We start from the raw sequence: 57,671 nt of genomic DNA, 5'->3' as shown, positions 1-57,671 counted from the left end.
ATCTTTTAAAAAGGTTAAAGATATCTTAAATGATGATCTATATTTTGATTTAAAAGATGGTTTTCAAAAATGGTTAGAGCAACCAGTATATCAAGAGATGGGCTATTTACAAATTCAGACGGTATTACCTGATTTATTACTTCCTCAAGTGAGTAATTTTCTTTTACATCCAGCATGGTTAATGGGTAGTGTGATTAAAGAGCGAATTGAATTCAATCAATCTTGGACACAGCAAGAGGTAGAAGATTTATTACATCAACAAGGTCATATTTTACACGATTTGCGAAAAGAAGCTAAACGAACTCGTTACAATATGGAGTTATTTACTCAATTTTATGATGAACTTTATCAACACTATTTAGACGATGTTAAAGCCATTCAAGCTGTTTTAGGAGAAATTCAAGACTGTTTTGTTTTAGCTACTTTTTTGTCTGAAGTGTTTGGCAAAAATATCGATAAGGAAATTCCAACTTTATTAAAACAATTACAGGAAACAAGATATCAAAAATGGCTGGAATGGCAAGCATTACAACATAAATTCTTAAATGCTGAAACTCGAAAAGATTTTCATTTAACCATTCTAAAATCTAAATCTACTGAATTAGTTTCGGAAAATGGTTCAAATCATGCTTAATGATTTTAATTCGTTTCAGGAACATAGGTTTGAAATCCTTGCTTAGTATTCCATTGAGTCGTGCTATCTTTACCAGTTGAAAAAAATTGAATTTGTTGATTTGTTAATAAATTTTTAATCGTTTGACTCGGATAATAATTAAAGAATATTGCTACTTTTGGTTGAATAATATTTAACCAATTTTTATTTAAAGTTTTACTAGACCATAATAAAACCTCTGGATACAATTTTAAATTCTGCTTCAGCATTTTTTGAGAGATTGCATTGGATTTAATCCATAACCAAGTTTGGTCTTTAAACTGTAGTTGAAATAAATTAGGAGTTGGAAAACTTAACTTTAAATTGTCTAGATTGAATGAATTATTTTGTGAAACATTTATTTTGTTTTTCAAAAGTATACTTTTAGACATAATTGACCAATTAGCGTCAGAGTTTACAGAAATAACATAATCAATTTGATTGATTCCCTGTTGTGTTAAAAAAGGAATTAAAGTATATTTAACTGCTTCTGCTTCCTCTCCATTAATTACAATGACTTGTCCTCGATTTTGGATAATGATTATTGGTTCAGAACTCGAACTTAAAACTGTTATTTGTTCTAAAGATAAACGAGAGTAACTAACTGTAATGATAGTTATTGTTAAAAGAAATAGACAAATCAAAATCCAGTACCGTCTAAACCAAGAATTTAACCAAACTAAAATCATAATTAGATAAATAAAAAGCATTAAACTTAGGGGAAGTTTACCAATTGCATAAGCACTTGCAGGGAGATGATTAAAAAATAAGACAGTTTGTAATAAAAAATGAATTAGATAGTAAAATAAAAATGCGATCGCACTTCCCAAAGCTGGATAAATTAAGCTCATTGCTGCACTGAACATTCCTCCAAAACTAATAATAGTAATCAATGGAGCGGTAATAATATTAACCAAAACACCATAAGTTACAACACTACTAAACGTATATATTAAGAGTGGAAAAGTCCAGATAGAAGCAGCTAAAGGCAGAGTAATAATAGTAGCAATTGTCGGAGGTAACCAATCAAACCAACGTAATAAAATAGGTAAAGTAACAATTAAACCAAATGTTGCTAAAAAACTTAACTGAAATCCTAAATCCCAAATCCATAAAGGGTTAAATAATAATAAAATAGTTCCCGCTAAGAGTAAAGAACCTAAAGGATAGGTTTTTCGATTTAAAATCATACCAATTAAGGCACCAGCACCCATTAAACTAGCTCTTAGTATCGAAGGTTGTAAACCAGTTAAACCAACATAAAAAACTAAGACAAAAATACCAATCATTAATTGCTTACGGGGTGTCAAAGCACGAGTTAATCTGATGACAATACCAAGTAGTAAAGCAACTTGAAAACCCGAAGCTGCAAACACATGAGCTAAACCTGCCTTAATAAAGGCTTCACGCACTTCTATCGGTAAATCAACAGCTTGTCTACCAATTACAATAGAGCCTAATATAGAACCATATGATTCACCTAACCCTTTTTGTAAAGCATTAACAATTCTTTGTCTAATTAACCATAAACCCCAAGGTGGTTCTTGTAATTCAATTAATTTTAGTCCTTTTAATCCTGCAAAAGCTCCCTGACGATGTAAATAAGCTTTAAAATCAAAGGAATTTGGATTAGAGCTAGACTTGGGTAAATATAAAAGACCTTGGATTGTGATAACTTGATTAGTGTGAATGACTAATTTCTCTGATAAGCCAAGGGTAACGTATAATTTGCCGCTAACTGACTGATTAATCAAATGTGAACTTGTTACCTCTTGGGGTGCTAACCAAAATTGTATTTTTTGATTGGTAGTTTGTCTACTTTCACTCAACGCTTTTCCCGTAATAGTAATTATTTGAGTTTTAGCATTAGTCGAAATGAGATGACTAATATCAGTTAAACTCGGCTGTGGAATGCGAATTTGTAAATAAATAACTCCAAGTAATGCCACTATTACTGATGAAAACCAGAAATATTGATTAAATTTCCCGTAATTTAGTCGTTTGATAATGTTGCAAACTACGAAATAAAGGAAAAATAACCCAAAAGTAACAATTAACCATTGTTGCCAAGAAGGATGAGGATTATAAAGTCCAAAAAATCCCGTAGAAAGTAAACCAATACAATAAGACAAACAGATTGCTAATCCTAAGTTTCGTGTCATTCAAGTCTTTAGTAATTTTTAAAATTTTGAAATATTTATTTTAACTAAAATACGCTGATGTTCTTAAAAAAATAACCGTATTTTTACGAATCTTCTTATTAATCTAATCTCTGTATTTAAAACTAAGTATTTAGGGAATATAAAAAAGTGGGTCTGACCCACTTGTATTTCTAACTAAAAGAAATTACTCAAGTAAATTTATCTAAATGGAAAAACCTAAATTTAAACCAAAAATTGCATGAATGACGAATAAAATAATCACTGTGCTACCTAAATAAGCATGGATGGTTCGCATCGTCTGTTTATTGTCTCCACCAAATCCAGTTAATGCAATAAAAGCATTGATTCCCAATAAAATAATAATTAAAGAGCCTGTCCAAAAATGAGCACTTTCAAAAATGGGTTGATTTTGCATGACAAGAGATAAAATTCCACCTGTATAACCCAAAGTGATGAATAAATACATCCAAGGCGCTAGTTTACGATGTTCAATACGGCTTTTATTCGCAATTTCTCCATCAAGAGTGATTCTGCTACGCCATCCACTATAAGCCACATAACTACCCATGACAAAAACAACAATACCCATCATGGCAGGATGTCCCCAATGTACAATAGGTTCAGGTGTTCCTAAACTACTGAACCAGTTTGCAATCGGTTCTAAATATCCTCGTAAGTCCGACATTTCAGGTTTTCCTCTGGTAATAAATTAAATCATGTTGATTTTTCTTTACAAATCTACATGATTAAGGTGATAAAAACAATTAATGAGTGCAATAATTAATACAATAGAGGACGAAATTTGTCTAATATTAAGGTTTTAGCATTGAATTTAATTATTTATTTGAAAAAAATAGTTTTGTCTTTTCTAAAAAGCTAGAACTAAAGTAAGAAACATAAGCTGGACAAACATTCATACAGAGTCCTAGATGTAAAAAAAAATGAAATTCCTCTTAAAAAATCGTAAAGAAGCAGGACAATTATTAGGAAGTAAGTTAATTAAATATGCTAACTCCTCTAATAGCTTAATTTTAGCCCTGCCTCGTGGAGGTGTTCCAGTTGCGTTTCAAATCGCACAAAAACTGAATCTTCCTTTAGATATCTGCTTGGTGCGTAAATTAGGTGTCCCTCAACGTCAAGAGTTAGCAATGGGGGCGATTAGTACAAATAATGTCATGGTGATTAATCAATCAGTGGTAGCATCTATGGAAATCTCTGAGGAGGCGATTTCTAAGGTAGTACAGAGCGAAAAACAAGAACTACAAAGACGAGAACTTTTGTATAAAGGTCATCGCCCAGCCCTTGTTATTAAAGATCAGACGATCATTTTAGTCGATGATGGTGCGGCTACTGGTGCTACCCTACAAGCTGCGATCGGTGCCATTAAACAGCAGTGTCCTAAAGTGATCATTGTCGCGATTCCGATCATTTCAGAAGAAGCAATAAAAACACTTCAGTCAGCAGTTGATCAATTAGTTTATCTGTTTTCACCTTCTCCACTTCAGTCGATCAGTCTTTGGTACGAAAACTTTGAGCAAACCACCGATCAAGAAGTTTGCGAGTTACTTAACTTATCTTTTCTCGCTTAAATAATGTTTTTGTATTATTCAATTCACTTAAAGTATTAAAAATTGTTAAGAAGGTTAATGAGGCGATGCTGCTTTTCCCGTACCGCTCATAACTTTGCTAACCAGTAATTATACTCAATACTTTTTACTTAATTTCGTAGTTTCCCTGACTTTAATCTTAAAGAGTTAATTAAAGCTAAAAATTATTGACTATGTTCTAGGGTAAACTTTCACGAATTTTTACTGATCCTTGTTTCCAGACTGCCTCAGTAGAATCCTCATTCAAAATTTAGTTAATTATTAAAAATTACTTAGATAAATACCGAATTAATAATTATTTATCAGTAATTTAACCACTCTAGTAATTTTAATGATCTAGAGTTAAGTCACTTACTATCTTCCGTATTTTTTCAGTTCCTTTTCTCTGAATATACCTCATATCTTATAAAAGTAATCTAGATTTTTGTGCAGTTTAAATCTTAACAATTCATTGTTTAAATTGAAGCACAAGGATCACAATAACAGCGAGAGAAATATGGCTTTAACATCTAGCGGTCTTGTATTATTTGATAATAAAAATTTATTAACATCATATGGAATTAATGAAGATTTGCAATCTACAGCTACTATTGTTAATAATCAAACACTTAAAATTACAGGTAATGGCTGGAAAAAATTTGAGATCCCTACATACGAAGTAACAGCAAATACAATCTTAGAATTTTCTTATAAAAGTTCTGCTCAAGGCGAAATTCAGGGAATTGGTGTAGACAGTGATAATGATATTAGTTCTCAGCAATATTTTAATCTCTTTGGAACAGAAAATTCTGGAATATTAAATAATAATAATTACTCAACAGCTAACCCTGGTAGTTGGCGCAAATATACAATTTCATTAGGAAATTATTTAAGAGGTAATATTAGTTATTTAACATTTATTAATGACCAAGATATTACTAATCCAACAGCAGAAAGCTGGTTTAATAATATTTATCTGACTGAAAGACTTACATTAAATCGGGATAATTTTAGTATACTTGAAGATACCCCAATTACAATTGCAGCGAGTCAACTCTTGAGTAATGACGTGGGAACATCTTTAAGAGTAACGAGTGTTGAAAGACCCATGAATGGAACGGTTACCCTAGTTAACGATAATATCTTTTTTAATCCGTTTGCTAATTTTTTTGGAAACGCATCTTTTAAATATAGGGCTACTGATCGTAATGGTAAAACATCAACTGCAACAGTTAATATTAGAGTTAATGCCGTTAACGATGCGCCCACTCTAGTAAATGACAGCTTTTCAACTCAGCAAAATACGCCTGTTTCCCTTTCTTATGCACAACTACTTAGTAATGATAGCGATGTTGAGAATAATCTACTAACCGTAACGGCAATTAATCAAGCAGTAAACGGCAGCATTCAAATTAATGGAACTAATATAACTTTTACACCCAATTCTAATTTTAATGGTCAGGCCAGTTTTAAATATACAGTTAGTGACTCTAGAGGAGGAATATCAACTGCTACAGCTAATATCACTGTAGATGCAAGTAATACCTCAAATACATCAGTCAAACTAGGAACAAACTTATCGGGATTAGCCGACTACTCAACACAACTCCCTTTTATCGATGGCTTCCGCACCTCAAGATCGTGGATTACCCAAAAAACAGGAGTCTGGAACACCAATGAAGGCAATTTATTAAATCTTGATGTCAATGGTTACGTCAAATCCCTATCCACTGGCGGCACCACACAATATACATCAGTCGGCACCTTATTGTATCGAGAACTACAAGGTAGATATCCCAGTGGTCGATATCTTGTTCTCTACGACGGCGAAGGCACCATCAACTATAGCTTTGATGCACTCAAAGATACAACCGCCTCCACAAAAGGACGCGACGTGATTAATGTCACCCCATCAAACGCAGGCATTTATCTTTCAATCACTGCCACCGACCCCAATCAAACAGGGAACTATCTTCGCAACATACGAGTTATACCAGAAGCCAGCGAAAGCAGCTACACTCAACAAATCTTTAATCGAGCATTTCTCGACAAAACAAGCCCTTATGGTGCAGTTCGTTTGATGGACTGGATGCAAATTAACAACTCGACACAAAGCCAATGGAGTAATCGTCCGACCCTAAATAAGGCCAGTTGGGCAACCTCTGGCGCACCCGTCGAAGTGATGGTGCAATTAGCCAATCAACTCGATATCGACCCGTGGTTCTGTATGCCCCATCAAGCGACCAATGAATATGTGACGAATTTTGCTCAATACGTCAAAAACAATTTAGAACCCGAACGCCAGGTTTATGTCGAATATTCTAACGAAGTTTGGAACTGGCAGTTTCAACAGACCTCATGGGTTAATCAACAAGCGCTTGCGGCTGGATTATCACATTATGCTGACTGGTACAGTAAACGTACCACAGAAATTACTCGTATTTGGGACTCGGTGTGGGGAACCGACAAAGACCGCGTGATTGGTGTGATGGCCACTCAAGCGGCTAATGTCTGGTTAGGACAACGTGAATTGTCTTATGCTTGGGATACGACTGGAGCCAAATCTAACGACTATTATGGCATTGATGCGATCGCCATTGCCCCTTATTTTGGCAATTATTTAGGAGACCCCAATACCGCTAATCAAGTCGCTAGTTGGGCTACACAACCAGATGGCGGTTTAAACAGTCTCTTTGACGAAATAACCAGAGGCGGTATTTTGAGTACAAGCCCTGCGGGTGGTGCCTTACAACAAAGTTTCTCATGGATGAGTAACTATGCCAATTTAGCTCAACAAAAAGGGCTTCAACTGCTTGCCTATGAGGGTGGACAGCATCTTGTCGGTTATGGGGGTGCTGAAAATAATCAAACCCTGACTAATCTATTCACTGCCGCTAACCGCGACCCGCGCATGGGTGAGATTTATAGACAATATCTTAATAAATGGTACGAGTTGGGGGGAGGTAGCTTCATGAATTACTCTGATATTGGAAACTTCACTAAATGGGGTAGTTGGGGCAGTCTCGAATATGTTGGGCAAAATGGTTCACCGAAATATGATGCTTTGATGGACGTTATTCAATCTCTTCAGGGTGCAACTAACTAATTACTGATTTTGGTGAATTATCTGTCAATGCTCTTTGAGTTCAATCTCTCACTGAGCATTATTTTTTGTTTTTTCTGCTTCTTGTTATTATTGATTTAAGAGCAAATTATAGTTTTTAAATCAATGGAAAGAATTAAACAACTCAAACAATTTTTGGCGTGGTTTTGGCGAGTTGCTAAACCCTATTGGATATCTACTGAAAAATGGAAAGCACTTGCATTTCTTGTCTCAGTTGTGATTTTAATTGTTGCTGTTAATAAAATAAATGTCACTCTCAATCAAGTTCAGGGTGATTTTGTCACGGCTTTAACTGAAAAAAAAGTAGATGAATTTGAGCAAAATCTGATAAATTTTCTTGGCATTTTGATGAGCTTACTTGTACTGACATTAACTCAATCTTTTCTTCAGCAAAAACTCGTTTTGTATTGGCGAGAATGGCTCACTAATAATTTTATTGCTCAATATTTTACAAATCAATCTTTTTATAAAGTCAACAATTACTCATTAATTGATAATCCAGATCAACGAATTGCTGATGATATTGATGGATTCACCAATAAAACCATCGAATATACTTTAGATTTTGGTAGTAATCTACTTAGAGGCTTTTTATTTGTCGGCGTTCTCTGGTCGCTCAATAGTACCCTAGTTTGGGTTGCTCTAGTCACAGCTATTATTCAAACTCTCATCAGTTTTTGGATTGGTAGAATTCTAACCCCTTTAAATTTTAAAAATCTCCAATATCAGGCCGATTTTCGTTATGGGTTAGTCCATGTTCGCAATAATAGTGAATCGATCGCTTTTTATCAAGGTGAAGCCCAAGAAGATCAAATGCTACAAGAACGATTTAGTCGTCTATTGTTCATCCTTCATAGAATGATTTTGCCTCAGAGTGCTTTATCCGCTTTTAGCTTTGGTTTAACGTTTATTACTTTTGTCCTTTCTTACTGGATTTTAGCCCCTCAATATTTTTCTGGTCAAATTCCCTTTGGCGATATTAGTCGTTCGACTCATGCGTTTATGACGGTTCTTTTTGTCTTTAGTTGGTTTGCAACTTCTTTTCAAGACCTAACTTTATTCGCTGCGGTGACTAAACGACTGGGAACCTTTGCCGAATTTTTAGATCAAGTCAATACACCCATTGAACCAGAACACACCATCCACAACATTATCGAACCTCGTTTAGCCCTCTCTCACGTTACGCTAGAAACCCCCAATCACGAAAAAATATTAATCGAAAATTTATCTTTAGAAGTTGTTCCCAGTACAGGTCTTTTAATCATGGGTGCGTCGGGAGTCGGCAAAAGTTCGGTATTACGTGCTGTTGCTGGTCTTTGGAATAGTGGTAAAGGTTATATTTATCGCCCTAAAGAGACAGAAATGCTTTTTATTCCCCAACGTCCCTACATGACTTTAGGTTCACTGCGGAGTCAAATCATCTATCCTCATATTGATCTTGATGTTAGTGATGAACAATTACAAGCAGTTCTCGAAAAAGTTAATCTTTCAAGTTTAGCCCCCAGAGTCGGCGGATTTGATGTAATACTCAATTGGGCTGATGTTTTATCCCTAGGAGAACAACAACGATTAGCCTTTGCACGTCTTTTTTTACTCAATCCAAAATATGCCGTTCTCGATGAATCGACTAGCGCACTAGATGTTAAAAATGAACGCCATCTCTATCAAATGCTCAAAGATTCCCATACTACTTATATTAGCGTTGGACATCGACCGACGATCGTTCCTTATCATGAGACGATTATCGAGTTTCTCGGTGATGGAAAATGGCATTCATATCCCGCGAGTGATTATAAAATTGATGGCACTTCTAACAATGGTAATGGTTCGACTCCGAGTGAAGCTATTATTCTTGACTGATCGTTCCAGAATTGTTAGACTAAATTTTTAGATAGAACATCTGGAGTAATGGCAAGACAAAAAGAGTTTAATCAACAAGAAGCTCTAGAGAAAGCAATGGAAACCTTCTGGCAACATGGCTATGAAGGAACTTCGATTCAAGATCTCGTCAAGAGCATGGGGATTAACCGAGGTAGTCTTTATGATACCTTTGGCGACAAGCACTCTTTATATCTAGCGGCGATCGCACATTATGATGAAACGATCGTACAAAAGATCGTCAATCGGCTAGAAGCTCCTCATGCGTCTAAACAGGCAATTATCGACTATTTTAATGAATTGGTCGAACGTGCCTTAAACGATCAAACCAGTTGTGGTTGTTTTATGACTAATGCAGCAGTCGAATTGTGTCCACACGATACCGAAGCTGCTCAACGCATTCAAACCAACCTACAACGGATTGAAAACGCCTTCTATCAAGCCTTACAACGCGCCGCCATTAAAGGAGAGATTAAATCAAAAAATCCTCAAGCCTTAGCGCACTATTTGACGTGTCTATTACAAGGTTTACGGGTGACGGCGAAAGTCAGCCCACAACGAGACGTTTTAAACAACATCGTTCAAGTCGGCTTATCCATCCTTAATTAAACATCTTCTTTTTTTTGTCTTATTTGGAACGATTGTTCAAAAATTAGGAGCAAACGAACAATGACAACTATAACCCTAGACAATAACAACTTTGTCAGTGAAGTATTAGAAAGTAAAACCCTTGTTGTTGTAGACTTTTGGGCGGCTTGGTGTGGCCCGTGTCGAGTCATGAACCCCATCATAGAAGAACTTGCCGAAACTTTTGCAGGTGTCGTTACGGTGGGAAAAGTGAACATTGACGATTATCCTGAACTCGCCAGCCAACATCAGATTACTGCGATTCCGACCCTGATGATCTTTGAACAAAGAAAAGAAATCGATCGTATTGCGGGATTAATTTCCAAAACAGCCTTATTTGAACGAGTCCAAGCATTTACCCAGTCAATTTACGCCTAATCCTCATCTAACTAGGAGATAAATCAAATGAACACACCTTTAAAACTTTTTACCCCCGTCAAAGTAGGTGCCTACGAATTACCTAATCGAATCGTCATGGCACCCCTAACCCGAAATCGAGCCGCCCAAGGCAACGTTCCCCACGAATTAAACGCCTTGTATTATACCCAAAGAGCATCGGCTGGCTTAATTATTACAGAAGCAACCCAAGTCTCACCGCAAGGACTTGGTTACCCCAATACACCGGGTATCCATTCACCCGAACAAATCGAAGGATGGAAACGGGTTACAGATGCCGTACATCAACAAGGGGGACGCATCTTCATGCAACTGTGGCACGTCGGACGAATTTCTCATCCCTCCCTGCAACCAAATGGAGAATTACCCGTTGCTCCGAGTGCGATCGCGCCCGATGGTATGGCTTCTACATTTACAGGGGAACAGCCCTACGTCGTCCCCAGAGCCTTAGAAACCGCAGAAATTCCGCAAATCGTCGAACAATACCGACAAGGGGCTAAAAATGCCTTAGAAGCAGGATTTGATGGTGTAGAAATTCACAGCGCAAACGGTTACTTACTGGATCAATTCTTACATGATGGCTCAAACCAACGGACGGATCAATATGGAGGTTCTATCGAAAACCGCGCCCGTCTTTTGATGGAAGTCACCGAAGCAGTTACGAGTGTTTGGGGTGCCGATAAAGTGGGTGTACGTCTATCACCGAGTGGTACTTTTGGTACTATGTATGACTCGAATTTACAAGCATTGTTTGATTACGTTGTTGCAGAATTAAATCGTTTTAATCTCGCTTATCTGCACTTAGTCGAACCGAGAGTACAGGGAAATGTAACTATCGAAGATGATGGTACTGGTTTAGGAAGTAAACATTTTCGCCCCATCTATCAAGGGATTATTATTGCTGCGGGGGGTTATACTCGTGAATTGGGTGAAGAAGTGTTAGAAACAGGAGAAGCTGATTTAATTGCATATGGTCGCTTATTTATTGCAAATCCAGACTTACCCGAACGTTTTGCCCGTAATGCGCCACTCAATCCATACGATCGTAACACCTTCTATGGGGGGGATGCAAAGGGTTATGTCGATTATCCTTTTCTAGAAAAAACAGCAGCTTAAGAGTCTTGTGTTGGGGTTTGGTCTCCAAACCCTTTTTCTAACGTAGGCTATCTAAAATAAGCTACAGTAATAAATTGTCCTTATATATTGACTCCTAAAAATATGGTTAAGACAGTAGACGATAAAGCCATTGTGAAAGATTATTTTAACGCTACAGGTTTTGATCGATGGCGTAGAATTTATGGTGATGGAGAAGTGAATAAAGTTCAACGTGATATACGAGTTGGACATCAGCAAACTATTGATACTGTGATTGGATGGCTAGAAGACGATCAAAATTTAATGAATCTGACAATTTGTGATGCAGGTTGTGGGGTGGGGAGTTTAGCCATTCCACTCGCCCAAGCAGGAGCAAAAGTCTATGCTAGTGATATTTCTGAGAAAATGGTCACAGAAGCTGCCCAACGTGCCAAAGAAGCTTTAGGCTATTCTAACTCGATTGCTTTTTCTGTACAGGATTTAGAAAGTTTATCGGGCAAATATCACACCGTTATTTGTTTAGATGTCTTAATTCATTATCCCGCATCAGAAGCCGCTAAAATGATTGCTCATCTTGCATCTTTGGCTGATTCTCGCTTAATTTTGAGTTTTGCTCCAAAAACCGTTTTATTGTCTATCCTAAAAAAAGTGGGTGAATTTTTTCCTGGCCCCAGTAAAGCGACTCGTGCTTATCAACATAAAGAAGCAGATATTATCAAAGCTTTACAAGACAATGGTTTTACCATCAAACGTACTAGCATGACCAGTACACGATTTTATTTTTCAAGAATCTTAGAAGCTGTTCGTTAAAAACAGTTAAACCCAATGGCAGTTACAACTGGACAACTCAGACAATGGAAGCAAGACAAACGCTCAATTATTGTCTTAACCGCTTGGGATTATGCGATCGCACAAATTTTAGATGAGGCCGAAGTAGACATGATTTTGGTGGGAGACTCCCTAGCCATGTCTATTTTAGGTCATCCTACCACTTTACCCGTAACTTTAGACGATATGATTCATCATGCGGCTGCGGTGTATCGTGGAGTTAAACGTGCTTTGGTGGTGTGTGATTTACCGTTTTTGAGTTACCAAGAAAGTACCACTCAAGCGATTCACTCAGCAGGACGTGTTTTAAAAGAAACAGGGGTACAAGCCGTTAAACTAGAAGGGGGACATCCTGCAATGGTAGAAACGATCGCCCGACTGACAGCAATTGGTATACCTGTGATGGGACATATTGGTTTAACGCCTCAATCTGTGCATCGTTTAGGATATAAACAACAGGGGAAAACCGATGAAGATGCGGATCGAATTTTAAATGAAGCGATCGCACTTGCTCAAGCGGGGGTTTTTTCGATCGTCTTAGAACATATCCCCTCAGATTTAGCCGCTACAATTACTGATAAATTACCCATTTCGACGATTGGAATTGGTGCGGGAAATCAATGTGATGGACAGGTTTTAGTCACGGCTGATTTACTGGGATTAACAAAAAAACAACCCCCTTTTGCAAAATCTTATGTTAATTTACGTGAACTCATTAACCAAGCTGTACACAATTATGCTATTGAAGTTAAAGAAAAAAAATTTCCAAGCAATTAATATTAATTGGAATAGTAACGTTTAAATCGTGGATCAAGATAATGTTTTTTCTTGGAATTACAAGTTACACAAAGTGTCTGTAAATTACTGATGTCATTACTTCCACTCAATGCTAGAGGAATAATGTGATCAATATTGAGTGTAATTTCTTGTTTTGTCTTGCCACAGCTTTGACACTGATATTTATCTCTTTTGTAGACATATTCTCGAACTGAATAAGGAATTGGAATACGAGGAGTTTTTGACATCTTGATTAGCTAATGGTTTGACGAATATCATCTAATATTGATTCGGGTTCATCTGGAATAAATTCTAAAGTGACTCGAATTTTTCCTTTTTTCCAACCCGCATTAGGACTTAGGATCTCGCATTCTACACCGTCTCGCCATTTAATTCGTTTTTCTGCATCATGATCCATTTTTTCTAATAATCCATAAATAAATTCTTCTGCTTTAAATGTTTTGTGAGAAAGAATTGCTCGATCTTTAAAATCATTAAGTGAAATGACTTCATCGGATTTTAATAGCATTATTTTTACTGACATAATTTGTTTTATTTTACTAATTGTTTTAAAGCCAGATAATAAATCCTCTGTCTCATAGCGGAAGTTCGTTAAAACGGACTAAATAATTTTTAGTCAACATAGTCGGTTTTAACCACTGGCTATTATGCTATATGAATTATTTATAACTCTTCTAATTGACAACGAAGTTGCTCAAATTCATCATCTACAATAGATTGAATAGTTAATGAATCGCTGAAATCAGTCAGATTAAGATCAATCACATCATTAATATTTATTGTTTTGTCAGACTTTTCATTAGGAAAAAATTCTACCTCTACTCTAATTTTTATTGTGCCTTGATTCCAAGATTTATTACCTAATTTTAAAAGTTTACAAGCAACTCCAGAACTAAACCAATTATTTTGATGTATTTTTGTAGTTCCATCAGGGTAATAAATTTGAGTAGCTGGATAAATTTTTATTGCTTCGTTTCTAAGAAAATTTTTTATAAAGTCCTCTATGTCCCTATTAAAAACTTGTTTTAATGCTTTTCGCAACTTTCCAATTTTCATTAAACTATTATTAGAAAATTCGATTAGATCATCATCGTTAAGATTGGCCAAATAAGAATGTGGTTTCATTGAATTAGCCTTTAATTAAGTGATATGCGAGAATTGCTCAATAGAAAATTTATGTAATACTCATCATTTCCTCATCCATAACAAAACCATTGCCCTGATGTGATTCTTCCTTTTCTACAGAAAGCGGAATCAAACTTAAATCAGAGGCCGCAATTGAAGGTAATTGATGTTCATACAACCTCATCACTTGTAAACAAGCATTAATTCCTGAAACAGCTTGATTAAATTGCTCAATTTTTTGTTTAATCTCTCCTTGATGACGAACATTTTTAGCAATCTTTTCGGCCGCTTCTTGTTCTAGATTTTGTTCTAAATAAGCTCTGGCTCTATCATATTGTTGTAAAATTTCATCAGATTGTTTTTCAGTCATTGGTAATAACTGAGTTTTCAGAGTTTGATTAATAGTTTGTCGAAAGTTCTTGCGGATGGTTGTTGATACTTTCGGTTCAAAATCTAGTTTAAGTAATTGACGAATTGCGGGTTCTGCTTGTACCATACTCTCACAGTCATAGCCTTGTGAGGTTTGTTGTAAAGTTTGTCGAAATTGATAAATCGAAAATGTTCCTTCATCATAAAAACGCGGACTTTCTCTTACATAGCGATCGCATTCTGTTTTAGCTTCTGAAACTAAAGCATAAGTTAACTTTTCTTCCATCTGTTTAAGTTGTACTTCTATTCCTCCATCATCACCCAATAAACGATATAATTTTCGATAATAATCTGACTGACGCACTCGATCTAATATTCTTTGACAGAAGCGGTTGACTAAAGCTTTAGATTGATCTACTAAAACATCTTCTAATTCATTAGCTAGATAATACAAAGCTTCGACTAAAACGGCTAAAAGAGGGGCAGTCGAATTACGAGGATGAGTGAAAGTTGCACGACTATAGGCATTTGTTACCGAGAAAGATTGTAGCAATTCATCTAAACGAGATACCATTCTTGCCTTAAGTTTTTGAAAATCTTCCTCAAAAAGTGGATCGGCATTCACGGCTATTTTATTAATTTCTTCGGCGATATGTTTCGTAAATTCTTGCCCCACGTCTTGTAAGTCATGATTGAGTTTAATTAACTCTTGGGTTTTCATGGCTTCTATTTCGCGAGGTTGACTGTCTACCTCTTGATATTTGTCGAGATAATATTTTTTCAAGGTAATACAAAGAGGTTGCAAGTCATCGGCTAAATTAGAAAACAGTTGAGGGCGTTTTTCTTCTATTAGATAACGAGTAATAGCGTTCCGAAAATCTTCTATTCCACTATCGATAATTAATTGCTCAATTAAAGGGGTTCCCCATTCACTTAAAATTCTCGTGTAGTTTTCGTTCGGGCTGTCGTAGCCATTTACTGTAACTCTAAAATTAGTGCGAGTTAATTTACCCGAATTAGCACAATAATTATTAAACTCACTAATAAATTGTGGGGTTTCTTCTTCTCCACCTAAACTCTTAACACTCTCGGCAAATAGTGAATCTAAACCATAACGATCCATTCCAGTTGTATGCTTTTTAATCTGACTGCCATAAAATCCGAGTAACCCACTGGTTTTATACACTCGGTTACTGTCTCTAAACTGAGTGTGGATAAGATTATCTAAACGTTGACGCAGTTGGCTATTGTACCAGGTTTCATCAATGCGATTAAAGACATAAAAAACTCTATCCCGTATACTCGGATTAGCCCGCATTTTTTCCAACAGTTCCGTTTCTTCGGTTGACATCTCCCCTGCTGAAGCGGGTTTAAGAACACACACCACAGCCGATGTATCTGAATCTTCGATTTTTTGGTAGGTTAATTCTGCATCTTTTTTTACGGGTGCATCAATACCTGGCATATCAACTAAGACGTTACCATCCTGCAATAAGGGATGATTGCAGTAGTATTCTAACCGTTTGAGAACTGCGCTATTACTGCCTCTTTTAGCATAATTAGCCGCTTCTGTCAAGTTAGAAAAGTTAAATTGTTCCATCGAGTAGGTAGCGTGATGGACAGGATGAATACGATCGCGGTTTTGAATAAATCCATCGACTAATAACTTTAAACCTTGTGCTTGTTTAGCTCGTTCTGACTTACTTTCGCCGCCTTCTTGTTCTAAAATCTTGTCACAATATTGTTGCAGGAGTGTAGTGACTTCAGTAGAGTCAAGATTACTGGGGGCTTTAATTTCCAAGCGTTGACACAAAGTCTCGACTAGAGACAAAATTTCTGCTTCACTCAAAAATGTCAAAACGACTTTTTCTTGTTCGCTTTGGGCATATTCAATATGACATTCTGTACCCGTCGCGTGACCTTCTGCACTGTATAATAATTCTCGCTCTAACAGGGCATTAATCAGCATGGATTTACCCGCACTGAAAGCACCCGCAAAAACAATTTCAAATTTAGGCGAGATGGCTTTTTTTAAAGAAGTTTCGATCGCTGTCGTGTCTTGTTGGGAACGTAACGAAGGTTCAGATTGTAGTAGTTCAAGCAAATGATTAACATTCTTGGAAAGATCCGCGCATTGTGTGAAATCAGTCATAAAAAGCGCACTAGCTTAATTGATCTTTCTTATTGTTCCCAAATAAATGAAAAAATTATCGCTTAAACATTAAATTAACCTGAAGTGAGACAAATTTTAGTCCCTTCCAATGTATAAAGAGTCTTCCTTACAGTTCCCCCTCAATATATAAACAAATTCCTCTAACGTTCCCTCTCCTTGTAGGAGAGGGCCAGGGTGAGGTGGAGGGGGTTAGGGTGAGATTATTAACTTTTTCTAACTCGCGCTACTCCAGTAACACCTAACATTAAGGCAATTAAACCGAGTACCGAAGAAGGTTCGGGGGTCGATGCTGCTGGATCTTGTCCACTAACATCCAAAACTTGAACACGACCTTGGAAAAAATCACCGACATAAAGCGTACTATTACTATAGTACGATCCAGCAGTCCAGTTAAATACGCCTGGTGAGAGGTCGAGGGGGTTACCATAGGGTGATGGTTCACCTAGCTGAGGAGGTCGTCCACCAGAAGGTCGGCCAAATTGAGTGAGGAAGTTTCCGTTTTTATCGAATACTTGGACGCGGCTATTGATCGAGTCCATCACATAAATATTCTCATACTCGTCCACTTCAATATCAATTGGCTGAATAAACTGTCCAGGCCCAGATCCAAGTTCGCCGAAGACTAGGAGAGGTTCACCTGTCGGACTGAGTACCTGAACGCGGTTATTAAACTGGTCAGTTACAAAGAAATTGCCACTAACTGGGGATATCTGTACGCCTGCGGGCCCTTGAAACTGTCCAGCCTCAGTACCAGAACTACCAATAGAACTGATGAACTCGCCCTCCTTAGTATATTTATTGATCTTGTCATTACTGAAATCACCCACATACACAAAGCCCTCTGCATCAAATGTAATACTCGATGGCCCAAAGAAAGCTCTACCAGGTACAAGAGAACCAAAGTCACCAAAAGAGTTGATAAAGTTACCATTCGCATCAAACACATTAACGCGATCATTAAAAACATCGCCTGCATACAGATTTCCCGTATCTGGATCGAATGCGATCGCTGCTGGCTCATCGAACTGTCCTGGCCCGCTACCAGTGCCACCAATTCCTTTGATATAGTTACCTTGGCTATCAAATACGTCGATGCGGTCAATAAAACGACCATTCGCTACATAAATCAGTCCTGTTGTCTCCTGTACTGCTATTCCTTGGGGGACGGCAAGCGTTCCAGGAACACCAGGAAACTCGCCTTCAGCTAGGTTAGCAGGTCTACCAATTGATCCCTCATAGCTTAAAGTCACCGACTTAGCTGCTGTTGCTGTTGTCATAACTATAAATCCAGCACTAGCCACCGCTAAAGAAAATTTCGCGATCATTTTCATGTAAGTCACTCCCTTTATTTCAATTTTTAGAATCATCTTTAGACCGTTTGCCTTGACGTTTTAGCAAGAAACTTCCACCTAACACACTAAAAGCCAGTAAACCAACTGTTGATGAGGGTTCGGGAACACTTGCTGCTGGTTCTATATCGAGCCGCACCACTTCACCCAAATTTGGGCCAACACCGCGTTTTGTGACATAAATTTTGTTATCAGGGCCGATCGTAATTCCCGCAGAAGACTCTAAACCTTCACCTGCAGCTACAAGGGTTGTGCGAGTCCCATCAGGAGCAAGTTGAATTAAAGAACCTGGTAGGAACCGTATGTTATCTAATGGCTGTGGTTCATCGCTGAATTGTAAGACGAGTAAATTACCGTTTTGATCAAAAGTTAGATCAGTAATGTGAGTAAACCCCTCTGCAAAAACTTCTGGTACACCATTTTCACCGATGCGGAAGATTCGAGCGGCACCTTCGAGATAAGGAAAGCCAGTATACTCACCAATATATAACGCTCCATCTGGCCCGATCGTATTACCTGTGGGTACTGATTGAATAGCAATTCGAGAAGGTTGTCCTGGTTCTTCTGGCGGTAAAAACTCGACTAGTCCTGGTGGAATCTCTACTCCAGGTGGGAGAGGTGGAAGTAGCGTGCTACTGACAATCTTATCAGGGATGGCAATTGCCTCGACGCCACTACCATCAAGTTTGATACTATAAGCGGTGTTTCCACCTGCATCAACGACATAGGCAGTATCACCACTAATGGTTAAGTCATAAGGATTAGTAACTACATCCCCACCGTCAGGATTATTAATAATTTCGTACCTGCCAAAGTCAAAAATTTCCGTTAATTCTCCTGTATTCAAATCAGCTTTAAACAGTTTTGCTAAATCAGAAGTATTTAAAACTTCTTCGGGTGGTGAAGGAGGAAAAGTAGTAATTTGCCCTGGCGGAATTGGATATTGTTGTCCTAGCGTGTTTAATTCGAGATCACGGTTTCCTGGATAACCCGCAAACCCTGTTAGAACATAAGCATTACCCAGGGCATCAAATTGTAAATCTTGAAGACCAGCACCTTGATTCCCCGATGGTTGCTCTGCTAGAGACTGAAAGTTATTAAAGATGCTTCCTTGTTGACCATTGGGTGAAACTGTTCTGTAAGAGCTTGTATTACCCGCACAGATTGGCTGAAAAAGAGTACTCGGAGAGGGCTGACAATTTCCATTCCCCCCAACTCCTGGTTCTGAGACATAGAGGGTACCATCAGGGCCAAAGGAAATTCCCCTTGGATTACTTATTCCCTGGATAATGGGAGTGAGAGTAACCGCTTGTGCGATATTTGTGCCAAAAACAACGGTAGCACTACAGGTCAAAAAGGAAAAAGTAAATTGTTTGAGTTTCATTGCTGTAATAGAATTAGTAGGTTAATTGAAGGGTTGTTTTAGAACCAAAAAACAGAAAGTTAAGTGTTTACTGTTAACAGTTCACTGTTTAAGGTTGGTAGTTGATAGCTCATGCCACGAGCAAAACTAGATGTATTACCCGCTTTAGCTTCCAAAACCCGCTTAATATTCATGCTTTCGGCTCCAAAGTCTTGAATCTGTAATTTTCCGTGTTTTAACGCTCGATCTACAGGCCAAAATGTAATACGGTGTTGGATAAAGCCACGCGCTGAGGGATCGCCAAAAGCATAGGAACAAGGGATCATCATTACGGGACAACGTTGAATAAATTGACGATCGCGATAAACATAATCCTGTTCAATCAAGTAATAATTCTTGAGATCATGAGGAGTAAATGTAACCGTCACGTTTTGATTGTATTCATCGAGAAATTCGCCACTATGAGCCGTAATATTGCCTTTATCCCGTAATAAATGCGCCCATTCTTCCATATTTCGCATATCTTGGAGATACTCGAAACCCAATTCAAGAGGTGCATCAATATAAATGGTGTCCGTCAGGATGCGATAACGTCCTGTAGCCGCTTCTTGATGACCCGCTTGACGTTCTAAAATGGCTTTGAGTGAACGACATTCGGATGTATGCACCGTTTCAATTCCCTGCATGATCATCGGGGTTCGTCGTTTTGGGTCAACAAAACTTAGCCAATGCAGGTATGTTCCTGTTTCAGCCGTTTGAGGATCGATATAATCGGGCGGAAATAATAAAACGGGATAAACTTGGAAATATTTTTGATATTCAAAACCACAATGCCATTCAATGCCCTGTATAGAACAATTTTCTATTTTTCGGACGTGGTAGTATAAATTATTTTGATATCCTGATGCAGTCCCTAACCATGTATTCTCGTCGATTTGTTCGAGCATACGGCTATAGAGTGTCCAATCATTCAAATTTTCCAAACTATAGAGATAATTAAGCGTCGTTTCCAAAGGGGACGCAATATAAGCGGATGTAGCAAAGGTATTTTCTTCCATGAAGTTTTCCTAAATTTATGGAATAAGTTGGCGAACAACTGGGCTATTATTAAACAACTCCCTTTTCACTTGTGGAAAAAGTTTATTGTGAGAACTTTTTAATGAGCCTGTTTTAGCTCTAGCTGATTTCAGCCGATCTTCTGCTAGGTTTTGTGCTGCTTGATGGGTGGAAATATTGTTTAAATTAGAGCGCTCAAAAATTTGCAGAAGTCCATCAGAAATATTGTTTAATTGCTGAAACACTTTAGCTTCTTTATAACCGATCATTTCGTTATAAACATTGATTAATCCCCCTGCGTTAATGACATAATCTGGACAATAGAGAATGTTTTTTTCGTGCAAGAGATAGCTATGAATCAATTCATTTTCGAGTTGATTATTTGCTGCACCCGCAACGATTTGCGCTTTGAGTTGGGGAATCGTCGCATCATTAAGAACACTACCTAACGCACAGGGAGAAAACAGATCTACATCTTGGCTATAAATCTCTTGAGGTTCGACGACTGTCGCCTGATAACGGCGTTTCACCTCCTCGGTTTTAGCTGGATCGAGATCGCAGACATACAGTTTAGCCCCGCGTTCGTGTAAGTATTGACAGAGATGGTGACCCACATTTCCTAAACCTTGAACCGCGACTCTCATTCCCTCTAAATTTTCCTGTTGCCAACGATAAGCGATCGCAGCTTGAATCCCTAGTAAAACTCCCATCGCCGTCACAGGGGCAGGCCCACCTGCTTTTTCTTCTTGGCCGACAACATATTGAGTCTCACAACAGATTTCGCGTACATCATCTGGGGTAAGATTGACATCTTGACCCGTGACAAATTGCCCCTGCAAGCGATGGACAAACCGCCCATAAGCCCGTAAAAGTTCTGGGTTTTTCTCCGAAGGATGGGCAATAATCACTGCCTTAGCCCCTCCTACAGGAATATTGGCACAAGCAGCCTTATAAGTCATACCACGACTTAGACGCAGTGCATCAGAAAGCGCATCGATCTCACTCACATAAGGCCAGAGACGAGTTGCACCCATCGCCGTTCCTAAACTTGTATCGTGAATCGCAATAATCGCTCTTAGATGACTTGCGCTGTCATGGCAGAATAACACCTGCTCATGTCCCATCCCTGTAACTGTTTCAAAAAGTTTCACCTATATTCACTCCTACACTAAGGGAAAAGAAATCTGTGATTCAGATTTCGTTGCTTGAACGCCTTGAACGCTCAAACTTTTATTGCGCCCTTTAGATGGAGCCAGACGCATTGCATCGATGCAAACATCGACGACGACTGGCCCAGATAAAGACATCGCTCGATTTAAAGCCGCTTCTAACTCGGATTCTTGTTCGACTCGAATACCCTCGGCACCCATGCCGCGAGCGATCGCCACAAAATCAGCTTGCGGTATCGTCGCATCGGCACCCGTTAAACCGAGTAAAAACATTCCTTGATAGCACATATTGTATCGACCATCATTGAGGACGATCCAAACGGCGGGAGCTTGGTATTTAACAGCCGTACTGACTTCACTATTCATGAGCATTGCCCCATCACCCACAATAGCCACCGCTTTTCCACCGCGTCCCAAAGCGGCTCCAACTACGCCCGTTACGTTATGTCCCATCGCTCCTACACCTGTACTAACGCGATAGCGATGAGCCTGATCGAAACGCAAAAGATGAGTTGACCAAGTAAATGAGTTTCCCGATTCTGCCAAAACCACAGCATCACTACCGTCAACGACAATACTTTGAATGGCTTTGATCAACACTTCGGGGCGTACTAGGTTTTCTACCTCTCCATCGATCTCAATGGTTTCAGGTTGGGGAAAGAGCAATTGCTGAGATGATCTGACAGGCATCGCATCCAACAAGGCTTTCACAAAAATATCGGCATCCGCAATCACAGGATAGGTTTTAGCAAATGGATAAGCCACCCCTGGTACTTTTGGATCGATATCGACATGAATTAAGCCCTCAGCAGGTATCATCGCCTCACTCCAAAACGAAGTCGGTTCCCCTAAGCGTGTTCCTAAGACTAAGATGCGTAATGGCGATCGCTCTTGTAGATACTGGATCACTGACTCATGTCCCCCGACACCTGTCACCCCGACAAACTGGGGATGAGTTTCGGGAAAAATCCCTTTACCACGTGGCGAACACATCACCGCCGCCCCTGTTTTTTCGGCAAGTTGACGAATCGAATGAGTAGCATGACGCGCCCCAAAACCAACCCAGATCGCAAATGGCCCTTCTTGCAGTAATTTAGCGACTTCGAGAATCGTCTTTTGACTGGGTAAAGGAGGATACGCCGTTAATTGAGCAGGTGGTAATGGGGTTTCGATGGGGGTTGATTGTACTCCCGTCGGGATGCTGATATGTGCGACAAAGCCCCCTGTTCCTGCCACGCCCAAAGCCAATCTACGGGCAATTTGCGGTAATTGTTTAGGTGATTCTAAAACCGTTGCTTCGTGAAACAACTGACCCGCAGTAAAGAAACTTTCTTGAGGTAGAGTATAGCTACTGGTTTCTTGAATCGCCCATCGTCCGCGTTGTGCTGCCGAAGTACAAGCCGATAGATGAATGACCTTAGCCCCTTCATCTCGCGCTGCAAATAGACCTGTTAAAGCATTGGTAATCCCTGGCCCTGCCGTTGTAAAAACGACTACGGGACGGTTACTTGTAAAGTAAGCCTCTGCCGCCGCAAACGCCGCACCCCCCTCGTGACGACAATGGATAACTTGAATGAGAGGACTATTTGATAAGGCCGCCCATAGAGTAGCCATTGCCCCACCTGATACCCCAAAGGCTTGACGCACTCCTATTTCTTCTAACACTTTGACGAGCGCTTGAGCAACCGTTAAAGAAACATCCCCATTACCGTTAAAGCTTAAATTGCTGCCATTGGGATAATGACCGTTGCCATCTATTTTTGCTGGTATCGTTTTTTGAGATACTGAGCGTTTAGCCATTATTGTTCTCTTGGTATAGTTTTGAGTTAAATACTGTTAGTGTCTGTTCCAATTGGGAAAGGTAAACCACCCCCTCCAGTGAAGGGATTTTCTCCATTAAAGAAATCACCTATTGCTGAAAAATCGTAAGTATAATCGGCTGATGTGGGATAGTTAGAGAAATCAAAATCGTAGGTATAATTGGCTGCTGTGGGATATCCATTGAGCAAATCGCCATCAGCAACATTAGATGTACTACCACCATTGGTCAAATCATCGAAATCATATTGATAGTCATCCTCTGTCGGATAATCGCCTTCAAATTCAAAATCAAAGACATAATCATCAACGGTTGTTGTAGTGTCACTCACCGTCAAAGCTTGATCGTTACTGACAACAGAATCACTACTGTCATCGGAAAACATTTCACCAATCCTACTGAAAAAATTGCCGCTATCCCAGAGTAATTCATCGTCGTCGCTAAATTCGCCGTCTTCGCTTGAGTACCATTTGCCGTCTTCATCTTTAAGTAAATAGCCTTCTCCTAAAAAGATGACGATTTCTTGTCCAGCAAAAGGATTACCACCCGCGAAAGGATTACCACCACCAAACGGAGGTGTTCCGCCACTACCACCACCACCAAATGGAGGGGTTCCACCACCACTACCACCGCCACCAAATGGAGGGGTTCCACCACTACCACCACCACCAAATGGAGGTGTTCCGCCGCTACCTATGGGATCATCATCACTAACAGAAGTGCTGCTAGGGCTGATTTCTGGTTCGTCTCCATCAATAAAAGGATTACCATCAGTAACAGGGTTCCAATCGCGCCAAGGATTGCCACCAATCCCGCCGCCACCACTACCACCACCAAACGGAGGAGTGCCGCCACCACTACCACCACGACCAAAGATATCTTCTGGGCTGTCAATTTCAAAACCAGGGATATCGAACAAACGTCCAAAGGGACTTTGACGAAGCAGTTCTAATAACTCGGAGTTATCTGAGCCACCTGTATTATTTCCAGTATCGTTATTAGTAACCATTGTTGTTGAGAAGGAATTGTTGTTTATAAGACCACTATCATCAGGAAAATTAAGCTCGTAGGTACGATCGCTATCGCTGGCTGTTGGATCATTGACTATGGTGACATTACCATTATTATCAGTCGATAAATAGCGATCGCCATTGCCTAAAATGGTTTGATTTTCGTCACTGATGCCAAGACGATTACCCAGCAGACTATTATCATTTCCATCAGGACGATTACCATTCCCCGTAATTTTATTATCATTTCCACTAGGACGGTTACCATTACCTGTTATGGCGTTATCATCACCTAAATACCAATTTCCGTTACCTGTGGTTTGGTTACCACTGCCAAAGTACCAGTTACCATTTCCCGTCGTTTGATTATAACTATTAAAATACCAGTTCCCGTTACCTGTGGTTTGGTTGTTGTCTGCTCCAGAACCGATACATCTGTCGGTATATCACCTACAAAAGATGGAATACCACCACCCGCAAACGGCGGTAGGTTGCCAGGAAAATTACTATCGCCTGGGCCAAAAACGGGATTATTATTTAATGAATTTCCGACCTGCTCACCAGACATAAAACCTCTAATCGATTGCTCAAATTTTAGACATCATACTTACTGCCCAAACAAGGACATTTATTAACTACAATAAAGTAGAATTAATAAATAAACTTATACTTCCAGAGTAAGGGCTTATTAAGATAATGATGAATTAACTAAATGAATTGACTCAAGTTTTGAGAAAATAGGATTGAGTTAAAATCTAATTTGTAGTTATGTAATGCAGCTTATTAAATTTATTTTAGAGAAGCAATCAACTTTTTGTCGGTAGCAGTGTTAATTTTTTTGATGTCTCAAACTAAATTGATCAATCCTCATCAGACAGTCAAGTCATTCAACCTAATCATTTAAAAATGTTAGCTAAGATACAACAGATTATCGGTTTACCTCTTTCTAAAGACATAGATCATAATTCAATTATTCTCTATCTTCAGAAATAAAGATAATTTTTTCATGGTATAATCTATATTGTAGAGACGAGCCATGACGCATCACTGTTATCTATTGATCACTATTGCATGAGTATTGATATAGCGATTAAATTACTGTCTGATGTAATTAATTTGGAAAAAAATTAAGAATTTAATTTTAAAGGATTAACTCTATCTTTGGACATAAAAGATTTTAATAATTTTAAAAAAATGTATCGTATAAAACAAATTTACAAGAACAAAAATATTAAACACAAATCTAAACTTTGTCTATTGTAACCTTAAAAATATCTGACTAAACTTGCAAATAAGTATCTACAAAAAATATTAATAGTTCTGCACTTTTTAATCAGCAGGCTAGGAAAGAAATTAATGACTATACAATCTCATTCTTATATAACCAGTGGTGGTGTAAGAATTTGCCGTTCGACCCAAGAAGTGAATATTACTACCGCTTTAGAAACGATTTTATCTTCTCTTGATACACAACGAGGCGGCTTATTATCGAGTAGTTATGAATACCCTGGACGCTATAAAAGATGGGCTATTGGTTTCCTTAATCCACCCTTAGAACTGGCAACTCGCGATCGCAGATTTACCCTGACAGCACATAATGAACGAGGTGAACAACTTTTATCATATCTTGCCCAAAGCCTTAGTCATCATTCCCAACTAGAACAAGTAATTGTACAAAACGATCGCATTACGGGTTTAATCAAACCAACAACGCAACTTTTTTCCGAAGAAGAAAGAAGCAAACAACCCTCCGTCTTTACCCTCATCCGCGTTTTAAGTCAAATATTTGCTAGTCCAGAAGATGAGCATTTAGGACTCTATGGAGCATTTGGCTATGACCTTGTACTACAATTTGAGTCTATTACTCAATATCGTACTCGTCCCGATGACCAAAGAGATTTAGTCTTGTATCTTCCCGATGAATTAATGGTAGTTGACTACTATCTCAAACGGGCTTATCGGGTACAATATGATTTTGAAACCCTCTTTGGCAACACTCAAGGAATGCCTCGTACTGGAGAAACCATCAATTATCGAGGTCAACCTATTCCCCTAAATCAACACTCTGACTGTCCACCCAATGAATACACACATTTAGTCGAGACAGCTTTTCAATACTTCCGTCGTGGGGACTTATTTGAAGTTGTTCCGAGTCAAAGTTTCTTCCAAACCTGTGAAGAAGCACCTACCCAACTTTTTCAAAACCTACAGCAAATTAATCCGAGTCCCTATGGATTTATTTTAAATTTAGGGGGTGAATATTTAATCGGTGCCTCTCCCGAAATGTTCGTACGAGTAGAAGACAGATATGTTGAAACCTGTCCTATTAGCGGTACGATCAGACGGGGAGAAGATGCGATCTCTGATGCGGCACAGATCCGACTATTGCTGAATTCCCATAAGGATGAAGCTGAGTTGACCATGTGTACCGATGTCGATCGTAATGACAAATCTCGCATCTGTGAACCAGGCTCAGTCAAAGTTATTGGTCGTCGTCAGATCGAACTTTATAGCCATTTGATCCATACTGTCGATCATGTTGAAGGAATTATACGCCCCGAATTTGATGCCCTAGATGCCTTTTTGACCCATACTTGGGCTGTGACTGTGACTGGCGCACCGAAACGCTCTGCCATCCAGTTTATCGAACAACACGAAAAAAGTGTACGCCGTTGGTATGGTGGGGCGGTAGGTTATTTTGCTTTTAATGGCAACCTTAATACAGGCTTGATCTTACGCACCATTCGGCTTCAAAATTCGATTGCAGAAGTGCGCGTAGGTGCTACTATTTTGGTTGACTCCGTACCAGAAGCCGAAGAACAAGAAACCTTAACTAAAGCTGCCGCCTTATTTCAAACTTTACATCAAACCAAAGAGCCAAGACAAAAAGTTATTTCTACCCAAACTACGTTAAAGTCTGAGCATCCCCCGCAACACGTGTTACTCATTGACTATGAAGATTCTTTCGTTCACACCCTAGCTAACTATCTACGTCAAACGGGTGCGATGGTGACTACCTTGCGTCATGGTTTTGATGAGTCTTTTTTAGACCCAGAAGCATTGGATCTTATTGTCCTTTCACCAGGTCCAGGTAGACCAAATGATTTTGAAGTACCTGCTACTGTCCAAACCTGCGTTAAAAGAAAAATACCTTTATTTGGTGTTTGTTTGGGTTTACAAGGCATTGTCGAGGCTTTTGGGGGACAACTCGGAGTCCTGAATTATCCACAACACGGCAAAACCTCTCGTATTTTTGTCAATGATCCAAACTCCTCTCTATTCCGTCATTTACCCATTTCTTTTGAAGTTGGTCGCTATCATTCTTTATATGCCATACCTGAACGTCTTCCAGATGACTTGAAGGTGACGGCAGTTTCAGAAGATGATGTGATTATGGCGATCGAGCATCGTACTTTACCCATTGCGGCTGTGCAGTTTCACCCAGAATCTATTATGACCCTAGCTGGCAATATCGGTTTATCGATTATCAAAAACGTTATGACTAGCTACACCAAAACCTTATCAACCCAACTTAAAGCGAATAAACTTTGAAGCTATGCTGATCCGCCGCCGTTTTACTCAAACTACTGATTATACACTTGCATCTTTGACCGAGCAGCCACGCCATATCTTAGAAAAAATTGTTTGGCACAAAGAACAAGAAATCGCAAAAAGAAAAACTCAACTATCTTTAATTGAATTGCAAACTCAACTTAAACAGGAAACTTATCCAGTCCGAGATTTTTTGCTTGCTCTTAAACAAAGTGATCTTAAACCGAGTTTAATTGCTGAGGTTAAACACGCTTCACCTAGCAAGGGTATCATCCGAGCGAATTTCGATCCGATCGATATTGCTCTAGCTTACTGTACTGGTGGTGCGACTTGTCTATCGGTTCTATGTGATTCTGTTTTCTTTGGCGGTAGTTTCGAGTATTTACAAGCGATTCGAGAACACGTTAACCTACCCCTATTGTGTAAAGAGTTTATCATCGATCCCTATCAGATCTATCTTGCTCGTAGGATGGGTGCAGATGCCGTTTTATTGATCGCGGCTATTCTTTGCGATCATGATTTACAGAACTTAATCGATCTCACTCATCGTTTAAGGATGGAAACACTGATCGAGGTACATAATGCGAAAGAATGTGAACGGGTTTTAGCTCTAAAAGACGTGAAGATGTTAGGCATTAACAATCGCAATTTAGAAGATTTTACCGTTGATTTAAGCACTACTGAACAATTGATGCGCGAATATGGTCAGTCTTTGGGTCAAAAGGAAATTACAGTCGTTAGTGAATCGGGGATACACACTTCATCTGATTTAAGACGTGTCCAGAGAGCGGGTGTGACGGCGATTTTAGTCGGAGAAAGTTTGATGAAACAATCTTATTTGGAACGAGCGGTCAAAAATTTGTATGACTTAGTTAACCCTATATAAAACATGACAATTATTACTGATACTTTTCAAAAATTACGACAACAGGGACGATGTGCGTTAATTCCGTTTATTACCGCAGGCGATCCCGACTTAGAGACAACCGCCCAAGTTTTACGGGTTTTAGACGAAAATGGAGCCGATTTAATTGAATTAGGTTTTCCTTATTCCGATCCGCTTGCTGATGGGCCTGTGATTCATGCAGCAGCAACACGCGCCCTCAAAGGAGGAACACGTTTAGAGGAAGTTCTAGAAGTTATTCAAACGGTTAGTTCTGGTATAAAAGCTCCAATTGTTCTTTTTACTTACTACAACCCGATTTTAAACCGAGGAATTCGTCCTTTTGTTGAACAGATTGCCCGTATTGGAGTAGAAGGCTTGATCGTACCAGATTTACCACTCGAAGAATCCACACTCTTATTACAAACGACGGCTGAAGTAGGAATTGACCTAACTTTATTGGTTGCTCCCACCAGTTCACCTGAACGAATTAGGGCGATCGCTGATCAGTCTAGCGGTTTTATCTATCTCGTAAGTGTTACAGGAGTAACGGGGGTGCGTTCTAATTTGCAAGGACGGGTAAAAGAGTTGTTAGGACAAATGCGAGAGGTAACCGATAAACCGATCGGCGTTGGCTTTGGGATTTCTAGCCCAGAACAAGCCCAACAAGTCCAAGAATGGGGGGCTGATGCCGTTATTGTGGGGAGTGCCTTTGTGCAACGATTAGCCGCAGGTACCCCCACAGAGGGGTTACAAGCCGTCGGTCATCTTTGCCGAGAATTAAAAACGGCTCTCGATCAACCAAAAATTGCTAGTTTGGTCTAAATTCATTTATTGACTTTTTGTAAAAAATATGGTAATCATACAGACAACTCAAAGACCCGATGCTTTAGGGCGGTTTGGTCAATTTGGCGGGAAATACGTTCCAGAAACGCTAATGCCTGCTTTAGCAGAACTTGAGACAACATTCAGACAATATCAAGACGATTCTAGCTTTCAGTCCGAATTAAATGAACTTTTGCGAGATTATGTCGGTCGTCCGAGTCCGCTATATTTTGCCGAACGTTTGACTCAACATTATCGCCGTAGTAATGGAACAGGGGCGCAAATTTATCTCAAACGAGAAGATTTAAACCATACTGGGGCGCACAAAATCAATAATGCTTTAGCTCAAGTCTTGCTCGCTAAACGCATGGGGAAACAGCGTATTATTGCCGAAACAGGTGCAGGACAACATGGTGTCGCTACTGCTACAGCTTGCGCTCGTTTTGGTCTAGACTGTGTGATTTATATGGGTGTCCATGATATGGAACGACAAGCCCTCAATGTGTTTCGGATGAAATTAATGGGGGCGCAAGTTCATCCCGTAGCATCAGGAACAGGTACCCTCAAAGATGCTACCTCTGAAGCAATACGTGACTGGGTGACCAATGTCGAAACCACTCACTATATTTTAGGCTCAGTTGCTGGCCCTCATCCCTATCCCCTCATTGTCCGAAATTTCCATACTATTATCGGTCAAGAGACTCGCGCTCAAGCTTTGGAAAAATGGGGCGGTTTACCTGATATTTTACTGGCTTGTGTGGGTGGGGGATCGAATGCGATCGGATTATTCCACGACTTTATCGATGAGCCAACAGTACGCATGATCGGCATCGAAGCAGGTGGAGAAGGGATAGACTCAGACAAACACGCTGCTACTTTAACACGGGGACGAATTGGAATCCTACACGGTGCGATGAGTTACCTACTCCAAGATGAAGACGGACAGGTGATCGAAGCCCATTCTATTAGTGCAGGTCTAGACTATCCCGGTGTGGGGCCTGAACATAGCTACTTAAAAGAATGCCAACGCGCCGAATACTATAGCGTAACCGATCAACAAGCCCTAGAAGCATTTGAACGTCTGTCTCGTTTAGAGGGTATTATACCCGCCCTCGAAACAGCACACGCTTTCGCTTATCTTGAAACCCTATGCCCTCAGTTAGAAGGAAGTCCCCATTTAGTGATTAGTTGTTCTGGACGTGGGGACAAGGATGTACAAACCGTCGCTAAATTATTTACCAAACTCCATGATTGAAACATTGATCTTAGAACAACAACCAACAACGACGATACTCTGGTCAGATCTCCTAGAACAACTCCTCTCGGGTCAATCGCTTTCGGTTCCCCAGTCTGCTGACTTAATGCAAGCTTGGCTCACTGATACTATACCGCCTGCCCTTTCTGGAGCTATTCTAACTGCAATCAATATCAAAGGTGTGACCAGTCAAGAGTTACTCGGGATGGTACAGGTTTTATATGCTCAGTCAGTTTATCCGACTTGTCCCCCTTCCCGAACAACTCCCTTAATCGATACTTGTGGCACTGGAGGAGATCTTGCATCGACTTTTAATATCTCAACAGCCGTCGCTTTTGTCGCAGCCTCCGCAGGAATAAGAGTCGCTAAACACGGCAATCGTTCCGCATCGAGTAAGACAGGTTCAGCCGATGTTCTCGAAGCCTTGGGAATTAATCTTAATGCTAACAGGGACAAAATTGAAGCAGCCGTAGAGGAAATCGGAATAACTTTTCTTTTTGCTCAAAATTGGCATCCTGCTCTCAAAAAAGTGTCTGTTTTGCGTAAAACTCTCAAAATTCGGACGATTTTCAATCTGCTTGGCCCTTTGATCAATCCATTTCAACCTACTGGACAAGTAATCGGTGTTAGCGATCGCAATTTAATCACCCCTTTTGCCGATGTTCTCTCCCAACTGGGTATTAAACGCGGCATCATTCTACATGGACGCGAAAGGCTTGACGAAGCAGGGTTAGGAGATCTAACGGATTTAGCAATTATAGACGATCGTCAGATCCAATCTTTAGTTCTCGATCCTCAAGAATTAGGAATCACACCTGTTACGACTACTGCCCTAAAAGGTGGAAATGTTGCCGAAAATGCCGAAATCTTAGCCCAAGTCCTACAAGGCAAAGGAACGCAAGCGCAACAAGATGTAGTCGCCCTCAATACCGCCCTCGCTTTGTTTGTTGGAGAAGCCATTCAGGAGGAGGGGAATTACCTAGATATGTTTGCGAAAGCTTTAGCCAATGCCAGAGAAGTTCTTTCTAGTGGAGAACCCTGGCGAAAATTAGAACAATTATCCCAATTTCTACAGTAAATAAGGAATAAAACTATGATTATCATCATCAAAAAAGGAACACCCGCCGAAGAAATTACCCGTATTTCTCAGGAATTACAGGAAAACTGGCAGATTAAACCCGAAGTCGTTGTGGGACGACATCATACAATTATTGGTGCAATTGGTGATACAGCGACTATTGACCCTTCGATCTTCCAAGAAATTAGCCCTTGGATCGAACGTGTATTAAGAGTAGAGAAACCTTTTAAACGCGCTAGTCGAGAATACTATCACGGACAAGCGAGTGAGGTTATTGTCTCGACACCCAATGGCGAGGTTAGCTTTGGTGAACATCATCCCGTCGTGGTCATTGCGGGGCCATGTGCAGTGGAAAATGAAGAAATGATCGTCCGAACCGCTAAACGAGTTAAAGCCGCAGGAGCGAAATTTTTACGAGGTGGGGCTTATAAACCGCGTACCTCACCCTATGCGTTTCAAGGACATGGGGAAAGTGCCTTAGAAATGTTATGGCAAGCCCGACAAGCAACTGGTTTAGGCATTGTCACAGAGGTAATGGATACCGTTGATATTGAACCCGTTGCCGAAGTCGCCGATATTTTGCAAATTGGGGCGCGTAATATGCAGAATTTTAACTTACTTAAAAAAGTAGGATTGCAATCTAAACCCGTTTTGCTGAAACGTGGTATGGCCGCGACAATGAATGATTGGTTGATGGCGGCAGAATATATCCTAGCATCGGGTAATCCGAATGTTATTCTCTGCGAACGAGGCATACGGACGTTCGATTGTCAATATACTCGTAATACTTTGGATCTAGCAGCGATTCCAGTATTACGATCGCTAACACATCTCCCCATTGCGATCGATCCCAGTCACGGTACTGGAGTAGCGGCATTTGTACCAACGATGGCGAAAGCGTCACTCGTTGCAGGGGCAGATGCGCTAGTGATCGAAGTTCATCCCAACCCCGCCCAAGCCTTATCGGACGGGCCGCAATCCCTTACTCCAGAACAATTCGACGATCTTAGTCGAGAAATGGCACTGCTTAACCAAGTCATTAATGACAGGGTGCAACCTGTACCTGCTTTAATTTAGGACAAAATTATGTTACCAGCCATCAACAAAGAACTGATTTCGCTACTCGGCCAGAAAATTACATCAAAAGCTAACCCTGAGCCAGACGCTGATCTGATCCATTTATTAGCGGAAAATGGTGTACCTGAATTTGTCTGGAAAAGTCTGATCCTAAATTGTACGGCGGCTCGTACTAACCCAAAATCCCCACTTTCTAATCCCCCCCAACAGGTTACGATTATTGGCGGTTGCGGGAAAATGGGCTGTTTATTCGGAGATTTCATCGCACAATTTGGTCATTGTGTCAATAATCTAAGCCGAAAGAATTGGTCAGAGGCTCCACAACTTTTGGGACAAGCGGACTTAGTTTTGATTGCAGTTCCTATAGAAGAAACTTTAACGGTGATTGAAAAAGCGAGTCAATATCTCGAACCTAAAACCGTTTTAGCGGATCTGACTAGCATCAAAACTCAAATTGTTTCAGCCATGCTAGAACATCATTCAGGCCCCGTTCTGGGTTTACATCCGATGTTTGGGCCGGGGGTTCAGTCGTTGATGGCACAAAATGTGATTGTTTGCCCAGGGCGGAATATTGAGGCCTGTCAGTGGTTTTTAGACTTAATGGAAAATAGTGGGGCAAAACTGAGTATTTGTACCAGTGAAGAACACGATCGCATGATGGCTAATATTCAAGCGATCCGTCATTTCATTACCTTCAGTCTTGGCGTATTTCTTGCACAAGAAGGTCTTGATCTGGCTCAAACGCTCAATTTTGCTAGTCCTCTCTATCGCTTGCAACTCGATCTCGTGAGCCGTTTATTTGCTCAAGATAGTTCTTTATCCTTTAAGCTGATGTTAGCGTCTCCAGAACATCAAGCCGCGATCGCTCGTTTAGAAAAGACAATTGCTCATCTAGCACAAGCGATCACAACCAAAGATCAAACCATCTTAGAACAAGCGTTTGAACAATCAAATAGCTTTTTTAGAGCAGATGCTAACCGCGCTATTCATGAAAGTAATTATCTAATTGATCGTCTCAGTATTTTTCTAGCCGCACAGGATAATTCAGAATTAACGTGAGTTTTAGGATGTAATATTTAAGGAGTTTTTGGCGAATGAACATTACTCGACTGCAATTTACTTTAGTGTTAATGCTAACGGGGGTTTTATCAAGCTTTTCTGCACCAGCACAAGCGATCGCCGTCTGGAATGAATCTGTGAATGGTGATTTGTCGGATAATGGTTTAATTCCGACTGATTTGGGACAATTACAGCGAGGAAACAATAGCCTGACAGCTACATTTTCCCTTGGACAAACCATTCCTGATACCGATTATTTTACATTTGAAGTACCGTCGCAATTATCCCTAGAACAAATTATCCTTAAATCTTTTACTCCTGAAGATGAAGGGGCCTTTTTTGCGGTTCAGACAGGCAATGTTTTCGATTTTGTCTTTACAGGGCCTAATGCTACGGGTTTACTCGGCTGGATCGATGTGGGTCAAGAGAGGCTTAATACAGATATTCTAGATGATATGGGTCGAGCCAATTTAAGTCCGAGCGCTCCTGGTGCCACTGGGTTCACACCACCCCTTCCTACTGGTCAATATTCATTCTGGTTGCGTCAAGGAGGTGAAAGACCTGTGACAGTCACTCTAGACTTTGTGACCAGCGTTCCAGAGCCTTCTACTATAGTTGGACTAGAAGCGATTTTAGGTTTGGGTAGTGCAGCTTTCCTAAAACGAAATATTTTCCGAAAAAAAGTATAGAAAAACGATTGCATTTTCTTTTTTAATGGAATTAGAAGCAATATATTATTTATTGATTTGATGCCTAAACAGGATGATTTCTACTTTGAGGATGATTTTAGGAGTGAGAAGCTTTTGTTAGCTTAAGTACAACTTAAGAATGGTCAGCCAAGACAAAATATTTATCTTCTGACTGATTGACTTTTAGCTAACATTACTCATCAAAAAAATAGTCATGTCTCAAGAATCTTTGACCATCCTGCTTATTAATGAAAACCAAATAGCCCGACAGACGTATTGTAAATATTTACAAGACGACAAATATCATACCTACACAATTTTAGAGGCGAGTTCTAGAAAACAAGCCCTGTCGATCTGTAGTGAACAATTTCCCGATGCGATCATCTTAGATTATGACTTGGAACTTGATGGGTTAGAGATCTTGAATGAGTTGCGCTCTCTTCGTGGTACTCATGATCTACCTGTCGTCAGGTTAGCCGATCAAAGAAATGAAGAAATAGCGGCGGCGACGATTAAAGGGGAGGCTTCCGACTACTTAATTAAGAGCAAAACCACAGCCGAAACACTGCGACAGGCGATTCTTCGTACTATTAAGCGAGAACAGCTAAATCGTCAACAAGAAAGAGATGTGAGCGCACGCCGACAAGCAGAAACCGCATTACAGCAACAGTTAATTAGACAACGATTGGTGATGGATATGCTCGAGCGAATTCGCCAATCTCTCCAACTTGATGAAATCCTGAACACCACCGCGAGGGAAGTCCGACAATTTTTGAATACAGATCGAGTGTTGATTTTTCGCTTTAACCCTGACTGGAGTGGTCAAGTAGCTGTAGAATCCGTTGGTGAGCAATGGTTATCTATTCGAGAAACATTGATTCATGATCCCTGTTTTAACAAACCTCAAGAAGGAGCTAGTTATGTTGAACGCTATCGCAGGGGACGGGTACAGGCTATCTCAGATATTTATACAGCAGGACTTGAACCTTGTCACGTTGAACTACTCGCTCAATTTCAAGTGAAAGCGAATTTAATTGTACCGATTTTGCAAAGAGATAATCTCTGGGGGTTATTGGTTGCCCATCATTGTCAATCTCCGCGTCAATGGCTAGAAGAAGAAATCAAATGGCTACAACAACTAGCGATGCAGGTTGGTATTGCGATTCAACAATCTTGTCTCTATGAGCAATTGCAAGATGAACTGGTGGAGCGTCAACAAATTGAAGAAGAACTGCGACAAGCGCGTGATTTCTTAGAAAAACGAGTGACACAACGAACCGTTCAACTCGCCAGTGCTAATCAGGAATTGCTATCAACCCTAGATGAACTCCAAGTGACGCAAGAAGAACTCCGTCAGCAAAATGAAGCCCTACTTGCTGCTCGTGAATTAGCGGAAGCCGAAAGCCAACGCTATCAAGATTTGTTTTCAGAAGCTCCTGATGGTTATTTAGTGACTGATATTTATGGCAAAATTCGAGAGGCGAATCGGGCGGCGGCTACTTTGCTAGGTGTCCCGCAAACCCGCCTAGTCGGTAAACCTTTAGCGGTGTTTATTGCCGCATCTGACCGCGATACTTTTAGAATGCGCTTAACTCGATTGCAGGCGGTACAGAATTGGGAAATGTGCCTTCATCCGCGATCGCGCTCCCCTTTTTATGCAGTTTTAGCGATGACTTGCATGAAAAATCCGCAAGGACAGCCAGTAGGACTACGTTGGCTCCTCCGCGATATCAGCGAACGCAAAAACGCAGAACGGCAAATCCAACAACAAGCAGCATTGATTGATATTGCGAGTGACGCAATTTTTGTTTGCGATTTGGAATATCGGATCTTATTTTGGAGCCAAGGGGCTGAACGTTTATACGGTTGGTCTGCTTCGGAAACTTTGGGAAAAAAAACTTGTGAACTTTTCTACAATAACTCTGCGACTGAGACCGAACCCGACTTAAATACTGTGATCGAGAAAAGTATCTGGTATGGGGAATTAGAACAACTGACCTTAGAGCGTCAGAGGATTATTGTAGAGAGTCGTTGGACATTGGTACGCAATGAGACAGGCGCACCACAATCGATACTTGTTGTCAATACTAATATTACAGAAAAGAAACACCTCGAAATTCAGTTTTATCGCGCTCAACGTTTGGAAAGTTTAGGAACTCTAGCCAGTGGTATTGCTCACGACCTCAATAATATCCTGCAACCGATTCTATTTATTGCTCACTTACTACGACAAAAATTCCCTCTTCTGGATACGCAAACTCAAGAACGTTTGATGATGTTAGAAGATAGTAGTCGTCGGGGTGCCTCTTTAGTCGCTCAAATTCTTTCTTTTGCTTGTGGAGATGGTGAAGAAGGAAAGCGTAGCTATGTCCAAATTAAGCATTTATTAAAGGAGACGATCCAAGTTGCTCAAAAAACCTTTCCTAAATTGATCAGAATTCAACTTAATTACCCAAAACAGGAGTTATGGACGGTTCATGCGGATGCAACTCAACTCCATCAAGTATTTATGAATTTAATTGTTAATGCTCGTGATGCGATGCCAGAAGGCGGTAATCTGACGATTACGGCGGAAAATTTTTTGCTTGATGAGACTTATGCTCGGATGGAATTAGAAGCGCATTCAGGGCTTTATGTGTCTATTGCGATCGCTGATACAGGTACGGGTATTGCACCCGAAATTAAAGAGCGAATTTTTGATCCTTTTTTTACGACGAAGGAACAGGGAAAAGGAACGGGATTAGGTCTTTCTACGGTTTTGGGTATTGTCAAAAATCATGGGGGTTTTGTTCAAGTTAAAAGTGTTCTTAATCAAGGTAGTGAATTTAAAGTCTATTTACCAGCTGTCGAGACTCAAGTCAGTGAGCCGACAGATTTCATCGAATTATCTGATGGCAATGGACAAATGATTTTAATTGTTGATGATGAATCTCTGATCAGAGAAATCGCTCAATCGGCATTAGAGGAGCATAATTATCGGACGCTCACTGCAAATGATGGAATTGAAGCGATCGCTCTTTATGCTCAATATCAGCATGAGATTGATGTTGTTTTAATCGATCTCATGATGCCTGAAATGGATGGAATCACGGCGATTCGCGCTTTACAAAAAATCAATCCTCAACTCAAGTTTATTGTGACTAGCGGGCTTGCATCGAGTAGTAAGCTCAATAATATTACCGATTTGGGGGTTTCTACTTTTTTAGCTAAACCTTATACGGAAACCGAATTATTAAAGGCTCTACGCAGCCTATTTGTCACGTAACTATTTTTCTTCTCTCCAAGCTTTGGGTGTAATTCCTCGATATTGGCGAAACTGACGAAAGAAATAGCTTGCATTAGAATAGCCCACAGTAGTCGCAATTTGTTCTACTGACCATGTTGTATTTCTGAGTAATGTACAAGCTTCTACTAAACGGCGTTCGATAATCCATCGATTGACAGTATGTCCTGTTTCTTGTTTAACTTGGTTAGTCAAATAAGCAGGGGAATAGCCGACTGCTTGTGCTACGTCTGATAAAGAAATCTCTCGATGATAATTAGCCTCAATAAAGTTAAAAACCTCATTAAAAGGGGAAACCGTCGGAAAAATAGATGTTATCTCTTGTTGCGTGGGAATTGAGTTTGATGCCGAATCAATGGAGTTTTTGTGAACTTCATTTAATACGTCTTGACACCGCGCTAAATAACAGCGTTCAAGAATGGCTTTTCGTTGAAGTCGTGCCGAAACGGCTGCTAATAATTCTTCAGGCATTAGGGGTTTAGTTAAATAATCATCTGCTCCTAATTCCATCGCTTGACGATATTCAACTTTTGCTGTTTTCGCCGTCAGAAAAATTAGCGGGATTAAGGATGTTGTTGGATCTTGACGCAGTTGATTAAGAACACCATAGCCATCTAATTCAGGCATAATAATATCACACAAGATCAGATCGGGTAAATGTTGTCTGGCTTGCTTGATACCGCTAATCCCATTTTCGGCACTAATGATTTTATATCCTTGAGACTCTAAAAATTCTTGAAATAAATCACGATTTAATGAGTCGTCCTCAATTAACAATATATCTGCCATAAATTTTATAGCCTAAGTGATTGAGCGATTAACTAAAAATTGTGGCGGGGCTTAAAGAAGATCAGGTGAACTGATGCCTTATGATAAATTAAATTTTTTCCGTTATTCTCCAAGCAAGAAAATATCTTGTTTTTCAATAGGAGTAATAAGCGGGCTACTCGTAATCTTATGTGTATGTTAATTTTTATAAATCAATCTTAAGATAGATTTTATTTTAATCAAATCACTTTTAAAAACATGATTATTTTTACTTTTTTCTTTTCTCTTCTCCACTTGTGGAAAGACAGATTTTATTTTGATCAAATCACTTTTAAAAACATGATTATTTTTACCCCTCAACCTAGTCTTCTTTATGATTGGTGAGGGCTGGCGCAGGTGAGGTAAGGTGATTAATTTATAGAAAAATTACACTTTTTTTGAATATTGTTATCTAGAAAACAAAGTGAATTTTCACTATCAAAAAAATGTTCATCTTTAGCAATAAAATCTTGATTATTTTATCGATTTTAACTTTTGTTACCTAAGTTGTCTTGTGAATAATGTATAATCTTTTTTCTGTCTTTTTTCACAAACATCTTTTGCAATCTACGATAGAAAGTATCAATATAGGTAAAAATCACAGGCACAACAACTAAGGTTAATAGCGTCGATGTTGTAAAACCACCAATAACTGCGATCGCCATTGGGCTACGAGTTTCGCCATCTGCACCCAATTCTAGAGCAATAGGGATCATACCGATGATCGTAGAAACAGAAGTCATCATAATCGGACGTAAACGGCTAATACCTGCTTCTAGAGTGGCTTTGTATTGTGATTTTCCTTCTTGTAAGGCAGCAAGGGCAAAATCGACCAAAAGAATCGCATTTTTAGTCACTAACCCCATTAATAAGACAATACCAATTAAGGCAAATAATCCTAATTCTTTTTGGGCAATGAGTAACCCTAAAAATGCCCCACCAATGGAAAGGGGTAAAGCGGTTAAAATTGCCACAGGATAGAGGAAATTGTTATACAGTAGCACTAAAACGCCATAAATTCCCAATACCGCTAAACCTAAAGCCGCTAGAAAGCGACTAAAGATATCTCGCATGATTTTCGCTTCCCCAAAAGGTTCTTCTGTGACTTCTGCGGGTAAGGGGTTCATTGCAGGTAAAGCGCGAATTTTCGTTAATGCTTGCCCTAATGATAATCCTTCTAAATTTGCCCCTAATTCCACACGACGACTGCGGTTAAAGCGTTCAATTTCAGCAGGGCCACTTCCTAAACTAATATTAGCAACTGAACTCAACGGAACTAGGGTACCATCAGAACTGGGAACTCTTAAGTTTTTTAGCGTGTCAATTTCGCTCCGTTCAATAGAAGCAATTTTAACTCTAATGGGAATTTGTCGATCGCTTAAATTAAATTTAGCTAAGTTAGAATCATTATCCCCAATCAAAGCGAGAGATGCTGTACGTGCGATCGCTTGTACCGAGACATTCTGATCCGCCGCCCGTATGGGATCGGGTGTAATAATAATTTCAGGTTTAACTAGGCTAATACTCGAAGTGACTTCGACTAAACCTGGAACACTTCGCATTTGTCGTTCTAAGGTGTTCGCCGTTTGTGCTAATAATTCGCCATTTTCGCTTTTTAAGACGATAGAAACGTCTTTACTACCACCTCCCGCGCCCTGACTCCGAAAAGATACCCGCGCCCCAGGTATTTCTCTAAATTCTAAGCGCATTTTCTCTTCAAATTCTTGTTGAGAGATATTTCTTTCATCTTTGGGAATCAGATTAACGTATACTGTTGCGGTGTTAACTTTACTGCCCCCAATATTGGCTAAAACGCTACTCACTTCAGAATTATTGCGTAATAACTGGGTGGTTTCTTGAACGACATTAGTTGTATCAGCAAGAGTTGAACCAGGAGGAAGATCCACAGTAACAGTACTTAAACCTGTATCGGGGCTACTAAATAAACCTTGAGGAATGAAGGGAATGAGTTGTAAGCTACCAATGAAAAAGACGATCGCAATAATCAGTGTTGTAATACGATGATGTAACGCCCATTTGAGTAAACGACGATAAATACCCCAACCCGAAGTATATGTATTTTGATCTAAATTTTGGACTCTTTTGGGTTTCAGTACATACGCACTGACCATCGGCGTAATTGTTACGGCAACGAGGGAGGAAAAGATCGTAGAAACAGATACAGTGACACCGAAGGGTTTAAAAAATTGTCCAGGTATACCTCCCATAAATGCGACGGGGAGAAATACAGCGATAATAGTCGCCGCAGATGCTAAAACCGCTAACCCAATTTCACTAGAGGCATCGACAGCAGCTTGATAGGGTGTTTTTCCTTCTTGTAGGTGAGTATCGATATTTTCCACCATACAAACCGCATCATCGACTAAGTTCCCAATAGCAAGGGCTAAACCCAGTAATGTCATACCGTTAAGGGTATAGCCAAATGCTTGCATCACCCAAAATGTGGGAATAATCGATAGGGGAAGTGCGATCGCAGTAATCAGCGTCATCCGCCAATCTCTGAGGAAAAGCCCTACCACAATAACGGTTAAAATGCAACCACTAATTAAATCATTAAGGGTTCCTTGATAAGACTCTTTAATATCTTTGGCGCGTGTAAAAACGAGATTAAATTTAAGATCATCAGGTAAGCTTTGTTCTAAATTAGCGATCGCAACCCTAACTGCTTCTTCAACCGTGACTAAGGTACTACCACTACTTCGTAAAACCGAGAAACCAACAACTGATTTACCATTAAGATAAGCCGAAGATCGCGGATCAGCATAACTATCTTCTACCTTTCCTAAATTTCCAAGCGGAACATTATCACCATTGGGTAAAACGATGCGATAATTGCTTAAATCTGCTACTGTTTTCGCACTGCCAAGGGTTCTGACGGTTTGTTCACTGCCACCAACTTCAGAACGTCCCCCAGGTAAATTAATATTAAAATTGCGGATCTGATCATTGACTTGTGTCGCGGTAATACCATATGCGAGCAAGCGACTGGGATCTAAGTCTACTCTAATTTCTCGATCTACTCCACCAATGCGATCAATTTGTGCTACACCTTGGACATTGGCTAAAACTCGGCTAATTCTGCGATCAACTAAATCACTTAGTTCCTCTACCGAGCGCTTATCTGATGATACGGCATAGGTAATGACTGAGCCACCAGAAAATTCTAATCTTTTAACAATAGGTTCATTGATATCTTGCGGTAAATCTTGCCGAATTTGGGCAACCGCATTACGAACATCATTGGTTGCTTGGTTGCTATCGGTTCCAAGGACAAAATTAACGGTAGTAGTGCTTGAACTTTCGGCAACGTTTGAGCTAATCTGATCGATATTCCCTAAACCTGCCACCGCATCTTCGATCTTTTTGGTGACTTGGGTTTCGAGTTCCACTGGCCCCGCACCCGGTTGCGTTACAGTAATAATCACTGCGGGTACGTCGATATTAGGATTACGATCAATGCCTAAACTAATAAAAGAAAACCATCCCGCCAACGCTAGTACAAGAAAACTAACTAAAATCGGGATCGGGTTTTTAATTGACCAAGTGGATAGATTAAAGGACATAGTTTAAGTTAGGATTTAATCTGAATTTTGTCGCCATCATTAAGATAAGCTGCACCTTTGATCACAATGCGATCCCCTACATTTAATCCGTTGGTGATTTCGATCTGATTATTGGGTAGAATTTCGCCTAGGCTAACGGTTTGAGCAATGACTGTGTTGTTGGGTTGGATAATGTATGCAATTGCTTTTCCATCCGACTGGGGTAAAATTCCATCCATCGGCACCGTTATGCTTGTTGCGCTATTTGTCACAATAGAAGCCCGTAGAAACATTCCAGGTTTGAGGGAGCCGAAAAAGGGTAAATCAACTTTCACCGTTGCCTGACGCGATTCTATATCAACTACAGGGTTAATTTCTCGGATGGTACCTATTAGTTTTAGGCTTGAATCGGCATCGGAGGTAATTTCAACTTTTTGACCAATACGAATGGCGGTTAATTGATTTTCAGGGATTTTGAGGTGTAATTCTAAGCGTTCTGCTTCGATAATTTCAAATAAAGCCCCTTGTGATGAAGCATTAGTGGTATCTCCTACTCTGGCATTGCGTTGAGTAATTTTGCCGTTGACTGGGGAGATAATACGAGTATTTTTTAGTTGGGCGGTGATGACTTGGACTTGACTTTTAGCTTGGGCGAGTTGGGCTGTTGCTTGAGCAATGACTTCAGAACGCGGCCCTGCTTGTAATTCGGCTAGTTGCTGTTGATTTTCTCTGAGTTCGGCTTCTGTTCTGCGGACTAGGGCGAGTTTACTACGTTCATCGTTGATTGCTTCATCAAGTCGATCTCGTGCGATCGCTCCTTCTGCTTCTAGGGTTTGGTTTCTCGATAGTCTTTTTTTCGCTAAGTCCCAATCTGATTTTACTTGAGTTAGTTCGGCTTCTGTTTGTCTGACTGATTCTCTGGCTCTTGCTATTTCTTCGGTTCGAGTTCCTGCTTTCAGTTCAGCTAAACGGGCTTGGGCTTGGGCGACACTGGCTTGGGCTTGGGCTAACTGGGCTTGTAGAATAGAATCATCTAATCTGGCTAAAAGTTGTCCTGCGCTGACCGATGCCCCTTCATCGACATAGATTTCTTGTATTTGTAATCCATTGGCTTGAGCATTGACGGTAATCAATTCATCGGCCGTAACGGTACCTGTTGCTTTAAGTGTACGATTGATGGGGGATAGTTGAACGGTTGAAACCGTCACACTTTGGGCAGGGGCTTGGGCTGTGGGGGCAACGCTTTGAGGGGCTTCAGTTTGTTTAGGTTGAGCGAAAAATTTTGTACCGCCCAAGGTTAATAAGGCACCTAATCCAATTCCAACTAGAACACCTTTACTACCCGACAGTAAAGATGACTGATTACGCTTTTTGGTTGGTGTCGCATCGAATTGATATTCGTGTTCTATTTCAGTTGGGGGTTGGTTACCGTTGTTCTTAAAGATATCTTGCGTCACGTCTAGCCCTCTGCGATGTGAACGGGAACTCGATGTATGTAAACTTTTGTTTCTATATTTTAATATAACTTAAAACTGCTTCACTCTGGGGAGATGGAGGATCTTCAAAAGGAATAAATTTAGGTGCACTTAAAAATACAGTCAAAGAGATAGTCTAAAAGCTATGCGATCTATAGAGTGATTAACCGAAGAAATTTTATCTTTGTCCAACGCTTCTAAAGTTTTATTGATAGGAAAGTTAGTCGAAGGAAATAATCGGAAAAATCAGTGTAAAATTTGTGCCGAGTCCTACTTGACTTTCTACTTTAATTGTGCCTTGATGAGCTTCGACACATCGCTGTACGATCGCAAGTCCTAAACCTGTTCCTGGTATGAGATCGACGTTACTTCCACGATAGAAGGGGTTAAATAGATTGTTGAGGTCTTCAGTAGGAATACCCATTCCTTGATCTTGGATCTCAAAAATCATTTGTTCGGCTTCTGCAATCACGGTAAGATGAATCGTTCCACCTTCGGGTGAATATTTAATCGCATTGCCAATCAAGTTTGTTAAAATATGCCGTAGTAATGTTTCATCCCACAACCCCTCTTGTAAATTGCCTTGAGTCGTCAAAATAATTTGATGTTTTCCTTTACTACTAAGTTGTAGAGTTTCAACTATTCTTTTACAAAAATATTCTAAATCAATCGCTTCAAACTGACACAGTAACCGTCCTGAGTCGGCACGACCAATTAAAAGAACTTCGGTTAATAATTGATCCATATCTTTAATCGCGGTACGAATCATGCGAAAATAAGATATTTGTTGCTCTTTGGTTAGGCGATCGCGACTGTCTTCTAACAATCCTGCTGATAAAAGAATCGTATTCAAAGGATTTCTAAAATCATGGGACAACATCGAAACAAATTCAGTTTTTAGTAGATTAAGTTCCTGTGCTTTGATAAGTTCTGCGGTGCGTTCTTGTACTCGTACTTCTAGTACTTTTTTAGTCTCTCGTAACGCTTCTTCGGTTTGTTTGCGTTCAATTGCATAACACAAGGAACGGACTAACAAATCTAAATTCACCTGACGTTTTACTAAATAATCTTGCGCTCCACATCGTAACGATTCTAAGGCAAGCTGATCATCATTGGTATTGGTTAGAACAACGATCGGAAGTTGTGGAACCGTTTGCACCAAGGAAACAACAGAATCTAACCCTTGACTATCGGGAAGAGTTAAATCAAGTAAAATAACATCAAAAGATTGATTTTTTAGTTGTTTGAGTCCATCTTTAAGACGTTGCACATGAGACCAACTAAACTGTTTAGGTTGGGAACCTTTGAGGATTTCTTGTAATAGTCTTGCTTCAGCGATATTATCTTCGATTAGCAAAACACGGATGATATCAGACGAAATCATTGTTATATATCCCTGTTCCTCCTCTAACTATTTTTGCTTATTCAAAAGGTAAGGTGACTGTGCTTAACCAAAATTCTTCTATCCCTTTGACAATTTTAAACAGTTCATTGAGATTGCGAGATTTAGTAATGTAGCAATTGACGTGCAATTCATAACTATAATAAATGTCCTCCTCGTTGCGCGATGTCGTTAAAACAACAACTGGAATTCTTTTCAATTCAGGATCAGATTTAATTTCAGCAAGCACTTCTCGACCATCTTTACGGGGAAGATTAAGATCGAGCAGAATTAAGTTAGGACGGAGAGCATCACTATACTCTCCCTCTTTGCGCAAATAGGCCATTGCATCCATCCCATTCCTGACGATAATCAGTTCATGAGAGACAGAACTACTTTTCAGCACTTCTTGAACTAAGCGGATATCAGCTTTACTGTCTTCCACCAACAAGATAATTTTGTGCTTGGCGACCTCTTCTGCGATCACGTTCACGGCCTCCTATGGGAATGGTAAAATAAAATGTGGCTCCTTGTCCGAGTTCAGATTCTACCCAAACTCGTCCTCTGTGACACTCAAGAATTTTCTTACAAATTGCTAACCCCATTCCAGTCCCTGGATATTCATCCCGTGTATGCAGACGTTGGAAAATGACAAAGATTCGTTCAGAAAACTGAGGCTCGATTCCAATTCCATTATCACGTACCGCAAATAACCAGACATCCTCTAAGCGTTGTGCGCTAATGGATATTTCTGGGGGTTGTTCGCTACGGAATTTAATCGCATTTCCGATCAGATTTTGGAACAATTGCATTAATTGTGTACTATCGGCCAAAATCGTCGGTAGGGGATCATGAGTAATCTTAGCACCTGTTTCGGCAATTCGTCCCCGTAGATTAGCTAAAGCTCTGTCTAAAGCGGTTTCAGCATTAGTCAGTTGATATTCTACTCCCTGCATATCCACTTTAGAATAAGCTAAAACATCATCAATCAGAGTTTGCATTAAACTAACACCCTCGACGGCGAAATTGATAAATTCTTTCGCATCTTCATCGAGTTCCCCTTGATAGCGCATTTCTAGCAATTGTACATAGTTAGCGACTTGGTTAAGGGGTTCTTGTAAGTCATGGGATGCAACATAGGCAAACTTTTTCAATTCAGCGTTAGACCGTTCTAAATCTTGTGCGAGTTGGGCTAATTCATCCGCTTGTCGCAGTACAATGTTAACGATCGCTTTTCTGAGTTCTAAAGCTGCATTGACTTCGACTTGTTTCCAAGGAAGCGAGGATAAACGTACTGTTTCTTTCCACAATTCAAAAGATTTACGCGGACACAAACGGAGATTACCATTATTATTAGTCGTAGAGAACGCTTTATTGGGATCTCCTCCCCAGTTTACCGTCTGAATGACTTCGGGACGGAACCACAGAACATAATTTCGTTTAGATATTGGAATGGCTAAAAGTCCACTGGCAATATCTTTGTACTTTATTGCATCTGGATAAATCTGCGGTAAAGAATCTGTATAAAAGATCTCATCATTTACATTATTCTGTAACCATTGAATGAGATAGTTTAGTTCTTCTTCTTCGGGTGTTCTACCGACTAAGGTATAATTTCCACTAATACAAATCGCTGCACCCTGGGAACTGGTAACACTTAAAAGATTGGGGTTATGTTTGACTAAACCATTAATAAAATTATCATCTTGGGACATATAATCAATCAAAAGCGATTGAGTGTAATTTAGTCTCATCCGATAATCATAATCTTCGGTTTCTTCACGGGAGGAAATTTCAGAAAATACAACACGTCCTAAGAATTCGCAAGCTTTACGCAATTCATAGGATACATATTTCGGGGTTTGATGATGACAAGCAATAATTCCCCAAAGTTTTTGATCTTTAATTAGAGAAATCGTCAGAGAAGACCCCACATTCATGTTATGAAGATATTCTAAATGGCAAGGTGAGGCACTTCTGAGGATCGAATGGGTAAAATCAATCGGTTGCTCAATAATAGGATTAATTGCAGGAATGAGTTGAACTGATGAAGCTTTCGCATCAGGAATCAAACGAATCCAATTAGAACTTAGTAATTGTCTTGCGGGTTTAGGAATATCTGTTTCAGGAAAACGTAAACCTAAATAAGATTCTAATTCATCTAATTTATCTTCTGCTAACACATCACCGTGATTATCTTCATCAAATCGATATAACATGACGCGATCAAAGTCGGTCATTTTGCGAATTTCTTGAACAATCACTTGACAAAAATCATTAAGTGTGGATGTTTCTTCAAGTTTATTAATCGAAGTTTTTGCTAGATGATAGAAACTCAAAAAAGGAATATTTTCATAAGAGATCGCAGGTTCTAATTCTAGGATGAGCATTCCTTGAGAATTACGATGGAAAATGCCATCAAATACTACATATTCATCCCCTTGAACTCTAGCCCAAACTTTAGACGGATTGAGAAAATCAAAATTGTCGTCTTGAATCCCTTCTTTGATGCGTTCAAGTTGGAAAGAATCAAAAATATCTTCTAAGTTAGCGTCTAAAATTTCGTCAATTTGTAAACCTAAAATCTGTTGAGCATTACTACTTACTTGGACAATGTTTAAATCGGGTTCATCTAGAACAAAAACAACACCATGAGGTTGAATTTGATGATATAAATGAATCGGTTCTTCGAGACGAGCTAGATCAGGATTTTGAGCGGAAAAGTCTACCTGAGTCATAAGTTTTACTCCTAAAAAATTCTTTTTTTCTCTACCCTTTTGGGTTTTGTTTTCTCTGTTTAAGCTAAAAAAATGAACCAATTTAGCTATCAATGGAATGAGTAATAATAACTATTTTTATCTAAGGGTTGGATTGGCTATATAGTAGTATAGCTTACAGATTTTTAATTCCTCTTTGAGTTTCTATTAACTATTGCGTTGTTTTTTCAAGCAACTGTAAGGAAAAGATGTGAATGATATAATAAATTCATATTTGTTATTATTTCGTTATAAAACTTGATGACAATTGCTAAAAATCCAGTTGTTCTCGTTCATGGGCTTTATGATACAGTCACCGTGTTTGATACAATATCGACTGATTTAGCTCAATCAGGCTGGTTAGTTCATTCACTTAATTTAATTCCTAATTATGGGAGTGCTAAACTCGAAATCTTAGCTTTACAACTGGCTGAATATATTACTCATACCTTTCCAGCAGACCAACCTATTGATATTATTGGCTTTAGTATGGGTGGTTTAATTACAAGATATTATTTACAACGATTAGAAGGAATCAAAAAAGTCCAACGCTATATTAATATTTCAGCACCTAATCGAGGAACAACGATCGCATATTCATTACCCCTACCTGGAATTGTCCAAATGCGTCCCGATAGTGATTTTATCAAAGACTTAAATCAAGATTGCCAACATCGATTAAATCAAATCAAATGTACTTTTATCTGGACACCCTACGATTTAATGATTGTACCTGCTAGTAGTACTTTGTTAGGCATTGGACGAGAAATCCAGATACCAGTTATCCTTCATGCGTGGATGGTTAAAGATCAACGGGTACTCAAAGCAATTAAGGAAGCGTTACTCGAACCAATTATGTAATAGAGGTTACAAAAGAAGAGAAAAGTTTAGATTAGAAGCTAATTTTACAAATATTTTAGAAATACAGAGTTATATTAATTTATATCTTGGTTAAGACTTTAAAGAATTTAGAGTCATTGAACCTTGTATGCTGAGTATAGATATCTTTCGATCGCGGGTCAAGAAAATATTTCTTTTAGTCCTAAGGAAAGCTACTGAAGGATAAACTTTACTTTTTTTACCCACTTAAAGTAACCGCTAATCCTCATTCAGATTATGATGTCCAAAAGAAAGAAAAAGTATACTTGTGATCAAAATCTGATCACGTGGGAAGATAGGCAACAACAAAAAAATTCTTGGGAAGCGACTTTTGCTCAAGATCCAATTGATTTGAGAACACTACCTAAAAATGTTGTTCTTAAAGCAAGAGACATTATTGAGGGATTAGAAAATCACAGAAATTATAGGGATTACCATGGTAAACGTCTACGTCACGATCGCTTTATTATTAGTATTCCCGTGACACGTCATTATCGTTTACTTTGTCGTGATTATGGAACGTTTTTAGTTCCTGTTTCTGTAATCTCTCATGAGGATTATAACGTGTGTAAGCCTGGGGGATGAAAGAAGACGAAATGGAAAATAGTACAATAGAAAATGGTGAACTATTGATTTGACCTCTGGTAACGTATGCAAATTTATTTAGACTACAGTGCAACCACTCCACCACGTCCAGAAGTTAAAGAAAAATTACAATCAGTTTTAACCCAACACTGGGGAAACCCTTCAAGTTTACATACTTGGGGAAACAACGCCGCAACTGTAGTCGAAACCGCTAGAATACAAGTCGCTAGTCTAATTAACGCAATAGATCCAGAATCAATTATTTTTACCTCTGGAGGAACTGAAGCGAATAATCTAGCAATTATGGGAGTAGCAAGAAAGTACAAAACACCCCAACACATTATTATTTCGAGTATAGAACATTCTTCAATTTCTGAACCTGCACGACTTTTAGAGGAATGGGGATGGGAAGTCACCCAGTTAAAAGTCAACCGAACTGGTAGAATTAACCCCATTGATTTAAAAAATGCGATTCAACCGAATACCGTTTTAGTATCGATTATCTATGGACAAAGTGAAGTCGGAACCCTACAACCGATTGAAGAATTATCCCACATTGCCCGCTCGCGTGGAATTCTTTTTCATGTTGACGCGGTACAAGTCGCGGGAAGATTACTCATTAATATAGAACAATTAAACGTCGATCTTCTTTCCCTATCCAGTCATAAACTTTATGGTGTACAGGGTGCAGGTGCATTGTATGTTAGAGAAGGAGTGGAATTAGTGCCTTTACTGGGGGGTGGAGGACAAGAAAATCATTTAAGATCAGGTACACAAGCAGTATCAACTATAGCCGCTTTTGGAGTCGCCGCAGAATTAGCAGCAACAGAATTAGAAACAGAAACCCCACGTTTAATTAGTTTACGCGATCGTCTATTCGATTTACTCGCCGATTGTCCCTATCTCATTCCCACAGGTGACAGACTTTATAGATTGCCTCATCATGTCAGTTTTATTGTAGTTGCACCTGAGTCTGAGCAGATTACAGGTAAAACGATGGTACGTCAACTGAATCTCGCAGGAATCGGCATTAGTTCGGGTTCAGCGTGTCATAGTGGTAAACTTAATCCCAGTCCAATTTTATTAGCGATGGGTTATAACTCCAAAGAATCTCTAGGTGGAATTCGTTTAACATTAGGCAGAGAAACCACCATAGAAGATATCGACTGGACAGCAATGGTTTTAAAACAAATTTTAGATCGCTTAATTCCCCCTTTGGCGGTTATTAGATAGTTATTGTGTAAAGTTCTTAGTTGTGATGTAATGATTTTATTCAACTTAATTAAACAATCTGTCGAACAAAGAACAACGCAAACGTGGACAATTTAAAAATAATTTTTAGCAAAATTAAAGTTTTCTATCGTATTTTATTAGAAAATGAAGCTCATTAAAGCCAATTATGATACTTATAGTCTGTTGACATTTACTTATTTTTCAGAAATAAGACTCTAACTTAACCAGCGTATGGACATTACAAAACAATTTGGTGAGAGAGTAAGATACTTTAGAAAACTTAAAAAACTTTCACAAGATGAACTAGCAGACTTATGCAATTTACATCGTACATATATCGGCTCTGTTGAACGTGGTGAAAGAAACATAACTTTGATTAATGCAAACAAGATAGCTAATGCTTTATCTGTAAATCTAGCTGATTTAGTGAGTAATGATGACTGAAAGAGAACTAGAAAATATTTTAGAAAAGTATCAAAATTCTTTTATTGAAAAGGTTTATGGCGCAGAAAATGAAGAAGATGATTTATTGATGAATGTATTTAGCATTCCTCCTGCACTAAAAAGAGAAAACGGACAGTATTGGGGACGCCAACTCGGTATGTGTTGGCAGAAGTTAGTTATTAAAACGTGTGAAACATATTGTCAAAATTTTCAACCAGCATTGAGAGTAGACAAAGATGAACCTTGTGATCTTATTGTAGGTCAATTTGCAATAGATACAAAATATCGTATTGGCTCAGGTGACTCTGGAAAACATAAAACAATCAAATCTTATGGCTCTTTGTTGAGAAATTTTAACTATGAACCAGTACTTTTAATTCTTAGAGAAGATAATCTACCTGCTGCTATTAAAGCGTGTAAAGTTGGAAAGTGGACAGTTTATACTGGGGATGATTCATTCAATTTTATTCAACAAATTAGCGGTTTTGATTTAAAATTATTTCTTAGTACGAGAGCGGTAGCATACCCTGTGAACCGATAAATTTGTCGAGTCGCTTATTAATTATTTCTACATATTCAGGTACTATTTCAACACCAATGTAGTTAATTTGTAATTCTTTAGCTGCTAATAATGTGGTTCCTGAGCCAGCAAAAGGATCAATAATAATTGAGTCTTTTAAGGGAGGGACAAATATTTCAACAAGCTTTTTCATTAAAGCAATTGGTTTAACTGTACAGTGTAGATTAAAGTCTTCTTCTTTTTCCCGTGGGATGCCTTCAAGAATATTAGATTGAAAACCACCGTCTAGAGTTTTAGTATAAAAAAGACCAGTACCATAGTCTAGTAAAGTTTCTATATAATTATTAACAAGAGGTTTTTGCAATACACAAATTGATTCCCACTCGTTTCTAAGACAGCTATGCCAACCCTCCCACTGTTCAGGATTATCACAGCCTTTTCTTTCTAATTGTTTTTTAATATTAATACCTTTAGGAATACCACTTGATCTTCTGTAAACGAGCATATCTCTTGCATAAAAACCAGCGTTTTCAAGTGCTACTTGTACATGGGCTACAGTACGTGTGCTGTTAAAAACAAGAACTGTTGCACCTGGTTTACAAATACGAAAAAGCTGTTCACCCCATTCAAAACACCATTTTTCATAATCCAGTATATTATTACGATTTCTTTGATACCATTTTTTATTTCTTACGCCGCCAGCTAAACCACTACCATAAGGAATATTTTTAACTAAAGTTTTATTGTTTTTCTTATTAATTCTTTCAATACGTCTTTTAATTTCTGAGTTATCCCACTTGTGACCAATAAATTCATAATTGTAAGGAGGATCAGTAATACACGCAGAAACATAATTTTCTGGAAGTGTTTGCATGACTTGTCGGCAGTCGCCAAGCAATATTTGATTTAAAGGAACTTTTTTCATTTTCTAGAAAATCATTCAAGCAAGATGATACTTATAGTATTCATTTTGAGTCAAAATGTCAACTATAATGATAAACTTGAGTTAACTTTATTGCTAAAATTTGATGATTTTTGATTATTACGGTCTAGCAAAGTAAAAATTTGTGACGATTCTATAACGTTCTACACCCATAAAAATTTGTAACATTAAACAATAAAGACATAATCTAAAGATTTATTCTTAATCTATTAAACCTAATAACTTAATCAAAATGCTACAAGTTCCTAATACATTAGAAGAAACAATTAATCAGGCAAAAGAAGCGACAAAACTCGCCTTAGAAGACGGATTAAGACGGATTCAAATTGAGTTAGTTATTCCAGAAATTGCTTTAGAAGCACAACCATTAGCCTTAGAATTTGCGTCCTTATTTGAATCTTATCAATCGGGATTAAAAGTTATCTTCGCGGATACGGGAGCCGCCGCCTTAGCACGTCGTGACTGGGGTGAAACGTGGTTTAAAGTTACTGATTTAGGAAGTCGTTTTACAGGGATAGAAACAAAAATCTCACCTGATGACCAAATCTTTTTACTAATTTGTCCTTCTTCAACAGAAGTGCAAATCGTCGAAAAATTGTGTAATTTAGCAGAAGATCGCCCTGTTATTCTTCTAATTCCTCAATTAGAAGATGTTTCCATTGTTGGAATTGGATTTGCTGCTAGACAGCTACGAGAACGTTTTTTAAATAGTCTGACTTCTGCTTATTATTTTAGGCCCCTAGAAGACGTAATTGTCTTGCGTTCTTATCCGTCTTTATGGCAAGTGTGGCTAGAAAAAGATGGAGCATATGAACTAATTGCCGAAGAAACGCAAAAACCCGCAGGTGATACTTTAGAGATCATCGTTAATCGTGCGATTCAAAAAGAGCCTAATCCGACTACAGAAACACCGAAACCAAGAAAAACAGGATTATTAGGGAATATGCAACGAATCTTAAAAGCCTTGAATCAGTAATCAGTTAAAAAGTGTAATAGAACATTTGAATTATGTTGTGGCGACCTCAAAACTGTCTTTAACTGAATTTGACTTTGAATCTTAAACAGGCGATCGTCTTATATCTATCTCATTCTATAACAATCGCCTGTTCTACACCTTTGTTATTCAACAATAGATGCAACTTCAGACTCCACCATGTGGGGGTATAAAATCCCTTGAGCAAACTTATAAGAATTGGTTTGAGCGATTTCAGTATAAGAATGACGCACTTGGGAATTAACCGCTACCGTCGTCGTATCATACATCTGTGTCGCTAGTTTCGGATAGAACCCAATTCCAACAATGAGAACCAAGAAGCAAACCGCGATAAACACTTCACGAGGTCTTGCATCACTGTAAACTGCATTCATCGGTAATACACAGTTAGTTCCAAAACACACCGCCTCATCTTCACCAAGTCTAAGATTTTTTCCTTCAATCTCACAGGTGGGGGCTGTACCCGGTTCAAAAAAGACCTGTCTGAGCATCGAAAGGAGATAAATTGGCGTTAGAATTAGACCAACTGCGGCGAGGAAAACGGTTACAGTACGGAACGGTGAACTATAGATATCACTGGTTGTTACTCCGACAAATACCGCTAATTCACTCGCAAACCCACTCATTCCTGGAAGGGCTAAAGATGCCATTGCACCAGCAGTGAATAAAGCGAATACTTTCGGCATTACTTTACCAATACTACCCATTTCATCCATCCAGAGGGTATGAGTGCGATCATATGTAACACCAGCGAGGAAGAAGAGTAAAGCAGCAATTAAACCATGAGACAGCATTTGTAACATTGCACCACTGATACCGACATCTGTAAAGGATGCAATACCAAGTAGAACAAAACCCATATGGGATACTGAAGAATAAGCTAGACGACGTTTCATGTTCGTCTGACCAAAAGAACTAAATCCACCGTAGATAATATTAATAACACCTAACATTGCGAGGACGGGTGCAAAGTAAACATGAGCATCAGGCAATAAACCTAAATTGAGGCGTATTAAACCATATCCACCCATTTTTAGTAATACACCCGCAAGAATCATCGAGACTGGTGCAGAAGCTTCACCATGAGCATCGGGTAACCAAGTATGTAAAGGGAAAATCGCTAGTTTGACACCAAAGGCAATCAATAAACCAGCATAAAGGAATAATTCTAAAGCAAGGGGATAATCTTTTAGTCTGAGTTCAAACATATCAAAGGTCGGTTGTCCACCACCATAGAGTGCCATCCCTAGACCCGCGATTAAAATAAATATAGATGCAGCAGCAGTATATAGTAAGAATTTGGTCGCAGCATAACGGCGTTTTTGACCGCCCCAAATGGAAACCAGTAAGTAAACAGGAACCAGTTCTAATTCCCACATGATGAACAGTAAGAGAACATCTTGGGCAACAAAAACCCCAATCTGTGCCGCATACAGCAATAACATGAGGAAATAGAATAAACGAGGTTTGCGATCAACTTGCCACGATGCTAGGATCGAAAGCGTGGTTACAAGTCCTGCTAAGAGTACCAGAGGCATCGATAAGCCATCGACCGAAACCGACCAACTAAAGCCAATTTGTGGTACCCAATCATACTTTTCAGCTAGTTGAAAACTAGAATTACTAACGTCGTAATTTTTCCAAAATACAAAGCACATTAAGACGAAATCCGCAAGACCTACGCCCAAAGAAAATAGGCGTACTGTTTTGCCGTCTTTATCAGGTAATACAGGAATAGCGAAGGCTGCAACGAGGGGAAGCAGTACAATAATACTTAACCAGGGAATTTGCTCGAACATGATGACAATGAGGATAAATACCTATCTGGGATATTGCTATTGTATTAAACTTTGTAAACATTTGTGAAATATTCTTTTCTCTAAACAACCATAGTATTTTATCAATGAATTAAACAATTTATATTTACAGGTTACTATTGCTATTTTTCCCTATCCAAAAGCCAAGAATAGGCGATCGCAATGATTTAGAGTGATAATGATAATATTCTGTATAAATGCCGTTCAGGAGTAAATAGAATGTCAGAAGATAGATTAGAAAAACTTGTTGAGTCTAATGCTAAATCGATACAAGCGTTGAGTGATGCGGTAGCAAGAGATTGTGAAGCATTTAATCAAGAACGCAAAGAATGGGCGCAGGATCGTCGCCGTGTTTTTGAATGGATGGCGCGTTTAGCAGCAGCACAAGCTGATTTTTATGAAATGCAAGCAGATCATCTTAGTCATTTAGATCGAATCGACGATCGCCTTACTGATATCCTCGATCGTTTAACTCCAAAACCTGATCAATGACAAACTTAGTTTAAAATTTGTTAATTTGAGCAAATTTATTACAATACCTAGCGAGAGCGTTTTAATTCATCTAAAGCTAAGTCCCTATAGTAATCAGCTATAGATAAATCTGGATTAATGTTGATAGCTTTTGTAAAATCTTGAAATGCTGCTTGATAATGTCCTAAATCATAGTTAATATTTCCTCTTAGGTAATAATTCTCTACATTATTAGGATTAAGAGTAATAGCTTCAGTAAAATCTTCTAATGCTTCTTGAGCTAATTCAAAAATTTTTTTATCCACTTCGGAAGCCTCTTGATTTATTTCTGCATATAAAACTAGATCAGTATAATAAGCATCAATTCTTTGATATTCTAAAAACTCTGCACTTATTTATAACTCTTCTTGTAATTTCAACTTAGCAATTCCTCTTTTGCTGTAAGCCTCTGCAAAATCAGACTTTATTCTAAGAACTTTCGTAAAATTTTCTATTGCTTCTTTGTGCTTTAGTTCTTTTATTTTTTGATTTCTCAAGTTATAGTAAAGTAATAATTGGCTTGAATTACTAAGCAGGGTTTATACAAAACAATATAGTTGAAAGAAACATTTTTTCTAGGAATAAGGCTATTTACACCAGTTAATAAATTATTTTTAATGATTTCAGGTAAGCAAGTATTATGACGTATTTTTAAATTTCCGATATTACTAGAACGAAGCAATCTTAAAGACAAATTTTGTTTAACAAGATTTTCTATGCTTTGAAATAGAGTCATTACTGATGGATAATTACAAAAATCACCAATAATTAAAATTGCTTCATTTTTTAAAACACTAAATAAATAATTTAGATTGTCTAAAAAAACTTCTTGTTATAAAACTAACTCATTCAAACAATTTTGGAAAAATAAAATATCTGCTTTTCTGATTTGCTGATCGTACTGAATAAATGCTCTCTCTGACAATAAATTAATTTGATGAGGAATTAAACCCGTAATTTGTTAATTACATTCAAATAGCACATAGTTTCTAGTCAAATATCTACTTAATGACCAACTATGCCAATTTATATCAAAAGTATTTAATTGTATTTTGTTTGATAAATTTGATTGATCATTAATAAAATGCTCAGTGCTACTGATTCAGGTGCGGGGCCTGCTGCAAAAAAGCAAGCTGTTAATCCTTCATTATTTTCCAATAACTTTCTTGTTATAACCTCTTTTAGATTTTCAGTAGTATTACTATCTTGAAAAGTCTCTAAACTTTTAAAGATTTCATATGCCATATTTACATACTGAGGAAAATAAGCCAACATATAAGCAGCTTGAATATTACTCGCTGTATAATCAATCTGTACTGAGTTAGTTCTATAAGCTTGTCGAAGTTGTATCACGTTTTCTTGTAAACTTTTGAGGTGAAGAAAATTTGTGTATTACCTGTAAATACACCTTGAGGGGTAATTGTCGCTAGTCGAGAGAGAAAAGCATCTCTAAACTCTGGGGCAATGGCACCCATAACAACAAC

Annotated in this window: 49 protein-coding genes (1 of these 49 running past the window's edge); 25 read left to right on the top strand and 24 right to left on the bottom strand. The window is 39.0% G+C overall.

The features are described from left to right. Nucleotides 1-634 carry the 3' portion of a CHAD domain-containing protein gene (locus CFPU101_RS13785; protein WP_206815922.1) on the top strand. It extends 371 nt beyond the left edge of the window, so 634 of the gene's 1,005 nt are visible here — the last part of the coding sequence; the start codon falls outside the window, past its left edge; it ends in the stop codon at nt 632-634. Between the two features lie 5 nt (nt 635-639). Here CFPU101_RS13785 and CFPU101_RS13780 read toward each other — a convergent pair whose 3' ends face one another. Then, complete coding sequence (locus CFPU101_RS13780; protein WP_206815921.1) at nt 640-2,814, bottom strand: ComEC/Rec2 family competence protein; 2,175 nt, start codon at nt 2,812-2,814, stop codon at nt 640-642. A 202-nt stretch (nt 2,815-3,016) separates the two neighbouring features. Continuing rightward, complete coding sequence (locus CFPU101_RS13775; RefSeq protein WP_206815920.1) at nt 3,017-3,499, bottom strand: DUF4079 domain-containing protein; 483 nt, start codon at nt 3,497-3,499, stop codon at nt 3,017-3,019. A 256-nt stretch (nt 3,500-3,755) separates the two neighbouring features. Here CFPU101_RS13775 and CFPU101_RS13770 point away from each other — a divergent pair, with 256 nt between their 5' ends. From CFPU101_RS13770 to panB, 8 genes are all read left to right on the top strand, one after another. After that, nucleotides 3,756-4,403: a phosphoribosyltransferase gene (locus CFPU101_RS13770; RefSeq protein WP_206815919.1), complete on the top strand. Its 648-nt coding sequence runs from the start codon at nt 3,756-3,758 to the stop codon at nt 4,401-4,403. A gap of 514 nt (nt 4,404-4,917) precedes the next feature. Beyond that, nucleotides 4,918-7,506: a cadherin-like domain-containing protein gene (locus CFPU101_RS13765; RefSeq protein WP_206815918.1), complete on the top strand. Its 2,589-nt coding sequence runs from the start codon at nt 4,918-4,920 to the stop codon at nt 7,504-7,506. A 123-nt stretch (nt 7,507-7,629) separates the two neighbouring features. Beyond that, entirely contained in the window at nt 7,630-9,384 is a 1,755-nt protein-coding gene (locus CFPU101_RS13760) for an ABC transporter ATP-binding protein/permease (protein ID WP_206815917.1), read from the top strand. A gap of 48 nt (nt 9,385-9,432) precedes the next feature. Beyond that, entirely contained in the window at nt 9,433-10,011 is a 579-nt protein-coding gene (locus tag CFPU101_RS13755; RefSeq protein ID WP_206815916.1) for a TetR/AcrR family transcriptional regulator, read from the top strand. 60 nt (nt 10,012-10,071) lie between these two features. After that, nucleotides 10,072-10,407 (top strand): thioredoxin, encoded by a 336-nt coding sequence (gene trxA, locus CFPU101_RS13750; RefSeq protein WP_206815915.1) that lies wholly within the window; start codon nt 10,072-10,074, stop codon nt 10,405-10,407. A gap of 27 nt (nt 10,408-10,434) precedes the next feature. Beyond that, a complete protein-coding gene (locus CFPU101_RS13745; protein ID WP_206815914.1) occupies nt 10,435-11,541 on the top strand; it encodes an alkene reductase in 1,107 nt (368 codons plus the stop codon). Nucleotides 11,542-11,643: 102 nt separating this feature from the next. Next, entirely contained in the window at nt 11,644-12,330 is a 687-nt protein-coding gene (gene bchM / locus CFPU101_RS13740) for a magnesium protoporphyrin IX methyltransferase (RefSeq protein ID WP_206815913.1), read from the top strand. Between the two features lie 15 nt (nt 12,331-12,345). Continuing rightward, nucleotides 12,346-13,125 carry a 3-methyl-2-oxobutanoate hydroxymethyltransferase gene (gene panB / locus CFPU101_RS13735; RefSeq protein ID WP_206815912.1) on the top strand — a complete coding sequence of 260 codons (780 nt, stop codon included), beginning with the start codon at nt 12,346-12,348 and terminating at the stop codon, nt 13,123-13,125. Between the two features lie 2 nt (nt 13,126-13,127). Here panB and CFPU101_RS13730 read toward each other — a convergent pair whose 3' ends face one another. The 11 genes from CFPU101_RS13730 to CFPU101_RS13680 all read right to left on the bottom strand — a co-directional run bounded on the left by CFPU101_RS13730 (nt 13,128) and on the right by CFPU101_RS13680 (nt 25,147). Next, the gene (locus CFPU101_RS13730) at nt 13,128-13,373 is read right to left on the bottom strand and encodes an HNH endonuclease (protein WP_206815911.1); all 246 of its coding nucleotides are present in this window, start codon (nt 13,371-13,373) and stop codon (nt 13,128-13,130) included. A gap of 5 nt (nt 13,374-13,378) precedes the next feature. Further along, the gene (locus CFPU101_RS13725) at nt 13,379-13,669 is read right to left on the bottom strand and encodes a KGK domain-containing protein (RefSeq protein WP_206815910.1); all 291 of its coding nucleotides are present in this window, start codon (nt 13,667-13,669) and stop codon (nt 13,379-13,381) included. A 140-nt stretch (nt 13,670-13,809) separates the two neighbouring features. Continuing rightward, on the bottom strand, nt 13,810-14,271 hold the full coding sequence (locus CFPU101_RS13720; protein ID WP_206815909.1) for a KGK domain-containing protein: 462 nt from the start codon (nt 14,269-14,271) through the stop codon (nt 13,810-13,812). Nucleotides 14,272-14,320: 49 nt separating this feature from the next. After that, nucleotides 14,321-16,792: a dynamin-like GTPase family protein gene (locus tag CFPU101_RS13715; RefSeq protein ID WP_206815908.1), complete on the bottom strand. Its 2,472-nt coding sequence runs from the start codon at nt 16,790-16,792 to the stop codon at nt 14,321-14,323. A 224-nt stretch (nt 16,793-17,016) separates the two neighbouring features. Beyond that, nucleotides 17,017-18,138: a scytonemin biosynthesis PEP-CTERM protein ScyF gene (scyF, locus tag CFPU101_RS13710; protein WP_242577965.1), complete on the bottom strand. Its 1,122-nt coding sequence runs from the start codon at nt 18,136-18,138 to the stop codon at nt 17,017-17,019. A 25-nt stretch (nt 18,139-18,163) separates the two neighbouring features. Further along, nucleotides 18,164-19,546, bottom strand: a complete 1,383-nt coding sequence (locus tag CFPU101_RS13705; protein ID WP_206815906.1) for a ScyD/ScyE family protein — start codon at nt 19,544-19,546, stop codon at nt 18,164-18,166. A gap of 59 nt (nt 19,547-19,605) precedes the next feature. After that, nucleotides 19,606-20,583, bottom strand: coding sequence for a scytonemin biosynthesis cyclase/decarboxylase ScyC (gene scyC / locus CFPU101_RS13700; protein ID WP_206815905.1), 978 nt, complete (start codon nt 20,581-20,583; stop codon nt 19,606-19,608). A 15-nt stretch (nt 20,584-20,598) separates the two neighbouring features. Continuing rightward, nucleotides 20,599-21,732 (bottom strand): tryptophan dehydrogenase ScyB, encoded by a 1,134-nt coding sequence (gene scyB, locus CFPU101_RS13695; RefSeq protein ID WP_206815904.1) that lies wholly within the window; start codon nt 21,730-21,732, stop codon nt 20,599-20,601. A gap of 12 nt (nt 21,733-21,744) precedes the next feature. Next, a complete protein-coding gene (locus tag CFPU101_RS13690; protein WP_206815903.1) occupies nt 21,745-23,550 on the bottom strand; it encodes a thiamine pyrophosphate-binding protein in 1,806 nt (601 codons plus the stop codon). A gap of 26 nt (nt 23,551-23,576) precedes the next feature. Continuing rightward, nucleotides 23,577-24,578: a hypothetical protein gene (locus CFPU101_RS13685; RefSeq protein ID WP_206815976.1), complete on the bottom strand. Its 1,002-nt coding sequence runs from the start codon at nt 24,576-24,578 to the stop codon at nt 23,577-23,579. Nucleotides 24,579-24,871: 293 nt separating this feature from the next. Then, complete coding sequence (locus tag CFPU101_RS13680; protein ID WP_206815902.1) at nt 24,872-25,147, bottom strand: hypothetical protein; 276 nt, start codon at nt 25,145-25,147, stop codon at nt 24,872-24,874. Nucleotides 25,148-25,935: 788 nt separating this feature from the next. Between CFPU101_RS13680 and CFPU101_RS13675 the strand changes: the two genes are divergently transcribed. The 9 genes from CFPU101_RS13675 (at nt 25,936) to CFPU101_RS13635 (ending at nt 38,262) form a co-directional block, all read left to right on the top strand. Then, entirely contained in the window at nt 25,936-28,131 is a 2,196-nt protein-coding gene (locus tag CFPU101_RS13675) for an anthranilate synthase (RefSeq protein WP_206815901.1), read from the top strand. A 4-nt stretch (nt 28,132-28,135) separates the two neighbouring features. Further along, on the top strand, nt 28,136-29,017 hold the full coding sequence (gene trpC, locus CFPU101_RS13670) for an indole-3-glycerol phosphate synthase TrpC (protein ID WP_206815900.1): 882 nt from the start codon (nt 28,136-28,138) through the stop codon (nt 29,015-29,017). A gap of 3 nt (nt 29,018-29,020) precedes the next feature. Further along, nucleotides 29,021-29,839: a tryptophan synthase subunit alpha gene (gene trpA / locus CFPU101_RS13665; RefSeq protein WP_206815899.1), complete on the top strand. Its 819-nt coding sequence runs from the start codon at nt 29,021-29,023 to the stop codon at nt 29,837-29,839. A gap of 28 nt (nt 29,840-29,867) precedes the next feature. After that, nucleotides 29,868-31,094 carry a tryptophan synthase subunit beta gene (trpB, locus tag CFPU101_RS13660; protein WP_206815898.1) on the top strand — a complete coding sequence of 409 codons (1,227 nt, stop codon included), beginning with the start codon at nt 29,868-29,870 and terminating at the stop codon, nt 31,092-31,094. After that, a complete protein-coding gene (gene trpD, locus CFPU101_RS13655) occupies nt 31,087-32,172 on the top strand; it encodes an anthranilate phosphoribosyltransferase (RefSeq protein WP_206815897.1) in 1,086 nt (361 codons plus the stop codon). Before trpB ends, trpD begins: the two co-directional genes overlap by 8 nt. 15 nt (nt 32,173-32,187) lie before the next feature. Further along, nucleotides 32,188-33,249 carry a 3-deoxy-7-phosphoheptulonate synthase gene (aroF, locus tag CFPU101_RS13650; RefSeq protein ID WP_206815896.1) on the top strand — a complete coding sequence of 354 codons (1,062 nt, stop codon included), beginning with the start codon at nt 32,188-32,190 and terminating at the stop codon, nt 33,247-33,249. Nucleotides 33,250-33,258: 9 nt separating this feature from the next. Then, nucleotides 33,259-34,308 (top strand): bifunctional chorismate mutase/prephenate dehydrogenase, encoded by a 1,050-nt coding sequence (gene tyrA / locus CFPU101_RS13645; RefSeq protein ID WP_206815895.1) that lies wholly within the window; start codon nt 33,259-33,261, stop codon nt 34,306-34,308. A gap of 35 nt (nt 34,309-34,343) precedes the next feature. Continuing rightward, complete coding sequence (locus CFPU101_RS13640) at nt 34,344-34,997, top strand: hypothetical protein (RefSeq protein ID WP_206815894.1); 654 nt, start codon at nt 34,344-34,346, stop codon at nt 34,995-34,997. Nucleotides 34,998-35,211: 214 nt separating this feature from the next. Continuing rightward, entirely contained in the window at nt 35,212-38,262 is a 3,051-nt protein-coding gene (locus CFPU101_RS13635; RefSeq protein ID WP_206815893.1) for a response regulator, read from the top strand. On the opposite strand, the gene CFPU101_RS13630 is transcribed toward CFPU101_RS13635, so the two are convergent. The 6 genes from CFPU101_RS13630 to CFPU101_RS13605 all read right to left on the bottom strand — a co-directional run bounded on the left by CFPU101_RS13630 (nt 38,263) and on the right by CFPU101_RS13605 (nt 48,244). Beyond that, complete coding sequence (locus tag CFPU101_RS13630) at nt 38,263-39,069, bottom strand: response regulator (protein WP_206815892.1); 807 nt, start codon at nt 39,067-39,069, stop codon at nt 38,263-38,265. 506 nt (nt 39,070-39,575) lie between these two features. Next, nucleotides 39,576-42,671, bottom strand: coding sequence for an efflux RND transporter permease subunit (locus CFPU101_RS13625; protein WP_206815891.1), 3,096 nt, complete (start codon nt 42,669-42,671; stop codon nt 39,576-39,578). An 8-nt stretch (nt 42,672-42,679) separates the two neighbouring features. Beyond that, on the bottom strand, nt 42,680-44,107 hold the full coding sequence (locus tag CFPU101_RS13620) for an efflux RND transporter periplasmic adaptor subunit (protein WP_206815890.1): 1,428 nt from the start codon (nt 44,105-44,107) through the stop codon (nt 42,680-42,682). Between the two features lie 238 nt (nt 44,108-44,345). After that, entirely contained in the window at nt 44,346-45,509 is a 1,164-nt protein-coding gene (locus tag CFPU101_RS13615) for a hybrid sensor histidine kinase/response regulator (RefSeq protein WP_206815889.1), read from the bottom strand. Nucleotides 45,510-45,546: 37 nt separating this feature from the next. Then, nucleotides 45,547-45,990, bottom strand: coding sequence for a response regulator (locus CFPU101_RS13610; RefSeq protein ID WP_374191955.1), 444 nt, complete (start codon nt 45,988-45,990; stop codon nt 45,547-45,549). Next, entirely contained in the window at nt 45,938-48,244 is a 2,307-nt protein-coding gene (locus CFPU101_RS13605; protein WP_206815887.1) for an ATP-binding protein, read from the bottom strand. Before CFPU101_RS13605 ends, CFPU101_RS13610 begins: the two co-directional genes overlap by 53 nt. 279 nt (nt 48,245-48,523) lie before the next feature. On the opposite strand from CFPU101_RS13605, the gene CFPU101_RS13600 reads away from it, so the two are divergent. From CFPU101_RS13600 to CFPU101_RS13580, 5 genes are all read left to right on the top strand, one after another. After that, nucleotides 48,524-49,123 carry a triacylglycerol lipase gene (locus tag CFPU101_RS13600; protein WP_206815886.1) on the top strand — a complete coding sequence of 200 codons (600 nt, stop codon included), beginning with the start codon at nt 48,524-48,526 and terminating at the stop codon, nt 49,121-49,123. 258 nt (nt 49,124-49,381) lie between these two features. Beyond that, nucleotides 49,382-49,726: a hypothetical protein gene (locus tag CFPU101_RS13595; protein WP_374191954.1), complete on the top strand. Its 345-nt coding sequence runs from the start codon at nt 49,382-49,384 to the stop codon at nt 49,724-49,726. Between the two features lie 66 nt (nt 49,727-49,792). Next, complete coding sequence (locus CFPU101_RS13590; RefSeq protein WP_206815885.1) at nt 49,793-50,959, top strand: cysteine desulfurase family protein; 1,167 nt, start codon at nt 49,793-49,795, stop codon at nt 50,957-50,959. 231 nt (nt 50,960-51,190) lie between these two features. Further along, on the top strand, nt 51,191-51,403 hold the full coding sequence (locus tag CFPU101_RS13585; protein ID WP_206815884.1) for a helix-turn-helix domain-containing protein: 213 nt from the start codon (nt 51,191-51,193) through the stop codon (nt 51,401-51,403). Then, entirely contained in the window at nt 51,393-51,944 is a 552-nt protein-coding gene (locus CFPU101_RS13580) for a restriction endonuclease (protein WP_242577960.1), read from the top strand. Before CFPU101_RS13585 ends, CFPU101_RS13580 begins: the two co-directional genes overlap by 11 nt. On the opposite strand, the gene CFPU101_RS13575 is transcribed toward CFPU101_RS13580, so the two are convergent. Beyond that, a complete protein-coding gene (locus CFPU101_RS13575; RefSeq protein WP_206815883.1) occupies nt 51,907-52,848 on the bottom strand; it encodes a site-specific DNA-methyltransferase in 942 nt (313 codons plus the stop codon). The genes CFPU101_RS13580 and CFPU101_RS13575 overlap by 38 nt on opposite strands. Nucleotides 52,849-53,098: 250 nt before the next feature. Between CFPU101_RS13575 and CFPU101_RS13570 the strand changes: the two genes are divergently transcribed. Then, nucleotides 53,099-53,842: a DUF1995 family protein gene (locus tag CFPU101_RS13570; RefSeq protein ID WP_206815882.1), complete on the top strand. Its 744-nt coding sequence runs from the start codon at nt 53,099-53,101 to the stop codon at nt 53,840-53,842. Between the two features lie 143 nt (nt 53,843-53,985). Here the strand turns inward: CFPU101_RS13570 and CFPU101_RS13565 are convergent, their stop codons facing one another. Then, nucleotides 53,986-55,659, bottom strand: coding sequence for an NAD(P)H-quinone oxidoreductase subunit 4 (locus tag CFPU101_RS13565; RefSeq protein WP_206815881.1), 1,674 nt, complete (start codon nt 55,657-55,659; stop codon nt 53,986-53,988). A 237-nt stretch (nt 55,660-55,896) separates the two neighbouring features. On the opposite strand from CFPU101_RS13565, the gene CFPU101_RS13560 reads away from it, so the two are divergent. Beyond that, complete coding sequence (locus tag CFPU101_RS13560) at nt 55,897-56,169, top strand: hypothetical protein (protein WP_206815880.1); 273 nt, start codon at nt 55,897-55,899, stop codon at nt 56,167-56,169. A gap of 47 nt (nt 56,170-56,216) precedes the next feature. On the opposite strand, the gene CFPU101_RS13555 is transcribed toward CFPU101_RS13560, so the two are convergent. From CFPU101_RS13555 to CFPU101_RS13545, 3 genes are all read right to left on the bottom strand, one after another. Then, on the bottom strand, nt 56,217-56,453 hold the full coding sequence (locus tag CFPU101_RS13555) for a tetratricopeptide repeat protein (protein ID WP_206815879.1): 237 nt from the start codon (nt 56,451-56,453) through the stop codon (nt 56,217-56,219). 90 nt (nt 56,454-56,543) lie between these two features. Next, complete coding sequence (locus CFPU101_RS26285; RefSeq protein WP_206815878.1) at nt 56,544-56,684, bottom strand: tetratricopeptide repeat protein; 141 nt, start codon at nt 56,682-56,684, stop codon at nt 56,544-56,546. A 544-nt stretch (nt 56,685-57,228) separates the two neighbouring features. Continuing rightward, on the bottom strand, nt 57,229-57,540 hold the full coding sequence (locus CFPU101_RS13545; RefSeq protein ID WP_206815877.1) for a hypothetical protein: 312 nt from the start codon (nt 57,538-57,540) through the stop codon (nt 57,229-57,231). Nucleotides 57,541-57,671 lie beyond the last annotated feature (131 nt).

This window comes from Chroococcus sp. FPU101 (genome assembly GCF_017312365.1).
GTDB lineage: Bacteria > Cyanobacteriota > Cyanobacteriia > Cyanobacteriales > Microcystaceae > Chroococcus.
Note: the sequence above shows the minus strand (reverse complement) of the source record. Positions and strands in the feature narration are given on the sequence as shown.

What these genes read in the sequence shown, in the direction of transcription:
- CFPU101_RS13630 (WP_206815892.1), bottom strand. Translation starts at nt 39,069, where the DNA reads ATGGCAGATATATTGTTAATTGAGGACGACTCATTAAATCGTGATTTA.
- CFPU101_RS13595 (WP_374191954.1), top strand. Translation starts at nt 49,382, where the DNA reads ATGTCCAAAAGAAAGAAAAAGTATACTTGTGATCAAAATCTGATCACG.
- CFPU101_RS13725 (WP_206815910.1), bottom strand. Translation starts at nt 13,669, where the DNA reads ATGTCAGTAAAAATAATGCTATTAAAATCCGATGAAGTCATTTCACTT.
- CFPU101_RS13590 (WP_206815885.1), top strand. Translation starts at nt 49,793, where the DNA reads ATGCAAATTTATTTAGACTACAGTGCAACCACTCCACCACGTCCAGAA.
- CFPU101_RS13585 (WP_206815884.1), top strand. Translation starts at nt 51,191, where the DNA reads ATGGACATTACAAAACAATTTGGTGAGAGAGTAAGATACTTTAGAAAA.
- CFPU101_RS13635 (WP_206815893.1), top strand. Translation starts at nt 35,212, where the DNA reads ATGTCTCAAGAATCTTTGACCATCCTGCTTATTAATGAAAACCAAATA.
- CFPU101_RS13780 (WP_206815921.1), bottom strand. Translation starts at nt 2,814, where the DNA reads ATGACACGAAACTTAGGATTAGCAATCTGTTTGTCTTATTGTATTGGT.
- CFPU101_RS13675 (WP_206815901.1), top strand. Translation starts at nt 25,936, where the DNA reads ATGACTATACAATCTCATTCTTATATAACCAGTGGTGGTGTAAGAATT.
- trxA (WP_206815915.1), top strand. Translation starts at nt 10,072, where the DNA reads ATGACAACTATAACCCTAGACAATAACAACTTTGTCAGTGAAGTATTA.
- CFPU101_RS13580 (WP_242577960.1), top strand. Translation starts at nt 51,393, where the DNA reads ATGATGACTGAAAGAGAACTAGAAAATATTTTAGAAAAGTATCAAAAT.
- bchM (WP_206815913.1), top strand. Translation starts at nt 11,644, where the DNA reads ATGGTTAAGACAGTAGACGATAAAGCCATTGTGAAAGATTATTTTAAC.
- CFPU101_RS13560 (WP_206815880.1), top strand. Translation starts at nt 55,897, where the DNA reads ATGTCAGAAGATAGATTAGAAAAACTTGTTGAGTCTAATGCTAAATCG.
- trpC (WP_206815900.1), top strand. Translation starts at nt 28,136, where the DNA reads ATGCTGATCCGCCGCCGTTTTACTCAAACTACTGATTATACACTTGCA.
- CFPU101_RS13690 (WP_206815903.1), bottom strand. Translation starts at nt 23,550, where the DNA reads ATGGCTAAACGCTCAGTATCTCAAAAAACGATACCAGCAAAAATAGAT.
- aroF (WP_206815896.1), top strand. Translation starts at nt 32,188, where the DNA reads ATGATTATCATCATCAAAAAAGGAACACCCGCCGAAGAAATTACCCGT.
- CFPU101_RS13680 (WP_206815902.1), bottom strand. Translation starts at nt 25,147, where the DNA reads ATGTCTGGTGAGCAGGTCGGAAATTCATTAAATAATAATCCCGTTTTT.
- CFPU101_RS13715 (WP_206815908.1), bottom strand. Translation starts at nt 16,792, where the DNA reads ATGACTGATTTCACACAATGCGCGGATCTTTCCAAGAATGTTAATCAT.
- trpB (WP_206815898.1), top strand. Translation starts at nt 29,868, where the DNA reads ATGGTAATCATACAGACAACTCAAAGACCCGATGCTTTAGGGCGGTTT.
- CFPU101_RS13605 (WP_206815887.1), bottom strand. Translation starts at nt 48,244, where the DNA reads ATGACTCAGGTAGACTTTTCCGCTCAAAATCCTGATCTAGCTCGTCTC.
- panB (WP_206815912.1), top strand. Translation starts at nt 12,346, where the DNA reads ATGGCAGTTACAACTGGACAACTCAGACAATGGAAGCAAGACAAACGC.
- CFPU101_RS13760 (WP_206815917.1), top strand. Translation starts at nt 7,630, where the DNA reads ATGGAAAGAATTAAACAACTCAAACAATTTTTGGCGTGGTTTTGGCGA.
- scyF (WP_242577965.1), bottom strand. Translation starts at nt 18,138, where the DNA reads ATGATCGCGAAATTTTCTTTAGCGGTGGCTAGTGCTGGATTTATAGTT.
- CFPU101_RS13685 (WP_206815976.1), bottom strand. Translation starts at nt 24,578, where the DNA reads ATGGTTACTAATAACGATACTGGAAATAATACAGGTGGCTCAGATAAC.
- trpA (WP_206815899.1), top strand. Translation starts at nt 29,021, where the DNA reads ATGACAATTATTACTGATACTTTTCAAAAATTACGACAACAGGGACGA.
- CFPU101_RS13640 (WP_206815894.1), top strand. Translation starts at nt 34,344, where the DNA reads ATGAACATTACTCGACTGCAATTTACTTTAGTGTTAATGCTAACGGGG.
- trpD (WP_206815897.1), top strand. Translation starts at nt 31,087, where the DNA reads ATGATTGAAACATTGATCTTAGAACAACAACCAACAACGACGATACTC.
- CFPU101_RS13565 (WP_206815881.1), bottom strand. Translation starts at nt 55,659, where the DNA reads ATGTTCGAGCAAATTCCCTGGTTAAGTATTATTGTACTGCTTCCCCTC.
- CFPU101_RS13770 (WP_206815919.1), top strand. Translation starts at nt 3,756, where the DNA reads ATGAAATTCCTCTTAAAAAATCGTAAAGAAGCAGGACAATTATTAGGA.
- CFPU101_RS13600 (WP_206815886.1), top strand. Translation starts at nt 48,524, where the DNA reads ATGACAATTGCTAAAAATCCAGTTGTTCTCGTTCATGGGCTTTATGAT.
- CFPU101_RS13570 (WP_206815882.1), top strand. Translation starts at nt 53,099, where the DNA reads ATGCTACAAGTTCCTAATACATTAGAAGAAACAATTAATCAGGCAAAA.
- CFPU101_RS13745 (WP_206815914.1), top strand. Translation starts at nt 10,435, where the DNA reads ATGAACACACCTTTAAAACTTTTTACCCCCGTCAAAGTAGGTGCCTAC.
- CFPU101_RS13705 (WP_206815906.1), bottom strand. Translation starts at nt 19,546, where the DNA reads ATGAAACTCAAACAATTTACTTTTTCCTTTTTGACCTGTAGTGCTACC.
- CFPU101_RS13615 (WP_206815889.1), bottom strand. Translation starts at nt 45,509, where the DNA reads ATGATTTCGTCTGATATCATCCGTGTTTTGCTAATCGAAGATAATATC.
- CFPU101_RS13775 (WP_206815920.1), bottom strand. Translation starts at nt 3,499, where the DNA reads ATGTCGGACTTACGAGGATATTTAGAACCGATTGCAAACTGGTTCAGT.
- tyrA (WP_206815895.1), top strand. Translation starts at nt 33,259, where the DNA reads ATGTTACCAGCCATCAACAAAGAACTGATTTCGCTACTCGGCCAGAAA.
- scyC (WP_206815905.1), bottom strand. Translation starts at nt 20,583, where the DNA reads ATGGAAGAAAATACCTTTGCTACATCCGCTTATATTGCGTCCCCTTTG.
- CFPU101_RS13730 (WP_206815911.1), bottom strand. Translation starts at nt 13,373, where the DNA reads ATGTCAAAAACTCCTCGTATTCCAATTCCTTATTCAGTTCGAGAATAT.
- CFPU101_RS13575 (WP_206815883.1), bottom strand. Translation starts at nt 52,848, where the DNA reads ATGAAAAAAGTTCCTTTAAATCAAATATTGCTTGGCGACTGCCGACAA.
- CFPU101_RS13720 (WP_206815909.1), bottom strand. Translation starts at nt 14,271, where the DNA reads ATGAAACCACATTCTTATTTGGCCAATCTTAACGATGATGATCTAATC.
- CFPU101_RS13765 (WP_206815918.1), top strand. Translation starts at nt 4,918, where the DNA reads ATGGCTTTAACATCTAGCGGTCTTGTATTATTTGATAATAAAAATTTA.
- CFPU101_RS13755 (WP_206815916.1), top strand. Translation starts at nt 9,433, where the DNA reads ATGGCAAGACAAAAAGAGTTTAATCAACAAGAAGCTCTAGAGAAAGCA.
- CFPU101_RS13625 (WP_206815891.1), bottom strand. Translation starts at nt 42,671, where the DNA reads ATGTCCTTTAATCTATCCACTTGGTCAATTAAAAACCCGATCCCGATT.